Below are 57,671 nucleotides of genomic sequence, written 5' to 3' on the forward strand. Positions count from 1 at the left end.
GGATCTATTAATTTATTGAATTGAGCGAGAGGTTGTGATTCACAGGTTTACCGATGGAGGGTGGGCCTGTGAGCGATGTGTTTATGCTGTCTGAGAGCCAGATGAAGCGGATTGAGCCGTTTTTTCTTCTGGCGCACGGAGTGCCATGCGTGGATGACCGGGATCGCTTATGTGATCCGCAACGGCCTTCAGTGGAAAGACGCTCCGAAAGCGTATGGTCCGCACAAGATTTTGTATAATCGCTTCATCCGGTCGAGCCGCCTGGGTGTCTTCGACAGGATATTTGTCGCCCTGACAGAACAGGCTGGCCGTTCGAAGCGCCTGATGATTGATGCAACACACCTTAAGGCACACCGGACATCGGCGTTCCTGCTCAAAAAGGGGCTTTTCCTCGCCATATCGGACGAACAAAAGGCGGACTGAACTCAAAACTTCATACCGTGTGCAATGGTCAGGGCCGACCTGTCCGGCTGCATCTGACTGCGGGTCAGGTTAGTGACTTCAAAGGCATAGACGTGCTTCTGGCAGACCTCCCCGATGAGACAGAAGAAGTCATCGGGGACAGAGGCTACGACAGCAGCCAGATCAGGTTATCGCTTGCAGACCGGAACATCACAGCCTGTATTCCGCCGAAGAAGAACCGGAAATCAAAGCCACCTTACAATTGGCATCTGTATAAAAAGCGCCACCCCATCGAAAACATGTTCAAAAAGCTGAAAGGCTGACGACGTGTTACAACCAGATACGGCCGCTGCGCTCATACTTTCATATCCGCAACCCATATAGCTTCACCCGTCATCTTCTACCTCAAAAAATAACTCCTAAGCCTCGTATTTTATCGTTTTTACTGATTCGATGTTTGGTGGCTCCACAAACGCGGTGTGCGAGTAAAACCGCCAGCAAGATTAACAATATCATCAACAATATTGGAGCCATGCTTGGCCAGCCGCCCGGCGACACATTCCATTGCCGGAATTTTAACCCCAAGATTGATAATCTTCAGTTGGCCACTATCAAGATACTCTTTAATCATCACAACCGGCAAAAGCGCCAGACCTATTCTGTTACACAGCATGTTAATAATTGTTGGCACGGAGTTCATGGCGCATATCCTGTGGTGCACTATGCCCTCACGCGCCAGCAAACTCCGTAAAATAACATGCGGTACCGTATTGCGTGAGAATGTCATGATCGGCATGGCAGGCAGGGTGTTAAGATTGGCCCGCTCGTCCGTATCCAGTTGAATCTGGGAGGAGCAGACAAGCGCCATTTCAAAATAACATAAATGCGTTTCCACCAGCATGGGGGAGTTGGTCGCACCTATGTATAGTCCTATATCCAACATACCTTTGAGAATTTTTCTCTGGATTTCGTCAGACACGCTCACATCAAGATCAACCGTAACATGCGGGTATTTGTCCGACAGGGAGCACATGAGCGATGGGAGCCATGTGTGCACCACCGTTTCCACAGCACCAATGCGGATAATACCGCGCTCCTCATTATGCCCTTTTATGGTTGCAATCGCCTCGTCCCGCAGTTCAAGAATACGCTCTGCATACTGGAGCAGCGTCATCCCCACTGGTGTTAGCGTAATGCTTTTGCCTGTGCGGTAGAAGATTTTTGCGCCCAGCCCTGCTTCCATCTGCGCAATACGCACGGAAATGGCAGGCTGCGTCATGCGCAGGGCTTCCGCCGCCGCCTTGAAGCCCCCTAGCCTGTCAATCCAGATAACGGCTTCAAGACTCTTGAAATCCATAAAACATCCATTCCGGCAACATCCCCACCATGCCAAGCAACAGGTAGGCGCAACAGCGCAACGAAAAAATACAATATTCCCCCGTGTATTGCGATGCTTACTTGTCGTTGACGATGGTTTCAATTTCCTTCGCGCAGTGCAGGAGCGCCCAGTCCGCATCTGTTCGACCCCATAGCATCAGACCTACAGGCTTGCCCGACACGGGCAGAGGGATGGAAATGGACGGCATGTTCAGCAGATTGGCAATACGGGTGTTACGCAAAACCAAGCTGTTGATGGCATGAAAATGCTCTGGTTCCGCCAGATCAGCCGCCAGGGGCGCCACAACAGGCACGGTCGCCAGCATAATGGCGTCTACCCCCTGCATAAGCTGCTGCATATGGGCAATCGTGCTCTTACGGAGCTGTTGCATGGCAAGGTAGTCTGTTGCTCTGGCATGGTACCCCGAGCGGATACGGTCCCATATTGCGGGGTCCAGCAAAGCTTTGTCCGCATCAGACAGAGCGCCCAATCTGGCTGCCAGTTCAATACTCGGGAACGTGCCGCGGGCATCAATCTGCGCCAGTTCATCCATTACTGGGGCAATGTCCATGCTCTGCAACAGCACGCCATTTGCCTCCAGCCTGTTTTTGGCCTGCTGCAACGCCTGTGCAACCGCAGCTTCCGTGCCATCGGTTATGCGGCCATCATACACAATGCCTAACCGGTAGGGAGCACGTGCAGGCATGACCGGAACATAACCGCCGGATAGCACAGCAAACGCCTGCATACAGCCTTCTACCGTAGCCGTAATCGGTCCTACCGTATCCAGCGTCTCCGACAAAGGGAATGTCCCTGCGGTTGGCACCATCCCCGACGATGGTTTGAACCCCACAACCCCACATAAGGCCGCAGGAATACGCAAGGACCCGCCCGTATCGCTCCCCAACCCGATATCCGCCAGCCCCAGTGCGACAGAAACCGCAGCTCCAGAGGAAGACCCTCCCGGAATACATGCAGGATCGGCTGGATTGGCAGGCGTGCCAAAGTAAAGATTATTCCCAATGCCGGAAAACGCCAATTCGGACATGCTGGTACGCCCGATGATAATCCCGCCCGCCGCGCGTAGCCGCTGGACTGCCAAGCGTCTGCCAGTGCCTCGGTGGCATGGGAAGCCAGCAGGCGGGAGCCCGCGCTGGTTTTATGCCCCCTGATGTCAAACAGATCCTTGACCGAGACAACCACACCATCCAGCGGCCCCAGACACAGACCAAGATGCCTGCGCCTGTCCGCCTCCCGGGCTTCGTGCAGCGCACTTGCCTCATACACTTCTGTAAAAACAAAACGTGTTCGGGCATCTTCCTGCTTCAGTCTGGCAAGGATGCCACGCACCCGTGCTTCGCTCACGCCAGAAAGTGGGACCTGTGGATGTGTCATATCGCTCTCGTCTGTTCTTCAAGCCACAACAGGCAGGCAGGCCACAGTATAGGTATGCGACAGGGTTTTTTCTTTTACGGGATCAAACAGTTCAACCGTTAACTTGGGCGTTGGCACAATGCCCCCAATGGCCACAGTTGTACCACAGAACATGATCGTCCCGTTTTCCAGCAGGCCCGATGCAATCTGCCGGGGGCACTGCTGCATCAGCACCTCTGGGCGTAGCAGGGAGGAGAGCTGACCATTCTGGTAAAGAATACGCGTGTCACCATCATGAAGATACGAACGTAGGTACAGATCATCCCAGTAAGGCTGCACATCTTCGTACCGCCAGAACTGCTGGCCAACCACCTTGGGGCAAACCTGCTTGGACAGGGCCACGCTAAAATTCTCGCAGGTCCTGTCCGTATGGTCAGACCCGATGCCCACAAGCAGCCCGTCGCGGGTCGCCAGCAGAACTGGCTCTGCCTCCCCCGATGTATTGTCCCCCACAACGGCAATGTTATGGGCTTGCGTCAGACGGTCCACAGAGACCTGATAGAACAGAGGCGTTGTAGAAGGAGGCGCCACACCTAGTAAGGCCAGTTCCTGAATATGGTGCTCCACATCCTCTTTGTGCCGCCCGGCCCAGCCAGCAATAATAACGTCTGTCACGCCCACATCATGCGTAATATCAATGTGCATTATTATGTTTTTCCTGTGCGAAGTACTGTCCCGCTATTGCAAGCCCCAGAAGTGTCACTCCGGTTGCGGCAATAGCGTAAAGAGCAATTGTGAATGAGGATGAAGTCGTGCGGTACAGCACGGTCATGATAAGGGGAGCAAAAGCCCCGCCTCCGGCCAGACTCCCAAAAGTATAGGAAATTGAAGAACCACTATACCGGATTTCTGCTGGAAAGCAGGCAGTTATAAATGCTCCCTGAACAGCATACATAGAGGCATGAACAATGAGTCCACCTGTTACAATCAGGATAATGGCAGCAGTATGCCCCGTGTTCATAATTGGAAAAAACAGGCAGATCACAGGCACGGACGCCACAAGCCCCGTCATATAAACAGCTCGGACCCCCACCTTGTCCGCCAGAGCGCCAAAGCCCGCCGTAGCCGGAACACTTAAGGCAGCCCCTACCAGCAGCGCACTCAAAATGACCGAGCGCGACAGCCCCAGAACCTGAGTTGCGTACGTCAGGCTAAAAACAACAAGCAGCGCATACAGAACATCCGGGCCAATCCGCGACATGGACGCAAGCAAAAGGGATTTTGCATGATGCCGGAATAGGTGCAGAACCGGAGAGGCTACTTTTTTCCCGCTGCTCTGTAGTTTTTCAAACTCCGGTGTTTCTCCCACGCCATGACGTATCCACAACCCCACACCGGCCAGAATCCCGCTCAGAGCAAAAGGTAGACGCCACCCCCAGGACATGAACTGCTCACTGCTGACACAGGCTGCCACAATGGCAATCACGGCGGAAGAGGCAACCGTGCCCGCCCCCGGCCCCATTTGCGCCCACGAAGCATGCAGGCCGCGCCGCTCCTGCTGGCCATGTTCTACGCCCAGCAACACAGCACCAGCCCACTCCCCCCCAAGCGCAATGCCCTGAAACAGCCTGAGCATGACCAGAACAAGAGGGCTGGCCAGCCCTATGGCCCGGTAGGTCGGCAGCAGTGCAATAAGCCCCGTGCAGGCCCCCATAAGCACCAGTGTAAGTGTCAAAACCGTTCTGCGCCCCAGTCGGTCCCCCAACTGGCCAAATATCACGCCACCAAGCGGGCGGGACACATACCCGACAGCATAAGTGGAAAACGCCATAAGTGTGCCAACCATGGGAGATGTCTGGGGGAAAAACAGTTGCCCGAACACCAGCGCCGCCATGGTGTTGTAAATCATGAAGTCATACCATTCCAACGCAGTCCCTATCATACTGGCGAAGGCAACGTGCCTCATGGAGTGTTGGGGGGGGCGGGGGTCAGTAGCTTGTCTGGTCATGGCACTCCGCCGCATCGTGGTAAGGACCATGCCAGCAGGACATGCTCCTTACGATAAGGCAATATGGTCTGTTCAAAACTTCAGGGATGTTTTGACGTAATACATGCCACCATTAAACCCGTATGGAGAATTTCCGGCGTAAGTAAACGCATTTTGTAATGCGGCTCTGGATGCCGAGTTCGCCTTGGTCGGGTAATGGTTGCCCAGGTTATACGCGCCAACCGCAACATGCCACTTTTGCAGAATATCGTACCCAAGCTCCAGATTGGTAATGTACGATGGCCCGGCATAGGTCCACTGGGATTGCTGGAGGGAGGGAGAGGCAACCCAAGTGTAGGACCCAAAACGCTGCTCCTGCACACGGATCGAATAGGGGCCTCTGTTCCACAGCACCGTCAGGTTTTCAATATTCCGTGGTGCGGAATGCAGGAGATACTCCTTGTTGGTCCGGTTAAAGGTTGTAAGCCCCATGCCCGCCAGAATAGATGGCGTGCTGTTGTAATGGCTGATTTGTGTATCCGCTATATTCACGGCAAAGCGGAACTGGAATGTGCCCAGCCTGTCCGTTTTAAGCGTGTAGGCAGTTGCAATATCTCCACCATTGGTCGTGGTGTTTACCGGATTGCTGTAATACGAGGCATACAGAACACCCGGCAACCCGGCGCCGGAGAGCAGGCTTTCCACCTGGCTGCCTCCAAACTGCGATGTATTGAACAGCCTGTCTGCAATGGAAATACGGTAAATATTTGCAGTCAGGGTCCAGTTGGGCAGCAATGTTGCATCCACACCAAAGCTAAAGCTGCGGGACTGCTCCCCTTTAAGCTTGGTCGCACCAAGGGCTTTGGCCCAGGGCGAATTAACGGGTAACTGCGCCGTGCGGTAGGTGGGGTAAGTAGTTTCGGCAAAAAATGCCTGTTCGCCAAGTGTCGGAGCACGATAGCCGGTGTTAGCATTGGCGCGAATGGCAAAATGATCGTTAAAATTATAGCGCGTTCCAACCGACCCCGTAGGATGGGTACCCACATCGTCATAACTGACAACATGGCCGCCAAATGTCCACTCCCAGCGTTTTGTGGCGTACATGTCCAGATTTATGGAACCGTCATAAATACCACGATTGATGGTGCCGCCAGCTTCTTTGGGCACACCGAACTTGTCAACCGCACCGGCGGAGGCCATCTGCCCTGCATTTGGACCATCCAGAATTGGCACCCCACCATTCAGCACCGATGCCTCATCCCCCGCACCCACCTGATACGTATCGTAACGATATTCAAACCCGTAAGACAGGCTGATCGGGCGTGGCAGACTGGGGGAGTGGAAAACCTTTGTCGCCTTCAGCCCTGTTGCCAGTTCTGTAGAAATAAAGAGGCTGGTGTTGAATGTTGTCGGGCTGGCAAGACCCATGGTCGGGTTATCTGTATCTGTGATCTGGGTTTTCATGGAATCGCGGCCATAATTTACGTACGCGTCCCACTGCATGCCCAGCAGGTTACGGGCACGAATACCGTTATCCACCTGAAAGTCGTATTCTTCCGCCAACGCCTGAGGCTGCATGCCATTGGGATAAAAAGAACGGATGACGTTATCATTGGAATATGCGCGGTACGTCTGCGCCTGCACCATGTCCTTATGGGCAAAGGTGGAGGTATTGTAGAGTTCAAGACCGTTGCCAATAGGATAGGCCGCGTTGGTGCTGACCGTTTCCAGCAAGGTACGTGGAGAACCCGCTATACGCTGGACATCACGATTGGCGGTCTGGTTCCGCGGGTCCCCGGCAAAATAAAGATTTCCCAGATAATCACCCGAACGGTTGGTAGAAAGCTGGTTCGCTATCTGTGCAGCAACATTCAGGTAGCCTCCATTACGGCCAAGGGCCATTCCGTAATCCGCACTTCCGTCAAACGACTGCCCATCCCCCACATAATATCCGCTGTTCTGCAGGTTGATGGTGCCGCCTTTTGTGTTCCGCTTGAGAACAATATTCACCGCCCCCGCTTCAGCATCCTGACCGTACAGGGCACTCGCGCCTTCAGTAATAATTTCCACATGGTCAATCGCGCTCATGGGAATAAGGGAGAGGTCAGCCGGGTCCGTGCCATAGTTCGGTCCAGACTGGAAGTAATTGAAGTTCGCATCAACATGACGGCGCTTGCCGTTCACGAGCATCAGCGTCTGGTCGGCCCCAAGGTTGCGCAACTGCATGGTCTTGTTCAGCCCGTTCCCACCAATCCCGCCAAAGGGAGAGGACGTTACCGCGGGCGAAAGCTGGGCAATAGCGGCCAGAATATTGGTCTGTCCCGTCTCCTTCAACTGTTCCGCGCTGTAACGAAAAACCTGTGCGGTGCTGTGCTCACGCGTGGAAGGAGATAGAACAGTGTTGGCAAGCCGCGTTCCCTGCACGGAAACATTTTCGCTGTCACGCGCAGTAACCTGCCGAATGGCCTTTGCCCGCTTGGCCGTTGTATAGTCTGAATCCTTCTTTTTCTGGTAAGGTTTTTTTGCAAGGTTTGGCGCATCCTGCACAGACGCAGCCTGCCCCTCCTGAGCACACAAACCGCAAGCAAGAATGAACACCCACACCAAAGGGGATAAAACATTGCTATTTCGCAACGATAATGAAGAGGTACGAAGGTGCAACATTCCTGATCTACTCCCTATTCCATATCGCCAGGTTTTAAGATGATTCGCACGAATCATTCATTCCGATGTCGCATCTAAACAATCCACCATTCGAAAATAAAGATTTATATGCTTATTCGATTGGATAAATTTTATTTATGCAAACACGCCTTCATGCCTCGTCCACAACGCTGCATAAGAATTTTTGTTTTGAATTCAAGCCTGTCTTTTTTCTCTCCATTCATTGCAAAAATGCATCACGCAAAAGGAGATGCGCTTTTATGCACGGTCGAAATGACATGCCTGCACGTTTAAATCCGAAAGCATGCACTTTGGCAGATAAAGCTGGAGGGTTCGAAAAACCCACCAGTTTTGGGCCTTTCTGTGTGATTCCATATCCCCTGCGTTGATTGGAGATATGGTTCATGAAGCAGTTTGGTTTCTTTGACGTTGAAGATAGACACAAAAATTATCGTTCCATACTTTACGGATTTTGTCGCTCAGCTCTTTGTCTGTCTGGCGGCACACACAGGGATTTTTCTGTCTGGCAACGGTTGCATAATAGACAGATGGTGCAATCGGCAGGATCTTGCAGATTGACCCGACACCATATGTCTGCAGGTGCTCATCAATGAAGCGCGTCATGGCCTGAACCGGCGGTCGAGCTCCGCCTGCGCAAAATAAGCCGAGGCCTTACGCAGGATTTCATTGGCCTGCCGCAGTTCGCGGTTCTCTCGCTCCAGTTGCCTGATCTTCTCTCGATCCGGCAGGTCACTCACCGCAGATGCATTGGCCCGCTCATGCAGACGGGTCCATTTGGACAGCGTGTCAGGGTGAATATCCAGCTTTGGGGCGATCACCATCACCGCAGACCACCGCGAAGGATGGTTCTTCTCTTCCTCCAGAACCATACGGGCTGCACGTTCACGAAACTCAGGTCGAAAACGCTTCGATTTGTTGCTCATGACTATCTCTTACCTCACGGGTCTTGCTGTCTCCACAAAACCCGGGGCAGTTCACGATCGAGGTCATGCTGAACCCGGATGGTCAGCTGTGGACTGACCGACACGGGGGGAATTCTCTCCGCCGCCGATGCTGAACGCATTGTGCGTCTGGTCGCTCACTATGCGGGAGCCGAGGTGCATGCTGGTGCCGCCGCGTATCAGCCGAACTGCCAGGTGGTGAGCGGTTCGAAGGACTACTCCGAATCAATCAGCCAGTAATCTGACGGGCAGATGTGCCATCGGACAGGTAACGACCGGTCTGATTCAGATTAAACTGCTTGACCAGCTTTTCCAGTTCTTCGGCCTGCATAGCCAGCGTGTGACTTGCTGCGGCACTTTCTTCCGCTACAGCAGCATTCTTCTGCGTTGTCTGCTCCATACTGCTCACGGCGATATTCAACTGCGAGATGCTGCTTGCTTGATCATGGGCTGCGCCAGCAATGTTCGTAATCAGACTTCCGATTGTATTGACCTGCACGACGATACGGTGCAGCACATCGCCGGTTTCCATTACGGACGATACACCAGCTTTAACCTGTTCGCCTGAGCTGGAGATAAGGGCTGAAATCTCCTTGACTGCTTCAGCCGATTGATGAGCCAAATTGCGAACTTCACCGGCTACAACAGCGAAGCCACGTCCTGTTTCCCCTGCGCGTGCGGCCTCCACACTGGCGTTGAGAGCGAGAATATTGGTCTGGAATGCAAGGCTGTTGATCATGTCAACAATTTTGGCGATAGACTGTGATGACTGATCAATGCGCGTCATGGCCTCTATGGCATTGTTCACCACGTCTTCAGCATGTTCTGCATCGGAGCGGGACGTTGTCACCACCGTATGCACAGTCTGGGTTTCTTCAGTTGTTTTCTGCACACGCTGGGTAATCTGCATCAGGGCTGCAGATGTTTCTTCCAGCGTGGCGGCCTGCTGCTCTGTTCTGCGGGAGAGGTTGTCGCCGGCGGTGGCCAGCTCAGCCGTCGAATTGCCTATACTGTAGGCCGAGCCGGAAACAGAAAGCAACGCCTGCCCCAGTTGTTTGACGGACAGGTTGAAATTCTCGCGTAGTGGCTCCAGTTCGGCCGCAAAGGTGGTCTGGATACGAACGGTAAGATCACCTGCGGCCATTTTCTGCAAGCCATTGGCCAGACTGTCTGTGGCGAGCTTTAACTGACGTGCAGCCTCTTCTGTTCGTTCCTGCGCTGCCTGACGTTCGGCCTCTTGTTGGTAGCGTGCTTGTTCGGCTTCTTTTTCCAAGCGAGCCTTGTCGATGGCGGCCTGCCGGAAAACCTCCACGGCGCCGGCCATGGTGCCCACCTCATCATGCCTGTTGGTGCTAGGTACGTTGATGCTGGTATTGCCGCCCGCCAGCGCTCGCATGATGGCGGTCAATCTGACAACGGGAGTAGCGATGGAGCGTGCCAGTCCTATGCCGACAAGTGCTGAGATCAGGGTTGTCAGGCTCCCACCGATGGCAAGGGTCAGTCCGCCGATATGGAATGCAGCATTCGCTGCCTGTGTACGTTGTGCAACAACTGCTTCTTCCTGCTGATCAAGCCTGCCGATGATCTTGCGAATATCCGTTAGTCGGGCGGTGCTGGCGATTTCCGTGCGTGTCTGGTTCAGCAGGGCCGGATTGGACATAGCGGCAACGGTTTGTGCCATCTCGTTGTTGAAAGTTTCAATAGCTTGTTTGAGAGGTGTGAGTTCGCTTCTGACAGTTTCGGGTGGTAGAGTGGCTTCCAGCGTGGCAAGGTGCGGCGATATAGATGCCTTATATTCATCAATGCGGCCAATAAACTGTTTGTTGGCGGACGCTACATAACCGCGCATCGCGTTCTGGCTTTCAACCAGCGTATTCAACAGGTCATTGACCGTATTGATAGTCTGATGCGCCTGATCACTTTCCAGCTTGGCATTGCGAATTTGCCCAAGCGATGTAAACACGACGACGGAAAACAGAAAAACAGTTGCCACGACAAGGGAAAAAGAAAGCACTATTTTCCCTGATATACGAATGTTCTTGAGCATTTCAATCCCGGATGCAGCGGATTAAGACCAGAAATGCAGGTATATATAGGGCAGGACTCTTAAGTCAAAGTGGGCATGTCCACATGCCTTGAAAATTACTCTTGATGCAGACGCGTTTCTATTAATTTTAGCTACGAAACGCGCCATTCCACACCATAAACCGGATTGGCGTCTCAGTAAGGCAATGCCATATCTCGGTTATTAATTCTTTCAAAAACAGGCTTTGTAGTATTATGGAAATCCTGAAGCGAAAATTTATTGTAACTAATATCTTTATAACCCCGAACGAACATAACTCCATCACTAAGATCTGATAATGCTGTCCAGACCGTATATTCAGAAACGGTTTTTCCGGCTTCTTTTTGTGTCTCGCCCCCTAACGTATCGGTGGTAATATTCTTCATACGATCAAAACGATTCATGATATGTGCAAGAATATTGATCGCATCTCCTGTCGACTGAGCAAGGGGTGCGTAACTGGTGTAGTAAACGCCACGAATAAAACGTCCGACAGATGTGTCTGACGATGGCAGGTCTGCAGCTGCAATCCCACTATCAGGCTGAACCACTTTCATACCTCCCAGAAGTGCAGAGGATCTGTCTTTGTTAGTCAATTGCGTGTAATTATTCAGGTTCTGGAGATGCCACGGGAAGTCTGGACCGTTTGTCATGACCTTTGTGGGATTGTCATAAACATGAAATTTCCCATTAAGCGCTTCTACGACAATACTTCCTCCTTTTTTGTCATAAAACGCAAAATGAAAGGGTGATTTTACTCCGCCCAATTTGGCCAAAACTGGAGACCAGAAATGCCCTTTATTCACGGCGTCTCTGACGTCCTCTACCGTTGCAAAATTGGCGAGTGCCCACTCTCCTAGTGATGTTACAGGGATAGAATCATGGTAATCCGATGTTGTTAGCGGAGTCAGTGTCGCCTCAGGCACCATGTTGGCGCTGAAAGACAGACCAGCACCGTTCATGCCCTCAAGCATGTTATGATCGTCACCATCCTGATAAACTGAAGTTGTAATCGCCAGAATTGGATAGAGAGCCTTATAATGTGCACCAGCATCACCACTAGGTGACTTTTTCTGGAATGCAGTCTGAGCAGGATAGAAAGTCAACCAAGACGGTAAGTCTTCTGGTAATTCCAATGTGCGCCCATGATAAACATGCTCACTTTTATCTGTGATCGCCAAGCTTGAACAAGCCTGCACAATTGAAGGAAAAAGAACAGTAGAAGATAATATTGCATTGACAAGAGACTTGATTTTCATGGTTTTCTTCCTGGAGCTATTGTTCATAATTTCACATGTGAGGAAACAGGATTATTTTCTCGACAGAAAATTTCTCACGCCATAGTAAAACTTATCTCCACGTCAAAGGACACATCCCCTAGAACAACATATCCTACGTAGAGTTTCCATGAATAATCGGAGCGCTGAGGAATCTAAATCTCGACGACAAACAGAGCTACGCCTAAAATAATATGAGCATGTTCATGAAAAAGGCTCATATATGTCTCGCGAGAATTTTAATGACCTGATCGCGTTTCTGGCTGTGGCGCGTGAGAAGAGCTTTACGCGGGCTGCTGCAAAGCTGGGTGTGTCCCAGTCGGCATTGAGTCACACGGTTCGTTTACTGGAAGAACGTCTGGGCCTGCGACTGCTGACGCGGACGACGCGCAGCGTGACGCCCACGAATGCAGGTGATTATCTCATTCGCAACATTGGTCCACATTTCGACCAGATTGAAAGTCAGATTGCCTCATTGTGCGAGCTACGGGATGCGCCACGCGGCCTGATCCGTGTGACTGCAACGGACGATGTCATAGCCTATATCCTCAGGCCGAGGATTGACCAGTTCCTTAAAAAATATCCTGATGTAAAAATCGAGATCAATGCGGATCTCAGGTTGGTGGATATCGCTGCCGAGCGTTTTGATGCCGGTATCAGGCTGGGAGAACAGGTGACCAAGGAGATGACTTCGGTGCCTCTGACACCAGATATTCGTTTTGTCGTTGTGGGCACGAAATCTTATTTTAGAAAGAACACGAAACCGAAGGTTCCGCATGATCTTCTGAAGCATCAATGCATCACGATGCGTCTGCCAACACATGGTGGAATTTACGCTTGGGAATTTGAGAAGAATGGTCGGGATGTTAAGGTTCGTGTTGATGGCCCTCTGATATTTAACAGCATTTTTCCTGTGCGCGATGCCTGTCTCGACGGCTTAGGTCTGGCGCATATGCCGGAAATGGTCGCGGAGAAATATATTGCCGATGGCCGTCTGATAAAAGTTCTTCAGGACTGGTGTCCCTATTGGACTGGATATCATCTCTGCTTTCCCCACCACCATCAGAATAGCATGCCCTTTTCTCTTTTTGTCGAGGAAATGCGTTATGAGCCGGATGCTTCTTTGCATTCATGAGTAAAATCGATGACCGTATGCATTAACAGGGGGCTAATCGAAAGGGGCATGAGACGCTATATTAAGAAAACTTTGGCTATTTTGGCGTGAAAATGGACAAGAAAATATCATGAAGGCAATTTATCCAATTGTATGTGCTCTTGCCGTGACCGGGGCAGGGCAAGCCATGGCAGCACCAACGCTGGAACAGGCTGTTCATTCCCCCACGCGGGATACTCGGTTCGTTGCGCGTGACCCGATCCGGCACCCTTTGGAAGAATTGCAGTTTTTTGGCTTGCGTCCGGATGCCAGTGTTGTCGAAATCTGGCCGGGTGGCGGCTACTGGACGCAGATCCTTAGCCCATATCTGCGGGACAAAGGCGTTTATACTCTGGCTCTTGGTCCTGAAGATGGAGCGGGTTCAGCCTTCAGCCAGATGGTGGCAGCTCACCCCGAACTCAAGGAAACGTTCAGGACAACACAGTTTGACGGCGGCCATCTCGATTTTGTTGCGCCTGACAGTGTCGACTTCGTTCTGACTTTTCGTAACCTGCATAACTGGATGGAAGCCGGGAATGCACCACAAATGCTTGCGGCTATCCATCGGGTTCTGAAGTCGGGTGGTATATTCGGTGTCGAAGACCATCGTGGCCACACAAATGCCCCGCAGGATCCGCATGCTCAGGATGGGTATGTCCGGCAGTCTTACGCAATTTCTCTCATTGAAAAAGCAGGCTTTAAGCTTGTTGGTTCATCGGAAATCAACGCCAATCTGCGTGATACGGCCAACTGGCCGAAGGGTGTTTGGACACTTCCTCCGACCTTCGCGCTGGGGGATAAGGATCACGCCAAATATGCCGCAATCGGGGAAGGAGATAATTTCGTCCTCAAATTCCAGAAAATCGACCGTTAAAAATCCGGAGACTATCCATGAACAATAACGTAGCAAATAAGATCGTTGTCATAACAGGTGCCAGCAGTGGGCTGGGGGCGGAAGCTGCGCGACATCTGGCTGCACTGGGTGCGACTGTCGTTCTGGGAGCGCGGCGCGAAGACCGGATCAAGAAGCTTGCAGAAGATATTGCCGCCAAAGGTGGTAAGGCTTTGGCGATTGAAACGGATGTGACAGATCGCGCTTCGGTTCAGAACCTCGTTGATACGGCGGTCAAGACTTATGGCCGGATTGACGTGCTGCTCAACAATGCGGGCGTCATGCCTCTATCACCACTTGAAAAACTGCGTGTTGACGAGTGGGATATGATGATCGACGTTAACATCAAGGGCGTTCTGTATGGCATTGCAGCTGCTCTTCCGCACATGAAAACGCAGAAAAGCGGTCAGATCATCAACGTGTCATCCGTTGCCGGTCATCGTGTTCTGGAAAACAGTGCTGTTTATTCGGCCACAAAATTCGCGGTGCGTGCGTTGTCCGAGGGATTACGGGCTGAAGTGAAGCCATACAACCTGCGCACGACGATCATTTCACCGGGGGCAGTCCAGTCGGAACTGCTCAATGGCGTTCATGATGAGGCAACTGCGGAACAGCTCAAGAATTTTGTGCCTGGTATTGCGATCAGTGCTGATTCGTTTGCACGATGCGTGGCTTTTGCAATTAGCCAACCGGAAGATGTGGATATTAACGAAATTCTTTTCCGTCCCACAAAACAGCAGATATAAGATAGAGTAGACAAACGCGTTAAAATTCAGAAAGGCCCGTGTCCCGAAAAGGACGCGGCCTTTCTTATAGGCTAGAGAAAATTATTAAAAATCTCATTTATTAAAAAGCAGAGACTGAATTCTATATAACTCTGGCTGGCTGCTATGAACCCGTCATTCATGAATATTACTCATGATCATGATCGTTTTATAGGGACTAGTCTGGATGCCCAACGTTCCTTACATTCTTTTATGAACACTGTCAGTCATCGTGAGCAAAGCGAGAACGTACGAAAATAATGTTGCAGATGAAGGGAGTCTGCTGATTTCACTCGTTGTTTTGCGAAATACCCGTGCCTATAAATATTCGTAATATTGAGGTGTAATGGATACTCTCTCTCAAACATCGTCCGACATACACAAGGACTCTGACAGGCAGACAGGCGCTTGGGGCGCTGTGCTCGCCATGTCTCTTGGCGCCTTCGCGCTTGTTGCATCGGAGTTTATGCCTGTCAGTCTGCTGACACCCATTGCAGCCGACCTTCATATCAGCGAGGGGCAGGCGGGGCAGGCAATCTCAGTCTCCGGCGCATTTGCAGTTTTAACCAGTCTTTTTATTTCTTCTTTAGCTAAAGGGATAAATCGTAAAACGCTGCTGTTAGTCCTTATTGGGATGATGATTGTTTCAGGAACTGTTGTTTCTTTGGCACCTAATTACGTCATCTTCATGCTCGGACGGGCGATGATCGGTGTTGTTATTGGCGGTTTCTGGTCAATGTCTGCTGCAATGGCAATGCGTCTTGTCGAAGAGCAACATGTGCCACGTGCGCTTGCGATCCTGAATGGTGGCAATGCTCTTGCAACAGTTATTGCGGCACCTGCGGGCAGTTTTCTCGGTGGTTTGATTGGCTGGCGTGGTGCTTTTTTTTGCGTGGTGCCGGTGGCTGTCATTGTTTTCGTCTGGCAGTTTTTCAGCCTTCCGTCCATGCCCAGTGAACGACATCAGCAATCTGCAAGTGTGTTCGCCCTGCTGGCGCGGCCAATTGTGAGAATGGGAATGATTGCAGTCAGCCTCTTTTTTATGGGACAGTTCACGCTCTTTACCTATGTCAGACCGTTCCTTGAAGATGTGGCTCATGTCGATGTGTCTACGCTGTCTTTGCTCCTGTTACTGATGGGCATTTCCGGTTTCATTGGTACTGCGCTGATTGGTGCCATGCTGAAGAAAAGCGTCTATCCCGTTTTGATTGTTATTCCTGCTCTGATGGCGTTTCTGGCATTTGGCCTTCTTATGTTGGGAAAATGGATTGTTGTTTCTGCCATAATACTGGCAGCGTGGGGTCTGTTCGCGACATCCGCTCCCGTTGGCTGGTGGACCTGGTTGGCCAGAACAGTCCCCCAAGATGCTGAAGCAGGAGGCGGGCTGATGGTTGCTGTTGTCCAGCTTGCCATAACGTTGGGGGCAACCTCTGGCGGTATTCTGTTTGACGGGGTCGGGTATCAGGCGACCTTCGCTGCCAGCACGTTTGTGCTTGTGCTCGCAGCTCTGCTGGCTTTCATGACAATGAAGACTGGGCGATCAACGATGACGAAATGACATGTGTGAACGTGTCACCAAGCTATTTCTCTGCGACGAAGGATAGAGATGTCGTGGTATTCGTTTTGGTCACTCTAGGGTTGTCTCCACTCATGGAGGAAGTAACTTTGTCAGTGCAAGAATGCTCATTTTATTATAACGCTTGACTTGGCGAGTACTGTGCTACGCACATCTCAATGATGTGCGCGAACCGCGTTTATATGTTCTGATGCTTACCAGGACGGCATTCTGTATTTTCAGTGACGCTCGGTAACCTCAATGCCTGAGTTAATCACATTGCTCCGGCGACAAGTCTCATTAAATAACGATAGATAGGCGTTGTTTACCGTCTGCACGGGCTTGTGCAAAATATGATATTGATTCGCATTTGCGTTTGTGGAAGTGTTCTGCCTAGTTAACGTGTGAAGCCTTGTCGCGTTTGTAAAAACGTCGGGTGTGAGGGCTTTGTGCAGTATGGAGGGGCCGAATGTTTATTGCCATGAACCGTTTTAAAGTCCGGCCGGAAAAAGAAGCTGAGTTTAAAAGTCGTTGGCTTGATCGGGAGGTGTTGTTGAAAACTGCTCCCGGTTTTTTGATGATCCAATTTATGCGTGGCGACGTGCTGCCTGATCACGTGACTTATGCATCCCAGACCATTTGGACATCGCGCATAGCTTACGAGGCATGGCGTAAGTCAGAACTGTTCCATACTGCTCATAAAGATATGGGGCAGGGGGAGGCTTTAACGCTCGAAAAGCGCGAATTCAGTGGTTATGATGTGCTTCGCACGGTCGAAGCGCAGGAGCAGGCTGCGTGATGAAAATGCACAATGCAGCGCGCAGGAGCCACAATCCGCAGCGAGATATGGGGCAGTTTTCTCGCCGGTTTGTGGGCTCTATGTTGGTTTCTGGCGTAGCCGCGGTTTGTTTGCCGCATGCAGGGTGGGCGCAGGGGAGCCGTTTAAACACGGTAAATGGCGCTGAAAACCGGAGTATAACAGACTGCCGAGGGCGGCGCGTAACGCTCCATGGAACGGCACGAATTGCCAGCATTGGTGACCCCATAACCGAAACATTGTATGCACTTGGGCGATCAAATGCGATTTTGGCTGTGGATCAGACCTCCACATGGCCCGAAGAGGCCCAAAAGGAGAAAAAAGCTCTTGGCTATATGCGGGCTATTTCATCCGAAGGGGTGTTGTCTTTGCAGCCAGATCTTGTGTTGGCTATGAATGACGCCGGTCCACCCACAGCCATGGATCAGCTTATAGCATCTGGTGTGCCCGTTGTGTTTGTGGATGCTACTCCTTCCCCCGAGGCGATTGAAGGGCGGACCCGCTTTTTGGCGGACATAATGGGCGCCCAGGCACAAGGCGAGCAATTGTGTAGCAGTATTGCCAAGCAATTTCGCCAACTCGCAGCATGGCGTGCCTCACATACATGGATGCCGCGTGTGTTGTTTGTTATGCGTATGACGAACAACCGCCCTATGGCTGCAGGTAAAGGAACAGCGGCAGATGCCATGATCCGCCTTGCGGGAGGGATTAATGCGGGGGGCGATATGCAGGGTTATAAAATTGTAGATCAGGAAAATCTTGTAGCCCTGCAACCCGATGTTGTTTTGCTTATGGACCAGACTGCAACACCTATCCGCTCTATTCTGCAGGCAGATCCCGGCTTCAAGCTTACGCCAGCAGGGCGAAACCAGGCTTTTGTGGCCATGGAGGGGGAGCGTCTTCTGGGGTTTGGGCCGCGTACACCTCAGGCGGCTCTTGATCTGGCCAGAATGTTAGCTGCAATGGAACATCCTGCATGACTTTAGCAAAACGGCGTGGGGCTCTGTTTTTGTGTGCTCTTTTACCGCTGTTGCTGCTTGTTACGGCTGTTTCGCTTAATGTCGGGGCAACCGGAGTGCATCTTATGGCGTTATGGCAGGGCGATGCTCATGGAAGTCTTTATGCCGAACGGGTCGTATTAACCCAGATCCGTGGTCCCCGTGTTATCATGGCGGGACTGACCGGAGCAGCATTGGCGGTCGCAGGGGCTGTTATGCAAGGGCTGTTCAGAAATCCTTTGGCTGATCCGGGCTTAATTGGCGTATCGTCCGGGGCCGCGCTGGCAACGGCCTGTATGATCGTGCTGGGTGGTGCCGGGTTGGATATGGCAGTTGGGAGCATGCACGTCTTTATAACCGGCACAGCTTGGTCCGTGCCTGTAGCTGGCACCATGGGTAGCTTTGCTGCGGCATGGTTACTTTACCAGTTTTCAACGCGCGGAGGTGTGACCTCTGTAAGTGTGATCCTTCTAGCAGGTGTGGCTCTGAGTGCGTTTGCAGGTGCCTTAACGGGCATCCTTATTTTTTGTGCCAACGACACAGCATTACGCGACCTGACTTTTTGGACCATGGGGAGTTTTGCTGGAGCAACATGGCTACGGATTGGCATGTTATGCCCTTTTTTGCTGGTGGCAGGGTGGATAACGGCAGGATTGACCATGCCCCTGAATGCTCTGTTGTTAGGGGAAAGTGACGCGCGGTTAATGGGCTACCCGGTAGAGCGTATTAAGCGGCTGGCCATGCTGCTGGTCGCCTGTAGTGTGGGGCCTACGGTTTCCTTCGCTGGGGCAATCGGGTTTATCGGGGTTGTGGTGCCTCATCTGGTCAGATTGGTAACTGGGCCAGACCATCGTTTTGTGCTGCCGGGCAGTGCTTTGCTGGGAGCCGCGTTGTTAATTGCGGCAGATACGCTGGCACGGGTTATTGCCATGCCAGCAGATGTACCAGTGGGAATTGTGACTGCGGTGCTGGGCACGCCCGTTTTTGTCTGGTTGCTTACCCGTGCCCATGAGCGCGAGGTGCTGGCATGAGCCTCTCCTTGCATAATGTAGGCTGGTGCGCTGGCGGTAAAACTATAGTGCACGATGCCTCTTACGCTTTTGAAGCAGGGAAGGTTACGGCCATTATTGGCCCGAACGGTGCTGGCAAGAGTACATTGCTCCGCCTTGCTAGTGGCTTGCTGCCAGTTGGGGGAGGTGTTGTGCATCTGAACAATGTGCCCATAAGCGATCTTTCCCCGATGTATCTGGCGGGTGGTCGGGCTATGTTAACGCAGGATAGCCCGCTCCGCGCCCGGTTTACACTACGCGATCTGGTGGCAATGGGGGGGCAGGTGTCTGCACCGCTTTTGGGGGCGTCCGCCCGGCTGGAACTGGCCGAACAATTGCTGAAACGCGTAGGGCTGGGCGCATTTATCGAGCGTGATATTATGGGTTTGTCCGGGGGGGAGCGTCAGAGAGCGCATCTGGCACGGGTAATGATGCAACTGGAAGCCGCAGTGCATGGCACGGACAAATCGCCGGGCTTTTTATTGCTGGATGAGCCAATTTCCGCTCAGGATTTGTCCCGGCAGTATCTGGTGCTTGATCTGGCACGCGCCCACGCCCGGCGTGGCGGTGGTGTGGTGCTGATTATTCATGACCTGAACTGGGCTGTAGCCTGCGCGGACCAGATTGTTGTGCTGCATGATGGGCGCATCTATGCGCAAGGGCCACCAGAGCAGGTTTTGACTAATGCGTTGGCCAGCCACGTGTTCGGGCTGGAGGAGGGGCAGGTACACAAACATGTGGCTACCGGCAAACCCTACATTCTACCGCATAATATGATTTGCCAATAATAATCGTGAGAAAGAAAGTGTCCATGTCTCAATACATTGCAATGAACCGTTTTTTGGTTGCGCCAGAAAATGAAGAAGCTTTTCAGAAGCGTTGGCTGGATCGAGAAGTGTTATTAAAAACAGTTCCAGGTTTTGTTAGTTTCCAGTTTTTGCAAGGGCCGGAAAAAGAGGAAGGGCGGCTTTACGCATCTCACACAGTATGGGATTCATACGATGCTTTTGTCGGTTGGACTCAATCCGAGCAGTTCCGTCAGGCTCATGCTGGCGCAGGGCAGGGCCGTGCGCTGACCGCTGGCCCCCCGGTGTTTGAAGGGTTTACAGTTTTACAGGCGGTTACGGCCTAATACTGCCATATTCTCGCGGAAAATATTTTCAAATGGCCTGAAAAATATGGGTATTTTCAGGCCATTTTTCGGGTGTTTTAGGCTGGTGTGTTGGCTTTAGCGTTAGATGCAAGCAAATAAGCCTTAACCCGTAAAAAACCAGCCCGAGCGCCTACCACAGCCAAAGCGGAGTCAAACCCCGCATGATCAATAGCGCTTTTGAACGCATTCCACGACGGTCCTCGCCCATCAGGGTCGGCGGCAAGATGACGTGCGCCAAATGTTTGAGTAAAGCCCAGTTTTTCGGCCAATTTTGTTAAAAAATTGGCCCCTAGTTTGGATCCTTCGGCAACATAGAGCCAGCCAATGGCTGTGGAGGCATCTTTGTCATCCGCAGGGCTCGCCTCATCTGGAATCGGAAGTCCAAGGTCCTTCATGTCCTGACAAACCTGCGCAAAGCGGTTTCTGGCACTCAGGTCAGGAATAATCTCTACAAGCTGGGCATGGTTATAAAGTGCATTGATATCCCTATGGAACTGATATTGGAGTTGTACAAAATTCCGGTATTTGTCTGCGCTGGAAAACAGGCCTTGCGCCATAATGCCTCTATCCAGATCCTCATGAATTGTGTGAGCGGCGTCTTTAAGGCGTAGAGAAAGGGAGAGTGTATCAGACATTCTGGTCATTTTAAGAGCCTCTACGACATAAATGGCAATTTGGAAGATATGATAGCGTGACCAATTTAACGCAAATGAGAATCATACGCAATAAATGCTTGCCGGGCGACTGCATCGTGTGCATCATAAAATGGTAATGATTCTTAATAGCAACTAATGGATGCACAATGACAAGGCCGCCGCTTTTCTGTCGGGTTGTGCATTACCGAATGCTGGCAACAACAGCACTGGTTTATGCCTGTACAACACCCGCTCTTGCCGCAACACAGGACTCCTCCGCACCGACTGGGGCGGGGGCTGTTACTCAGATCAATAGCGATAAAAAGGATCAAAAGTCCAAAGCTACCGGTTCCACTACTGTAATGTTAAGAGCTGTAAAAGTCGGTGGAACAGCAGATATTCTGGATTCCATGAAGTACAATCCTGACAAGGATCATAGCGCGGTTGGCAAGGCGAGTGTGCTCACCACCACAACAACGCTCAAGACACTCCGTGACCGACAGATAGATAGTCTGGAAGATTTTGCGCGACGTGTTGATGCCTCCGTGAATTATAGTAGTGGCAATTCAAGCATTAACATTCGTGGCTTGGATCAGAACCGTATTCTGACCACCATAGATGGCGTGCGCATGCCCTGGGCAAATGATGGTGCCTATGCTGGGTCCTTTAGCTCGGCACAGGGTGGGGTCAGCAACTTTGATTTTAACTCCCTTGGCGCCATTGATATTGTTAAAAGCGCTGATTCCAGCTTTTTTGGTACAGGCGCTCTGGGTGGGGTTATTGCCCTGCGTACACTGGACCCCGAAGACCTGCTTAAACCTGGCAAAACCTTTGGTGGTCTGACCAAGTTGACTTACAATGGTGCAAGCGAGGCGGCATTGCTTAACCAAGCTTTTGCTGCTCGCTACAAAAATACGGTATTCTTGCTGCAAGGAGGATACCAGAACGGGAGCGAGACTGGAAACCGTGGTGAAATCGGCGGGTATGGTCGTACACGCACTGCCAAAAACCCAGCGACGTATGATCAGGGAAGTTTTCTGGGTAAAATCCGTCATTATTTTGAGGGTGGTCACAGGGTTGGGTTGACGGGGGAGTGGTTTGACAAAAATTACGACGAACGGACCAGAACGTCGGAAACAACGGCCACAAATGTTTATCGTACCCGCAGCGAAAACCAGCGTTCGCGCGTATCGGGACAGTATGACTATCAAGCAGATAGCCCAACAGCGCTCTTCAGCGAAGCTCATTTTCTCGCATATTGGCAAAGTATCAAAACCGATACCGATATAACCAATACAGACCCGGCCAGGCCAACAGCCTATGTGCACCAACACCTGACTTTACCTGTGGAATCCTACGGGGTTACGGGTTCAGCGACAAACAATATCTTTACCGGTCCTTTGCACCATGTAGTGACATATGGTGGGGAAGTCTTTTTGACTGATACGTACCAGACGCAAACGGGTCAAAGAGCTGTGTCCAATGCCTACACGCACGATAATTTTTCGGATATGCCCAAAGTACATGGCACGGACATGGGAGCGATTGTACAGGATCGTATTGGTATAGGCCGAGGGGAGTGGCTGCATATTACACCGGGGTTCCGGTTCGATTACTTTCAGCGTGATACGCATAATACCGCCTCCTACATGGCTAATGCAGGCTATGCAGGGTTACCACATGGCGCTCATGGTTCCCATTTTTCGCCTAAAGTTCTGGTTGAAGCCCGTATTGCCAAAGACCTTGTTTTGTATGGACAGTATGCGGAGGCATACCGTGCACCATCTGCAACGGAAGAATATCTGAACTACAGCACGCCGCCTGTTTATCAGGTAGTTGGTAATCCAGACCTGAAACCTGAAAGTAGCCGTGGGTGGGAAGTCGGGATGAAATATGGAAACTCGGAACGAGGTGCCAAAATTTCTTTCTATGATAACCATTACCATAACTTCATCGATATGATGGGTATAAGTGGCTGCACAGGTTATATGCTGTGTTACGGTTATACAAATCTGGCGCATGTGCGTATTTACGGGGTAGAGGCCAGTGGCAACTGGTCGTTTGATGATCATTGGCATATGTGGGGATCATTGGCGTATGCAGATGGCCGTGATCAGGATATGAACTTCCATCTTAGTTCGGTGGCACCTTTCCGTGGCATTATTGGATTTGGCTATAAAACTCAACGCTGGGGGGCAGATCTGTCTGGCACATTTGCCAGTGGTCGGGATAATGCAAAATATCTCACATCTACAGGAACATTGACGAACCAGTGGAAAACCCCTGGCTACGTTCTGTTTGATCTGAACGGTTGGTACAGTCCATCTTTTTACAAGCCGCTACGCATTCAAGCCGGTATGTACAATATTTTTGATAAAGCCTACTATAATGCCGCGTCTTTACCTTACGGTCAGTCGTCCACCTCGCTGTCTGAACGGTATTACACGCAGCCCGGGCGTTCATTTAAAGTTACTGCTAGAATTGAGTTCTGACGAAACATATGGAATATAATAAATTTTGAAAATTATTCCATGAAATAAAGGGCAGCCTATAAAATAGCTGCCCTAATATTTAAGTTATCTCTAGGGCCAGTAATGGCTTGACCCAGTCTGCTGCGGCAGCGATGTGGATGACGGCGAGGAACGATGTTGCTGTTTTTTCGTATCTGCTTGCGACATTACGCCACTCCTTGAGGCAAGCCCAGAGGTTCTCAACGAGATGCGGGCACCAATAGACCCATTTTAGGCAGGAGACCGCCCCATCCTGTCGTTTCGCAGGAATGGCGGGCCGGGCTCCTATGTCCATATCCGTTCACGAAAGGCGTTCGACGCGTAGCCCTTGTCCGCCACGCCCCACAGGGGAATGGCGGAAAGGCTGTCGAGCGTGGCTGGTGCCAAGGGTAGTTCATGAGCCTGTCCGGGGGCCAGCGCAAAACCAAAGGCTTTTTCATGTCCATCAGCGATCACGCAGACTTTCGTGCCATAACCGCCGCGAGAACGGCCAAGCGCTTCACGATGGTCTCGCTCTTCGAAAGAGGCTCTTTTTTGGGCTCCCGCCGCTTTGTGGTGAGTCCTGATGTTCGTGCCATCCAGAAAAGTCATTCCGAATGCTGCTCCGAGTTGTTCCTGAACCCGTTCGAGCCGGCGTTCCCATACGCCGAGTTTCGCCCAGCGGATGGAAAGCTGTGCTGCCCGCCACCACGGACCCAGTTCAGCAAGGATACTCCGCCATTTCGCACCATTCTCATGGCGCCAGAAAATCGCTGCTATCGTGCGCCGCAGATCATGGGGCGGCGTTCTTGCCTCGTGGGCGAACCACCTCAATCAGAGGTTCCTAGATCGCCCATGTCTCGTCCGTAAAAGTGCCTGTTCCGTCTCCTTCTTTCATCCCTACAATATGGGACGAATTTCAAGATCTAACAGACCCTAAACTCAAGGGGCAGTCTCACTGTAAGGAACGTGGACTGCCATGGGCAATATGCGAGATGTAACGCCCAACAGGGAAAAGTGCTTCATAACGTATTTACGCATCAAGCATGAGGCGGGCCACCATGCTGGCATGAGCGCCAGGCCCCGGAGGTGCGAAGGCCTGCCCTGCAACGAATGCCCCCTCCATCAGCAGCACCAAACCGGAGGTGAGCACTTCAGGGTCGCGTTTGCCCAGAAGCATGACACGTGAGGATATCCAGTCGGCCATCGCCTGCTTCAGTCGCGCGGCCTCCCGGCGGATGGGGTGCTCGCGATTAGGGAACTCCAGAATTGCGTTGGTCAGCCCGCAGCCGCGATAGGCTGGGTGGGAGGCCCGCTCGGCCAGACCGTCGAAATAGAAGAGGAGTTGGCCGCGCGGATCGTCAGGGCAGGCAGCCTCTGCCTCCTCGAAGCGCTTACGACAAGTCAGGAAGAATTCATCGAGGTAGACTGCAGCCAAGCCGTCCTTGGACTCATAGGCGCGGTAGAGCGAAGGCTTGGTGACGCCCGCGTTCTGCACGATCTCTTCAACGCCGACGCTGCGTATTCCGTTGTTGTAGAACAGTTCACGCGCTGAGGCTCGAATACGTTCGGCGGCGCTGACGCCGGTGAGGGGGCGCTTCATAATATATTTCCACTTGACGATGTTACCGACCGGTACCTACGGTGGCTGTATTGTAACTTACCGGTCAGTCATATGAGCAGAAACTTTCACATCCGCAAGGGTGCCGTCTTTGTGGTCGTCGTGGCGCTCACCTTTCTCTCCTTGCTGGTGTCGGCCGGTGTGCGTGCAACGCCTGGCGTCCTGATGATGCCCCTGCAAATGGAATTGGGGTGGAGTAGGGCAACAGTCTCCTCGGTCGCAGCGTTTGGCATTTTCCTCTACGGCTTTGTGGGACCGTTCTCGGCAGCGCTGATGCAATCGATCGGCATCAGGCGCACGTTAATCGGAGCGCTCCTGCTGATCGGCGCATCATCCGGGCTTTCGCTATTCATGACCGCACCGTGGCAATTCTTTCTCACCTGGGGTCTGTTGACCGGCCTCGGTACCGGTGCCGTTGCGATGGTGCTTGGGGCTACGGTCGTTAATCGCTGGTTCGTGGCGCGTCGCGGCACGGTCATGGGTCTGCTCGCGGCGAGTACGGCAACAGGGTCGTTGCTGTTCCTGCCGGCATTGGCCTCCCTAGCACAGACGCATGGCTGGCGAGGGCCGGTCGTTGCCGTAACAGCTGCATGTCTGGGTTTGGTGCCGCTCGTCGCGTTGTTCCTGCCAGAGCACCCCGAGCGTCTGGGGCTGGTGCCGCTTGGTGCGCAGGAAGGGTATGTCCCTCCAGCACGTCCGTCACATCATCCGCTGCGCATTGCGGTGTCGGCATTGCGTGAAGCGATGGCGACGCGGGATTTCTGGCGGCTGTTCCTGACGTTCTTTATATGCGGCTTCACGACAAACGGGTTGATCGGCACGCATTTTATTGCGATTTGTGCTGATCACGGCGTGGGTGCTGTCCCAGCCGCAGGGTATCTCGCGCTCATGGGGTTCTTCGACCTCTTCGGTACCACTGCCTCGGGCTGGCTTACTGACCGGGTGGACGCGCGGAGGCTACTTTTTGCCTATTACGGACTGCGTGGCTTATCGTTGATGGCGCTACCGTTCGTAGACTTCCATGGCGTAAGTCTGATGCTGTTCGGCGTATTCTACGGTTTGGACTGGATCGCGACGGTACCGCCGACACTTCGACTTGCCAATGCCGCTTTCGGCGAGGCTCGCGCACCGGTCGTATTTGGATGGATCGTATTCGGCCATCAAATCGGCGCGGCCCTAGCTGCGTCACTAGCAGGTGTACTACGACAAACACAGGGAAGCTATCGTGACATGCTGGTGATGGCCGGACTTGCCGGAGTGGCCGCTGCGCTGATGGCACTGCGGATCGGGCGATCTCCGGCGCAAGGTGTCAGCATAGCTGCGGAGTGAGGCGGGCCGCTACATGCGGTGTCACCTTCATTTTGTGCTGCGGCAAGGCTTTGGATGTATTGGAGCGGACACTCCCGGTCAAAGGCTTAAAACCAGCAGGATAGGAAGAAACACTCATAATCGTGTTATACGTGCTGGATCGGCAACAACCGGACGGCGACGACCATGCAAGCGTTTCCCCTTGATCAGGCTTTTACGTTTCTGGAATCCGGGCCGGTAACGCTCGTAACCACGCATGACAGTGGGCGCGACAATGTCATGACGATCACCTGGACCATGGTGCTGGATTTTGACGCGCGTTTCGCCATCACCACTGGTCCCTGGAATTATTCATGGAAGGCGATTGAGAAAACGCGGGAATGCGTGCTCGCTATTCCATCTGCTGACATGCTCGACACTGCCGTGGGGATTGGTCTCTGCTCTGGCAGGGATACGGACAAGTTCGAAAAATTCGGTCTTGCCCGCCGTAAGGCGGACAAGGTGAAAGCGCCGCTTCTGACAGAATGTCTGGCGAACATCGAATGCCGCGTCATCGACATCATCGCGCCGTATGGCATCGTCATTCTTGAAGGGGTTGAGGCCCATGCCGACCCGCATCGCAAGGAACGCTCACCCCTGCACGCCATTGGCGATGGCACCTTTGTGACAGATGGGTCTGTGCTGGATCGGCGCATGATGATGCGCCCGAAACTACCACCGAGCGTCCTGACACATAAATCATAATCCACACATGATCATTCCCACGGGGTCTGCCGCGAAATTTCTACTTTAAAAAACACTCTGTAATGTTGCCATGAAGTTTCGTGGTTCTCCATAATAGTTATAATAATAAATATTGCCGAGGCGCTGATAGTAGCGCATATTGGAGATGTTGTTGATATTAACAGCAACATTCAACTTGGGATTGAACTGATACCCGACCTGTGCGTTCGCCACCACGTAAGCGCCCTGCCTGACAGTCCGAGTTGTGCCAAATGTACTGCTCTGGGCCGTTAGACCACCCCCAACACTCCAGACATTTTTTGTTTGCTCAGGAGCAGCAAATCGATAATGGCTCCAGAGCTTGAAAAGGTGTTTGGGGGAATTGGGAGCATAGGCGCGTCCTTCCAGTGCAGCATTACTGTCTTTTAGAATGACGTTATCATTATACGTGTAGCTGGCATTGATATCCCAGCCGGAAAGGATGCGGCCGATCATTTCCACCTCAACACCCTGACTTCGTACCCGACCTGCCGCACGATAACAGTCGCTGTTTCCATTACGCCCACAGGTGGGTGCAAGATCACCGTCAATCATTGCTTTGTTGCGTTCAATAATCCGATAACCAGCCAATGTTACATTCAGGTTATGATGGAAGAACTCTCCTTTGAGCCCTGCCTCAATCTGCTGTCCCAGATCCGGCTTTAAACGTCCGGTTGGTGTATAACCGGACTGTGGCGTGAAGGTGTCTGTGAAACTGGCATAGGCAGAAACACTGGAGATAATATTCCATACAAGCCCCAGATAGGGAGTTGGGACGGCGTTATTTTTCAGACTAATGACATAAGGCGTGTTTGTGGAAATATTCCTGTATTTATATTCATAAAAACTGATCCGTCCTCCCATAAGTAAATGCAAGGACTTCAGTAGTTCAATCCGCAGAGAACCATACATGCCTTTCTGCCGTGTCGGCTCCCGATACATTGTGGTGATATCAGGCTGTATGGCGCTTGAAATCGCTGGTGAAAAAATATCCAGTCCAGCAAGCCCCGTATTCACACGTGAATTCTGTGTCGCTCCTCCGTCTGTCATGACATCAGAGTCATAATTTCCACCAATTACCAGATCATGCTTTCGACCAAACGCATGAATAGGACCTGAAAAATAGAGATCAATACCGTCGTACTGATCGTGTACCAACGAATTTGCAACAACAAAATTGGCTGTTTTCGTCGCAGTCACTGCACTATTGAGGTAGGTATAATGCATGCTCGTGTCGGTAATACGATGTCGACCGGTCAGACGGGTACGCCAGCCTCCGCCAAAACGGTGTTCCAACTCTCCACCCAGTTCGTACATGGGCGATGTTGTATGCCCCCAGTCTGCTCCGACGAAACTGTTCCGGTTCAAATGCAGGTCACTGCCATCTGCTGCACGGGGCAGGCCCATGAAGCGCGTGGTATCGTTCTTCTGCCCGGTTGCATTCATGGACAGGGTTGTGTGGTCGGTGATGTGCACATCAATATCGGCATAGGCTGTCCAGCGCCGGTCGTGTGCAGCTTGATAGAAGAAGTCGCGATCTGTGCCAGCAACAACAAATCTACCGGTGACACGTTTTGAAGGTGTTATCGGACCTGTGATATCGGCGTCAGCATGAAAGTTATTCCATGAACCACCGCTGAACGATCCCTGCGCTTTAAAATGGTCCAGAGGACGTTTTCGCACAAAATTAACGCTTCCGCCGGGTGGAGAAGACCCTTGAAAAGTCCCGTTAGGTCCACGCAGCACTTCAAGCCGGTCGTAAATGGCAAGGTCAAACTGCTGGGCCATTTGTAGCCCACCTGACGACGGTACACCATCAAACTGAGGTGTTAACGTGTAGCCACGAGCCGCAATGCCAGCCGTACCATCACCGTACAAGTTGACATTGACGCCAGGCACCTGTTTGAGCGCATCATCAACTGTATTCAAATTCTGATCACGCATCTGCTGTCGACTGAGAACGGAAACGGATTGTGGAATCTCATTCAACCGCATGAGCATTTTTCCCATGGAAACAGCCTTGACCACGTAGCTGCCGGTACCATCAGTTGTGGCGTTTTTCTTCCCTTCTCCCCAGACCACCAGACTTTCTACACTGCTGGGCATATCATTTTCGGCAGATATTTGGGTTTTCTGCACATGTTTAGTGTGACGTTTTTTCTGATCTTCAGTTGAGTAATAAGAGTAAGCGGCTTTTTTCTCGGTTGTATCATCTGTGTCAGCCGCCTGGGCAAACGTGACAGGAAGTCCGGCACTCACGCTCCATGCCAGAACACTGTAGCGACACAATTTTTGTATCGTTACGCCAATTCTTCCGTCCGTTTCCATTTGGCCACTCCACCTCTCAAGATAAAAACGCAACTAAGAATCACTCGCATATCACGAGTTTGTGAATTTTCCAAGATTTATGACGTTCGGCTTGGCGGCTCATGACAGTATGAAAGGAATAAAGACGCAGCCTTACCGATTGATCATGCTCTGGAGGCGGAAGGGATAGGCGGCACTTTTACCTGTGTTATAATCCCCACGCCATTCACTGACGAAAGAAAAGGGGCCTGAAGACGTTGACTGGAAAGGCCCCGCAGGTTGAGCCGATCAATGCTTCTGCCGAAGGTGAGCAGATATGGCTGAACGTAATAGGTAAAATGGAAGAAACCTGGGGCCAGTTGATAGGCCAGCAGGTGGAACTGGAACGCAAAAATGCGGCTCTGGAAGAAGCGCATGCCTTCATGGCCAGTGTGTTTGAATCCATGTCCGATGTGCTGATCGCATGTGATACAGCGTTGCGCATTGTGCGTACGAATACGGCAGCGGAAAAACTTTTTGCACCTGCTGGGCAAAGCATTGTCGGTGTGCGTTTGGAGGATTTGATTGCATCTGCGTCAGGGATCAGCGCTATGGATGTTGCCCGTTGCATGTCACGGCGGCAGGGTCTGGAAGACGCCGAGTTTCAGTTTTCTACCTCTTCAGGGGCCCTGCCTTTTGCCGTAAATGGCACTTTGTTATACGACCGGCGGAAACGTCTTTGCGGCATTGTGCTACTCGGCCGCCCATTGGGTGAGGTCAGGCGGGCATATTCAGAGCTGGATCAGGCGCATCGTCACCTCAAAGCGGCCCATGTGCAGTTGGTGCAGGCCGAAAAAATGGCCTCGCTCGGACGGCTGGTTGCCGGGGTAGCGCATGAATTGAATAATCCGATCTCATTTGTGTATGGCAATGCCTATACACTCAAACGCTTTATTCCGAGGTTAATTGCGTATCTGGAACATATTCACGCACAACCCGCCGCATCTTTATTTGCACATGAGCGTCAGACGCTGCGGGTGGATATGGTTACTTCCGAACTGGGGAGCACTCTGGACGGTATTGTGGAAGGTGCCGAGCGAGTGCGGGATATTGTTGCTGATTTGCGCCGCTTTTCGTCAGATAAACGGAGTGCTGGCGCAGTGTTTGACATGGCAGCTGTGGTGCGCAAGGGGCTGGAATGGGTGCTTGCCAGCGCGGACCGTATGGTGGAAACCCGCGTGGATGTTGAGGAGCCGCTGGAGGTTGAAGGGCATGCAGGGCGCATGCAGCAGGTGGTTATGAATCTGGTACAGAATGCGCTAGATGCCATGGAAGATATTCAGCATCCAGTTTTGTGCGTTACGGCAAAGAGAGATGACACGCGCGTGCATATCCAGATTGCTGATAATGGGAGTGGTATCCCTCCCGACGTGGCAAGCCATATTTTTGATCCGTTTTTCACGACCAAGCCAGTCGGCAAGGGGACGGGGCTTGGGCTTGCCATATGTTATGGTACCGTGTCTGAGCATGGAGGGCGGCTTACCGCGCGCAATGGAGCGCAGGGAGGAGCCGTTGTAATGTTCGACCTACCAGCTTTTGCTCCGGATGGTGCATGCGCTGTACTGCCGGAAAAAGGGTAACAAAGGTATGGCTTTTACGGTTCTGTGGCTTCAGTCTGGCGGATGTGGTGGTTGCAGCATGTCACTCCTGTGCGCGGAAACCCCGGATCTTGTAGCCAGTTGCGCGGAGCCGGTGTGGAGTTTTTGTGGCACCCTAGTTTGTCCGAGCCAAGTGGTGCCGAGGTCAAGGGGCTGCTGGCTGATATTCTGGCCGGTCGTGTGCGCATGGACGCCCTGTGTCTGGAAGGAGCAGTCCTGCGTGGGCCGGAGGGCACAGGGCGTTACCATGTTATGGGCGGCACCGATCTGCCTATGATGGAGTGGGTCAGCCAGTTGGCCGCTGTCGCCCGTTACGTTGTGGCTGTTGGCAGTTGTTCGGCGTACGGCGGTATGGCCGCAGCATCCCCCAATATTCTGGATGCCTGTGGGTTGCAGTATGAGGGGGTTCACTTAGGCGGCGCGTTGGGGGCAGATTTTCGGGCGCAATCCGGTTTGCCGGTTGTCAATATCGCTGGCTGTCCGACACATCCAGGGTGGGTAATAGAAACACTGGCTCTGCTCGCGCAGGAAAACCTGAGTGTGGAGGATATGGACGCGGTAGGTCGGCCCCGTCTTTATGCTGATCAGCTTGTTCATCAGGGTTGTACACGCAATGAGTACTACGAATACAAAGCCAGCGCGCGTGAGCCTGCCCAACTGGGCTGCATGATGGAATATATGGGGTGCGTTGGCACACAAGCTCATGCAGATTGTAATAACCGCTTATGGAATGGGGAGGGGTCATGCACTCGTGGGGGTTATGCCTGCATTAACTGCACGGCTCCCGAGTTTGAAGACCCCGGTCATCCCTTTGCACAAACGCCGCGTATTGCCGGGATTCCTGTCGGGTTGCCGACCGATATGCCAAAGGCTTGGTTTGTCGCGCTCTCCACGCTGGCAAAGGCGGCAACACCAGAGCGCGTGGCCCGTAATGCAGCCAGCGACCACTTACTTGTTCCGCCACATATTCCGGGCAGGGAGGGGTAGGCGCAGGTATGGTGGAACAGACTAAAACCCGGATGGTTGCAGGCCCTTTTAACCGGGTGGAAGGGGATCTGGAAGTCCGGCTGGATGTGGTGGGGCATCAGGTGGAAAGAGCATGGGTGAACGCACCGCTCTTTAGGGGCATAGAGCGTGTGCTGGAAGGTCGCTCTCCAATGGACGCACTGGTTATTGCGCCGCGTATCTGCGGCATCTGCTCCGTCTCCCAGTCCCATGCTGCGGCTTTGGCTCTGGGGGGTGTTATGGGTATGGTACCAACCTATAACGGCCAGCTTGCAACCAATCTTATTTTAGCGACTGAAAATCTGGCAGATCATCTTACGCATTTTCATCTGTTCTTCATGCCCGATTTTGCCCGCCCAGATTATGAGGGACGGCATTGGTATAGCCGGGTGCATGAACGCTTTGCCGCGCTGCGGGGAAGCGCTGTGCGCAATATTTTGCAAACGCGTGCACTTGCGTTGCATGTCATGGGTATTCTGGCTGGACACTGGCCGCATACGCTGGCCATACAGCCCGGTGGTTTATCTCGTGGGGTGGAAAAGCAGGAATGTGCACGTTTATGGGGCATTTTGGGGGGTGTACGCGCTGCGTTGGAGGAGACCCTGTATGGAACACGGCTGGAAGATGTGACGGCCCTTGAGGCCCCAGAGGATCTTTGGCAGTGGGAGGGTAAGCAGAATGGATCAGATTTTGGTCTGTTCTTGCAAATTGCCCGGGATCTTTCCTTGCAAAAAAGCGGACGGAGCTATGATCGTTTTTTAAGCTTCGGGGCTTATCCGGGATTTGAGTCTGACTCCACGCAACGTCACTGGCGCTCAGGTATTTTTGAATCTGGTTCCTTGCGTGCGCTGAACATTCATGATGTGCGTGAAGACCACGCCTTTAGTCACATGGCAGAGACTGTCCAGCCCCTACCGCCGTTTGAAGGCACAACCGAACCGCAAATGCGTGATGACACAGCCTATACATGGTGCAAGGCCCCCCGTATGGCAGGCCAGCCGTGTGAGACAGGTGCTTTGGCCCGTCAGCTCATGGCAGGTCAGCCACTGGTACGCGGACTTGTTGCCGAAGGCGGAGGGAATGTTCTGTCACGCGTGGTTGCACGACTTATTGAAGTCGCACGGCTTGTGCCGTTGATGGAGCAATGGGTCCGCGCCCTGCAACCGGGCGCACCATGGTGCCACGCCCAGCCAAACGCCGTACCCGATGGGCGCTCCATAGGCATGACGGAGGCCGCTCGCGGCGCGCTGGGGCACTGGTTGTGTGTGGAAAAAGGAGTGATCTCCCGCTATCAGATCATAGCTCCGACAACATGGAATTTTTCACCCAGAGATAGGGCCGGTGTGGAAGGGCCCCTTGAATACGCCTTGAGAGGAGCGCCCGTGCGGGCTGGCGAGCAGACACCTCTCTCCGTGCAGCATATTGTGCGCTCGTTTGACCCGTGCATGGCCTGCACGGTTCACTAATGCCCGATTGCGCCGAGGAAATTTTTGTAACAGGGTTGGTGCAGGGCGTTGGTTTTCGGCCTTTTGTATGGCGTCTTGCGCAAAAACTGGGTCTGCATGGTTATGTGCGCAACTGCGGAGACGGCGTGCGTATTGTGGTGGCAGGCCCGCCAGACCAGCGAGCGGCATTGGTCGAAGGTCTGGCTTATCCCCCCGCACGGGCTCGCATTGTCACAATTGAACGTAGCATGGTGGCAAAGGGGGGCTGGCAGGGTTTTACCATAGAGGCCAGCCAACCCGGTGCGGTACAGGTGGGTATTGTGGCAGATATGGCGGTCTGCACGGCGTGTAATGCAGAAATCGCAGATAAAAACGACCGTCGCCATCAGTATGGATTTACAAATTGCATAGACTGCGGGCCACGTTTTTCCATTGTCACTGGGGTGCCGTATGACCGTACTCGCACGACCATGGCAGGTTTTTCCATGTGTTCTGCCTGCGGAGCTGAATATGCCAACCCGCAGGACAGGCGCTTTCACGCCCAGCCCATTGCGTGCCCCGTATGTGGCCCCCAGTTAACGTTTACCTCTGACCAGCACGGAAGCAGTCAGGTTTTAGGGGATGCAGCACTCGATAGCACTGTGGCCAGCCTGTTGGCAGGGCAGATAGTGGCCATAAAAGGGATAGGGGGATTTCATCTCGCCTGCCTTGCCTGTTCGGAGGTTGCCGTAGACGCACTGCGTGCCCGCAAGCATCGTCCCACACGTCCACTTGCAGTTATGGTACGGGATATGCCTATGGCGGAGGTCTATGCCAGTTTATGCGCGGTGGAATGTCAGGCGCTGGAGGATGTTTCTGCCCCGGTCGTATTGGTCCGCAAGCGGAGAGCATGCTCCTTGGCGCCTAATGTGGCACCGGGTATGGAGCGGGTCGGGCTACTTTTGCCTTATACGCCCTTGCATGTTTTGCTGATGCAAAAGTCGGTCAGCCACTGGTTATGAGTAGTGCCAACCGCTCAGGGCTACCACAGGCTATACATAATGCCGCAGCACTGGCAGATTTACAGGGTATTGCGGATGCATGGCTTATGCATGACCGCCCCATTGCCCGCCGTCTGGACGATAGTGTGGTGCGTGTGTTGGACGAGCAGGTACGTGTCTTGCGCCGGGGGCGGGGCTGGCGCCAGAACCACTTGCTCTACCCGCTCTTTTAGCAAAGTCCCCCCCCATTATGGCCATGGGAGGAGATTTAAAAGCAGCATTCTGCCTTACACAGGCAACCGGGCTTTGTTGTCCCATCATTTGGGAGATATGGGACAACTGGCTACGGAGCAGGCCATGTTGACGGCTCTTGCCGACTATAGAGCACTCTTTGGTCAAACACCTGCGATCGTAGCAGTGGATGCACACCCAGGGTACCGCAGCCGTGCTCTAGGGCAGAAACTTGCGGAACAGCAAAGCTGGTTACTTGAAACAGTCTGGCACCATCATGCGCATATTGCCGCCACCATGGTTGAGAACGGGTGGCAGCAGGGACCTGTTCTGGGACTTGCACTTGACGGCACGGGCTATGGGCCTGACGGTACTTTATGGGGATGCGAAATTCTGGTGTGTGATTATGCTCACATGGCCCGCGTAGGTCATCTGGCCACCGTACCCATGCCCGGGGGAGAAAAGGCCGCGCGCGAACCTTGGCGCATGCTTTTGTCACATCTGGACAACGCCTTAGGGGTAGAGGGTGCCAGCAAAGTGCAGGCGCAGTTGTGCGCACTGAAGGAAAAACAGGTGGATACCCTGCGTTCCATGGCCCGTGCAGGGCTAAATTCCCCGCTGACCAGTTCAGCTGGACGCCTGTTCGATGCCATGGCAGCCCTTGTCGGGCATGCCCCGCCAAGCATGAGTTATGAGGGCGAGGCCGCCCTACAACTGGAAGCTCTAGCTGAACGTGCTGGAGGGACGTGCGCACCCTTGGAATTTGGTGTGCGCATGCGTGAAAAGCTGCTGGAAATTGACCCAGCCCCCATGTGGCGTGCCGCATTGCACAGACTTGCAGAGGGTAACAGCAGCGCCGAACTGGCATGGGCATTCCATGCCGGACTGGCCCATGTTCTGGCACGTGCCTCGGCCCAGCTTGCCCGACATGCGGGTCTGAGCACGGTGGCACTTGCTGGCGGGGTTATGCATAATGGTGTGCTTGTTAGCATGCTGGTGCCGCTTTTGCAGTCGTCTGGGCTGCGTGTGCTTATGCCTGCACAGGTGCCTGCAGGGGATGGAGGGCTGGCTATGGGGCAGGCCGCAGTGGCAGCATACCGGCACCGGCAGCTCTAAAATTTTTAACGCACCCAATAAAAGTGGAAAGCTGGCAGCCAATTCTGTCGGCCAGATTGTGCCATTGGTGCGCTAAGGCCGGAACAGTCAGCATTTTTTAAGGGTGGCACACTTCTTGCTTCCTCCTTGTAGGTAATTGCGGACCTGTTCTGGTTCGCCGCCTGAGGAGGACGTCTTCATTGATGGCTGGACTTGAAACGTTTTACGACGTGATGCGACGGCAGGGCATTACCCGTCGGTCGTTTATCAAATACTGCTCGCTTACCGCCGCTGCCCTTGGGTTGGGGCCGGAATTTGTGCCCCAGATTGCCAGTGCAATGGAAACCAAACCCCGCCTGCCCGTATTGTGGCTGCACGGGCTGGAATGCACCTGCTGCTCTGAAAGTTTTATCCGCTCGGCGCATCCGTTGGTCAAGGATGTGGTTTTGTCCATGATCTCGCTTGATTATGACGATACCCTCATGGCGTCTGCCGGGCACCAGGCCGAAGCCATTCTGGACGAGGTTATGGAGAAGTACCACGGCAACTATATTCTGGCCGTGGAAGGGAACCCACCCCTAAATGAAGATGGTATGTACTGCATTATTGGCGGCAAGCCATTTGTAGAGCAGCTTAAAAAAGTAGCCAGCGGAGCCAAGGCCATTATTTCATGGGGGTCATGTGCCTCGTATGGCTGTGTGCAGGCGGCAAGGCCCAATCCCACACAGGCAACTCCTGTGCACAAAGTCATTCTGGACAAACCCATTATCAAGGTGCCCGGTTGCCCTCCTATTGCTGAGGTTATGACGGGTGTTATTACCTACATGCTCACATTTGACCGTCTACCCGAGCTTGACCGGCAGGGGCGGCCCAAAATGTTCTACTCTCAGCGTATTCACGACAAATGCTACCGTCGCCCCCATTTTGATGCGGGTCAGTATGTAGAAAGCTTTGATGATGAAGGCGCTCGCAAGGGTTACTGCCTTTACAAAGTCGGCTGTAAAGGCCCAACCACCTATAATGCCTGCTCTACCGTGCGGTGGAATGATGGCGTGTCCTTCCCCATCCAGTCCGGTCATGGCTGCATCGGTTGTTCCGAAGATGGGTTCTGGGACAAGGGGTCATGGTACGCAAGGCTACAGAATGTCGGAGGCTTTGGCATAGAGGCCAGTGCTGACAAGGTTGGCATGGTTGCCGCCGGAGCCGTTGGCGCAGGCCTTGCTGCCCATGCCGCCATAAGCGCGCTCAGCCGCGCACGTTACAAAGGGGATGACGCCCAATGACCACGCTCCAGACACCAAACGGTTTTGCTCTTGATAACGGCGGAAAGCGCATTGTGGTGGACCCTCTGACCCGCATTGAAGGACATATGCGGGTTGAGGTTAATGTGGATGAGCAGAATATTATCCGCAATGCGGTCTCCACCGGCACAATGTGGCGCGGTCTGGAGGTTATTCTGCGTGGACGAGACCCGCGTGATGCATGGGCTTTTGTAGAGCGTATCTGTGGCGTGTGCACAGGTTGCCATGCTCTGGCCTCTGTACGTGCGGTAGAAGATGCGCTGGATATTCGTATCCCTACCAACGCATTTCTTATCCGCCAGATTATGGCCAAGGTTCTGGCATGGCATGATCATGTAGTGCATTTTTACCATCTGCACGCGTTGGACTGGGTTAACCCGGTCAATGCCCTGCGGGCAGACCCGCGTGCAACGTCCATGCTGCAACAGTCTGTTTCCCCCAACCATGCAAAATCTTCTCCCGGCTATTTCCGCGATGTGCAGAACAGACTGAAAAAGTTTGTGGAAAGCGGGCAACTCGGCATTTTCAAGAACGGTTACTGGGACAGCAAAGCCTATCTGCTCCCACCTGAAGCCGATCTTATGGCTGTAACGCATTATCTGGAAGCACTCGATTTTCAAAAAGAAATTGTAAAAATCCATACCATTTTGGGGGGGAAGAACCCACACCCCAACTATATGGTTGGCGGTGTTCCCTGTGCCATCAATATTGACGGCGATATGGCGGCTGGTGCGCCGCTGAATATGGAACGCTTGAACTTCATTAAGCAAAAGCTTGATGAAGCTTATGAATTTTCACAAAATGTGTATGTACCGGACGTGATTGCCATTGCCAGCTATTACAAGAACTGGCTCTACGGTGGTGGCCTAGCAAACCACAATCTTATGGATTATGGCGATTACCCAACTGTTCAGGGTGACAAATCCACCGATCGTCTACCCGGCGGGGTAATCCTGAATGGCAATTGGAACGAAATCCATCCGATTGATGCCCGTGATCCACAACAGATTCAGGAATTTGTCACCCATAGCTGGTACAGTTACGGGCAGGGCAGGGAAGATATTGGCCTTCACCCGTGGGATGGGGTCACCGATCCGCACTATGCTCTGGGCAGTGGGGCCAAAGGCACACGTACCAATATTGAGGCAGTGGACGAAAACGCTAAATATTCGTGGGTCAAGGCACCACGTTGGCGTGGTAATGCGTGCGAGGTTGGACCTCTGGCGCGCTATATTCTGGCGTATGCAAAAGGTGTGCCCTACGTTAAGGCACAGGTAGATGACGCGCTAGGTCGCTTTAATGCTCTGGCAGGCACCAGCTTTACTCCGCAACAGGCACTGCCAACCACCATTGGCCGCACGCTGACCCGTGCGCTGGAAGGGCATTATTGTGCTCAGCAGTTGCTGGATGATTATGATGCCCTGATTACAAACATCCGGAATGGCGATCTGGCGACAGCAAACATGTCCCGCTGGGACCCGGCAACATGGCCCAAAGAGGCCAAAGGCGTGGGTCTTGTCGCCGCGCCACGCGGCGGTCTTGGCCATTGGATCAAAATCAAGGATGGCCGCATAGAAAACTACCAATGCGTGGTGCCAAGCACATGGAATGCAGGCCCGCGCGATGCTAAAGGCAATATCGGCGCATTTGAGGCCTCGCTTCTGGGTACCCCCATGGCCAACCCCGAACAGCCGGTGGAAATTCTGCGCACCCTCCATTCATTTGACCCCTGCATGGCCTGTGCCACGCATGTCATGGCACCAGATGGGGATGAACTTGCCCGCGTAACAGTGCGCTGAGGGGAATAGCCTGATGGTTCCATCCAAATCAAATATCCTGACTGATGAGGATTTGCAGGGAACAAACCTGCAAGGGCAGAATGCGCGCACATTGCGTGCGCGCAAGCTCACCACAATTTATGTGTATGAGGCCCCGGTAAGGCTTTGGCACTGGATTACTGCTGCTTCCATTGTTGTGCTTGTGGTTACGGGGTATTTTATTGGCTCTCCTCCGCCCTCACTATCGGGGGAGGCCAGTAACCACTTCCTGATGGGCTGGATCCGGTATCTGCATTTTGCTGCGGCATGGATTTTTGCCGTTGGGTTTGCCGGGCGTGTTTTATGGACCTTTATGGGGAATATTTACGCGCGGGAGCTTTTTTATATCCCATTCTGGCGCAAGGATTACTGGAAAGGTCTTCTGGACGAAATACTGGTCTACGCCTTTATTAAAAAGCAGGGCGAAAAAACAATCGGGCATAATCCACTTGCCCGTACAGCCCTGTTCTTCTGTTTTACCTTAACCGGCCTGTTCATGATCATCAGCGGCTTTGCGCTGTATTCCGATGGTACTGGTATGGATAGCTGGGAAGGCAGGGTTTTCGGCTGGGTCATGCCCTGGCTGGGAGGGAGCCTTGGCACCCATTTCCTGCATCACTGGGGTATGTGGGTTATTATTCTATTTGTTATGATCCATATCTACACCGTTACCCGGGAGGATATTATGTCCCGGCAGACGTTGCTATCTGCCATGACCAATGGCTACCGCTCTTACCGGGATGATCGCCCTGAGTGAGAGGTTATTGACCACAAAACAGATCATTCTGGAAATCCAGTTTCCACAAAATCCTACCATCACATTTACGTGTTGGTAGGATTTTTGTATTTAGCCGGTTGCATATCTGCCATTCTGGAAGTTGGCACACTTCTTGCTTCTATTTGATTAAGGGAGGGGAAAGCACGGACCTGCTCAGGTTGGTTCGTTATTTTCCACGCAAAGGTGGCAGGAGGTAGCAGGCGTGGTGGCAGACACTGTTCTATATGGTGATGAACGGAAAATTCTGGTGCTGGGCATCGGGAATATTCTGTGGGCGGACGAAGGGTTTGGTGTCCGCGCAGTGGAATACCTTGCCGCACAGTACCGTTTTGGCCACGACGTGCAGATCATGGATGGCGGTACGCAGGGGTTATATCTGCTCCCTGTGCTCGAAGACCTGGAAACCCTGATTATTGTGGACGCCATAGATTTTGGTCTGGCACCAGCCACCTTACACCATGTGGAAGGCTCTGCCGTGCCTGCAACCATTGGCGCGAGGAAGATGAGCCTCCACCAGACCGGTTTTCAGGAAGTGCTGGCATTGCTGGACCTGCGTGGTCATGCGCCACGCTCCATTCATCTGGTGGGTGTTCAACCCGTTACCATGCAGGATTATGGCGGCGGACTGACTGAGGCTGTCGCCCGTCAGGTGCCGCATGCCGTACGTATGGTGTTGGACCTTCTGGCGCAGCGCTATGGTGTCTACCCCACTCCTGCGCAGCGCGCCCCCATCCCGGGTGCCGGGGTCATGACACAGGCCATAGCACGCACGGCTTATGAACAGGGCCGCCCCTCTGCAGAACTGGCCTGCCGTTACGGGGATGAGCGCGTGCTTGCACGTAAGGAGGATTATAATCCATGTGCCTTGGCATACCCATGAAAGTTTTGCGCTTCGAGGGAAGTGTGGCGTTCTGCGTAGTTGCCCCCCGGCCAGGCCAGCAGCCTGTCAGGCACGCGCAGGTTGATACCATATTGGTGCCCGATGCATGCGAAGGGACTATCTGCTGGTTTTTATGGGCATGGCACGTGCACGTATGGAACCAGAGGAAGCCCGCAAACTCCAGGACGCCCTTGAGGCTCTTGCCGCATTGGCCGCAGCACCCGCGGGCGCTGCCGAGCAAATTGTAACTCACGGGTTTGCGGACCTGTGTGACGCACCACCGCGTCTTCCCCCCCATCTGCAGGCTGCATTTGATGCAGGGCTTACGGAGGCCTGAGTAAGAAATGTCCGTTCTAGATCTTCCCTTGGTACAGGGGCTGACGGTCCGTCACGGTATGCCTGTCCTGCATGCGCTGGAGCAGGCTCAGGCAGGTTATGTACTTCTGCTGCTACCCAGCCACGCAAGAATACATTTGGAAACACCTGACCTTGCAGCCATTTTGCCGGACCTGTTGCAGTTGGGGGCTGCTTGCTTACAAGGGGCCCAGCCTGTCAATGGCGCTGTAGCCGATGCCGGGCTGGAAGCCGCTCTTGTGCGCACGGAGCGTGATCTATCCCTGCCTGCGCTGGTGTTGCTTGAAAACGGAGAGGTTAAAGCCAGCATTTCGCGCATGCGGGACTGGGATACTTATGTCAGCAGGTTTGGAGCATTGTTTGCAACGCCCAACGTGGCAGACGGGGAGCCCGTAGCATGAGCGCATCTTTTATGTTTCCTCCAGTCGGGTTTGGTCCGGGCTCGCAAATCGGGCAGGAGGACGAGGAGCTGAACTATCTGGCCATGCCCTCGGGCGTGCATGTGTACGAACCCCACGTGCCAGAGATTGATGACCCGGCCATAATGGTGGCGACACTGGCTTTTCTGGACGATTTGCAACAACAGGCACAGGCATGGCGCGCGGGGGATGCCTGCCTGCTGCCATGGCATAACCTGTCCCCCGCCGTGACAGCTGCAGTTCATGACGCTCTGGGGGAGGGAGAAGTCTCAGCCAGACTGGAAGATGCCGCAGGGTTGGTCGAGGTGCAGGAAACAGTGTTTGCGGGCATATGGGCCCTGCGTGCCTATAGTGGCTCGCAGCGACAAGATGTGCGCGAACAGGTAGAGGTTTCGGCCTTCCCCAGAGCGCTGCTGGCCCGTGCCTTCCCGCCCAGACCTGCGCGCCCAAATATTGCTGCGGGAGTGGCGGACGGAATTGTTAATGCTCCTGCCATCCTGACAGAACTGTTCGACCGGAGCGAAAACTGGCAGCCTCAGCACCACCCACATGTTGTCAACCTTAGCCTGCTGCCGCACACGCCAGAAGATATGGCCTTGCTAGAAGCCACTCTGGGCCGGGGACGACTAACCATTCTTTCGCGCGGGTATGGCAATTGTCGAATAGAGGCAACCGCCACGCCACATGTCTGGCGCGTACGGTATTATAACTCCATGGACACGCTTATTCTGGACACGATAGAGGTATCAGCCGTGCCGGAAGTTGCCTGTGCGGCAGCAGAAGATATTGCAGATTCCGCCATTCGCCTCCGTGAGATATGCGCCGTGCTGAGGGAGGAAAGCACCTCCCCGCAGGAAAAACAGGCATGAGCGGCCTTACCCCTCGTTTTGAAGGGTCCTATATGGGCGATGCCACGCGGCTGGCAGATGATGCCGTCATGGAATGCAAGATATGCTGGAGTGTGTATGACCCGGCAGAGGGGTGTGAGGTATGGCAGGTGCCCCCGCATACGCCATTTTCCAGCCTGCCCGACTATTGGCGCTGCCCCACATGCGACGGCGCAAAAGAGCAGTTTATGGTCGTGTCTGCTTCCCCCTTGCCGCCAGATCTGGAAAAGTCGGCCAATACCGGTTCCATGATGCAGACGGAACAAAAACACATGTCAGACCCCGCCAGCAGTTTTGCCCGTGCGCTGGAAGAGGTGTTTACCGATATTTATGCCAGCAAGATGCGTGGGTTGCCATTTGTAAACGAGGCCCTGCATGTCAAGGCCGTAGGATTCTGCACGTTTGAAGGGCAGTTGGTGGGAGCGCTGGTGACCCCGTGGTTCATGAATCTGATTGCGTTCCCCAGTGCCGGGGCAGACTGGTCTGGTGTGGTTTCAGGGAGTAAAAAACTGCTGAATTTCCCGTCCGGTTCATACGAATTTACAGCAGTCCTGCGCGATGGAGGGGCAGAAGCATTGCGGGGGTACTGGGCGTGTTCGCTGTTTTCGCCCGTGTTTAATTTTACGACCATGCTACAAGCAATTGATACGGCACAAGCCGCAGTAAGGGGCTTGCTGGACCCAGCGCTGAATCCTCAGTCTGGCGCAGCACACACCGCGAAGCATACTGCGCAGGCTGATCAACTCCCAGAAAAACCAGATATGGGCCGCAGGAGCCTGTTGGTCGGCCGCCCAACAGCGCGGGCAGGGGCGTAGGGATGATTGGCACAATTTGCCTAAGCGGGGGGCAGTGCGGCCAGCCTTGGCATATGCAAACACAGAGTGTCGTTGACGCCGGGCTTTTGTGTGCTGGTTTACCACCAGAGCAGGCCATAGCGTTAATTGGTCGGGTTTTTGGTCTGTGTCGGGTGGCTCATATGGCAGCCAGTGCACGAGCCATGGGGCTAGCCCTGCCAACTGTGCTCGATCACGCCCGTATGCAGGACGAGGTTTTGCAAGATCACGCCTTGGCGCTGCTGGTTACACTACCAGTGCATCTGAATCTGCCCCCCAGCGCGAGCGCCTGTGCCGGGTGTTACAGGACCGGCAGACCGGGCAGGCTCTGGCACGGGAGTTGACCGGTTCTAATGTCAGTCTGGCGCACATGAACGCTCAGGCGTTTGAAGCATGGCTTGCAACCGGCCGAACGGAAAACAGTGCATTTCTACCTCGGTTGTTCAACCGTTGCCAAAGTGCTTTGGCGGCTGCCGGGGCGGTGGTAAGCATGCCAGAATTAACTTCGCAATCCGTGCAGGCATGGCTTGCGCATGAACGGGGGCAGGGTGCTCCAGTCATGGCGTATGATGCGAGTATCTGGCCCGATTACGCACATTACCCCGTTATGCAAGCTCTGCTCGGAACCGGAGAAGTTACACCTTTTGCACGGTTGGTAGCCCGGTTACTGGAGTTTCTGGCTTGCCTGGAAGATCAGGCAGAAACCATCTTTGCGCGTGTGAATCCTTTTAGGGCCAATATGGAGCGCGGGGTTGGGGTAGCAAGGGCTGCACGTGGCATGCTGGTCCATGCCGTGCAAATGCACAACGGATTGGTAACAGACTATCAAATCCTGTCACCCACATTCTGGCATATGGCAGAGAACGGGCTTTTCCGGCAGGCTGTCTCCCGCCTGCGCTCGGGCTGCGCTAAGGTGTCGCTCGAGTGTGTGTTGGCAGCGCTTAACCCCTGCGTACCGGTTACGGTGGAGCTTACGCAGCATGCATGAAATGTCTTTATGCGAGAGCTTGTTAGGCGTGATTGAAGAAAGCGCGCGACGGGAAGGCTTTACAAGAGTCAGATGCATAAGGCTGGAAGTCGGACGCTTTGCCGGCGTGGAGCAACCCGCCATGCGTTTTGGCTTTGAGGTTGTGGCGCGTGGCACAGTGGCCGAGGGAGCAAAACTGGAGTTTGTGGACGTACCGGGGCGCGCATGGTGCTTTGATTGCGGGCAGACAGTAACATTGGAAAACCGGCTTGACCCATGCCCTAACTGTGGGGGCGTGCGCCTGCAACCGTCAGGTGGGGCTGACATAAAGCTGAAAGACATGGAGGTAATCTAATGTGCACAACATGCGGTTGTAGCGGTGATGGCGCAACGCTTGAAGGTGGAGAACATGCCCACTCCCATGGTGGGACGCACCACCATCATGACCATACTCATCCACACACGCACGAACACGAGCACGCGCATGACGGAGCGGATGAACATGACCGTCTGGATTATGGCAGTGGACCAGCACGCTCCCATGCGCCGGGACTGTCACAAGCGAGAATGGTAGAAATCGAGCGCAATATTCTCTCCAAGAACGATACTTATGCCGCCAGTAACCGTGCCCGGTTTGCACAGAACGGCAACCTTGCCCTCAACCTCTTGGCAGGTCCGGGGGCAGGCAAGACCACTTTGCTGGTCGAAACGCTTAAAATACTGGCAGGCACCATAACGTGCTCAGTTATTGAGGGCGACCAGCAGACCAGTAATGACGCAGAGCGTATCCGGGCTACCGGCACACCTGCCATTCAGGTCAATACCGGCAAGGGCTGTCATCTTGATGCCCATATGGTTGGGCACGCTGCTGAACATCTTGATGTGAGTATGGGCGGTATTCTGTTTATCGAAAATGTTGGCAATCTAGTATGCCCGGCAGCGTTTGATCTGGGAGAAAAGCGACGGGTTACGCTGCTCTCCGTAACAGAGGGGGAGGACAAGCCTCTTAAATACCCGGACATTTTTGAAAAGGCAGATATGGTTCTTCTCACCAAGACTGACCTGCTCCCCTATCTGGATGTGGATTTGGCGGCTCTGGAAGGCAATGTAAGACGCGTCGCACCTGCCGCACGTATCCTGCATGTTTCCACGCGTAACGGACAGGGCATGGCGGAATGGCTGGGCTGGTTAAAGGACGAGCGTCGAGCACTGCTGGATGCTCTGGCTGCGCAGGCACAGGCCCGTGCAGACATGCTGCGCGCAGCGGAGTGAATATAACGTGGTAGCACCTGCCTGCATTTTGGTTGTTGATGATGAACCGCGCTCCGTGGAAGTTATTGCACGTATCCTGCGTGAGGAATTTGAGGTTCTGAGCGCCACCAATGTGGAGCAGGCCCGCGCATTGCTGGAGAGCAACTGGGTTCACGCCATTTTTTGCGACCAGCGTATGCCGGGCATGAGCGGGGTGGAGTTTCTGGCAGAAGTCCGCACCCGCTGGCCGGATATCGTGCGGATGATAGTAACCGGTTATACCGAACCGGATGACATGATAGAGGCCATTAATCAGGCTGGCATCTACCAGTATATTACCAAGCCGTGGCACCCCGACCAGCTCTTGCTGGCCGCGCGGAATGCCACGCAACTCTTTGCCATGCAGCGTGAGTACGAACGTCTTTCGCTCGAGATCAGGCTTGCCCCACCTGTAGCGGAGGGACGTTTGCGCCAACAGCGGGAGCGGGTGGCGGGTAGCTACCATTTTGATTCCATCATCCGCACCACTGCCAGCCCAATGAGCGATGTTTGCCGTCAGGCGGCCAAGACAGCGATATTTGATATTCCGGTCCTGATTGAAGGTGAGACCGGAACCGGCAAGGAGTTGCTGGCCCGTGCGGTGCATTACGCAAGTCAGCGCAGCGCTGGAGCTTTTATTGCCGTCAATTGTGGGGCCATACCAGATGATCTTCTGGAATCAGAGCTGTTCGGCCATCGTAAAGGGGCTTTTACCGGAGCTCATGCCAACCGCCGTGGCCTTGTGGAAGAGGCAGATGGTGGTACGCTGTTTTTGGATGAAATTGGAGATATTTCTCCCGCGTTTCAGGTCAAGATCCTTCGTTTTCTGCAAGAGGGAGAATTCCGTCCCCTTGGCACTAACGAGACGACACGCGTGAATGTACGTGTGCTGGCCGCAACGCATAAGGACCTGCGGGCAGAGGTTAGGGCTGGGCGGTTCCGGGAAGATCTGTATTTCCGCCTGACTGGCATGGTGCTGAGTATTCCTCCATTGCGGAGTAGGCCTGCAGACATCCATGTTCTGGCGCAGCACCTGCTGGATGCTGCCTGCGCACGGCATGGCCGGCATGTACGCGGTTTTGCTCCGGGTGTTATGGATGTGCTTGTACGTTACGCTTGGCCCGGTAATGTGCGTGAACTGCAGAACGAAATTTTGCGTATGCTGGTGCTAGCCGAGAGCGACAGTCTAGGGCTGGATCTGCTGTCCCCTATGCTCATGGGAGTGGAACCTGTTTGTGCAGCACCTCCAACACTGTCTGCTCCCGAACCAGTCACGCACGCCAACGGCTCCTTGCAGGAACGCATGGATGCGCTGGAAGCTGATGTGCTGATGCAAACCATTGCCCGGTGTGGGTGGAACAAAAGCCTGACAGCGCGGGAGCTCGGCCTCTCCCGCGTAGGGTTGCGAGCCAAGCTTGAACGTTATGGCATTATTCCCAATGCGGGAAAGCAAAGTTTACAGAAGGGAAATTCCTGAAATGTGTCTTGGCATTCCCGGCCGGATCACGGCAATTGTGGATGAACAGGCCATGCTGGCCGAGGTGGATGTGTCGGGTGTGCGCAGGCAGGTGGATGTGCTGTGTGTTGCGCAGCAGGGTAAGCCACTTGCGGAGCTGGTGGGAGCATGGGTGCTTGTCCATGTAGGCTTTGCCATGAGCCGGATAAACGAAGCAGAAGCGCAGGAGACCCTGAGGCTGCTTGCCAGTATGAACGAACTGGCAGGGGAACTGGACGCCATGCGCAACAGCGCGGGGGCCTGAGCCATGCAATTTGTCAAGGAGTTCCGCAACCCGCATCTGGCAGAAGCACTTCTGGCGCAGATCAACCATGTGGCCCAGCGCATTGGCTGCACCCGTAAACGTCCAGTGACGGTTATGGAGGTGTGTGGTGGGCACACCCATACGATCTTTCGTTATGGTCTGGACCGGAAGCTGCCTGATAATATCGAGTTTGCACATGGTCCGGGCTGCCCGGTCTGCGTCCTGCCCAAAGGACGCATAGAAGATGCCATAGCCATAGCGCACAGGCCTGATGTGATTCTGGCTACATTTGGGGACGCAATGCGTGTCCCCGGTGGCAGTGGCAGCCTTTTACAAGCCCGCGCCGCGGGAGCCGATGTGCGCATGGTATATTCCCCGCTTGATGCGCTGGCCCTTGCACGCGCCAACCCGGAGCGGCAGGTTGTATTTTTTGCTTTGGGGTTTGAGACAACCACCCCCTCAACCGCTCTTACAATTTTACGGGCACATGCCGAAAATATCAGTAATTTTTCTATCCTGTGCCAGCATATTACCATTATCCCCACGCTGCATGCATTGCTGGAGCAACCAGACTTTAATGTTGATGGGTTTATTGGTCCTGGTCACGTTTCCATGGTGATCGGCACACAGCCATATGCCTTTATAGCGCAGGACTTCAAACGCCCACTGGTTGTCGCTGGTTTTGAACCGCTGGATATCCTGCAGTCTCTGCTTATGGTAATGAAGCAGATCGAGGCAGGAGACGCGCGAATAGAAAATCAGTACGCACGTGTCGTGGCATCACAGGGCAATCTGGCTGCGATGGCGGCGATTGAGCGAGTTTATGAGGTTCGGCAAGCATGCGAATGGCGTGGCCTTGGCCAGATTGCCGGGTCCGGTCTGCAATTACGAGCTGAGTGGAGCCACTTTGACGCAGAAAAACGTTTTGCCATGCAACCACATCATCTGGCGGATCAGGAACAGTGCCGCTGCGGAGACGTGCTGACAGGGCGCATCAAACCACCGCAATGTCAGGCTTTTGGCCGGGCCTGCTCCCCAGATCACCCGTCAGGTGCGCTTATGGTCTCCTCCGAAGGGGCCTGCGCTGCTTATTATGAATATCATGGTGTGGGGGAGGCTGCATAATGTCCGGCACTTTAACTGGAATTGGTGCTGATGGTCGCATTACCCTTGCTCATGGTGGTGGCGGCAGCGCCATGCGCTCTCTGATAGATGAGGTGTTTCTCGCAGCTTTTGCACAAGACCCTGCCGCTGCTCAGGAGGATCAGGCTCGTCTGGACCTGAACGCTCTGGCACAGCAGGGGGATCGACTGGCTTTTACAACAGATGCTTTTGTGGTGGAGCCGCTGGAATTCCCCGGTGGCAATATTGGAACACTTGCCGTGTGCGGTACAGTTAATGATCTGGCTGTAGGCGGGGCAACGCCTGTGGCCCTGTCTGCTGCATTTGTACTGGCAGAAGGGCTGGAGCTTGCCGTGCTCCGTCGGGTTGTGCAGGCTATGGCCCAGAGTGCTGCGCGGGCAGGTGTACGCATTGTTACCGGAGATACCAAGGTTGTACCACGCCACGCCTGTGATGGGCTGTTTGTAACGACAAGTGGCATTGGCGTTATTCGGCCCGAACACTCCATAAGCATTGCTGCCGGGCAGCCGGGCGATGTCGTTATGGTTAATGGCACACTAGGTGACCATGGAGCTGCCATATTGTGTGCGCGCGGAGATCTGGCACTTCAGGCACAGCTGCACAGTGACTGTGCGCCTCTTAATACTCTGGTCGACGCTCTGTTAGATGCAGTGCCCGATGTACATTGTATGCGCGACGCCACGCGTGGCGGTGTCGCCGGGGTGCTGAGCGAACTGGCTGAAGACAGTGGGGTGCTGGTGACTATTAAGGAGGCCTCTTTGCCAGTCCACCCCGAAGTGGAGGGTGTGTGTGAAATTCTGGGTCTGGACCCGCTGTTTTTAGCCAATGAAGGCAAGCTGGTTGTGGTTGTTCCACCATGCCATGCGGAGCATGCACTTGCTGCCATGCGAGGCCATCCATTAGGCTGTAATGCTGCAATAATTGGCACGTTACAGGCCAGTCCAAACAGGCGGGGCGCTGTCCACCTTGTAAATGAGTTCGGTGGAACGCGCGTTTTGACCATGCCATCTGGCGAGCAACTGCCAAGGATTTGCTAGCATGCCGCAAGACCCATCTGCTCCGGCTGGGAGCCTCTTCAGCATGACCGCACGTTGCATGCAGGGCTACAGGCTTCTGGTAGCTTTATTGTTTTTAAATGTTCTTGCATGGACACTGGCATGGTTCTGTTTTGGAGGTAATGGCACACTTTTGGCCTCTGCATTGCTGGCATGGATGTTTGGTTTGCGTCATGCCATGGATGCGGACCATATTGTTGCCATTGACCTTGTCACCCGTAAGCTCATGGTCTCTGGCCGTTCACCACTGGGGGTAGGGTTCTTCTTTTCTCTTGGGCATTCTTCCGTCGTGTGCCTCGCGGTATTCTTTCTGGCTGTTTTGCCGACACATGACTGGCTTGAGCGCTGGCATCTGGTGGGTGGGAGTGTTGGTTCGGCTGTATCCATAGCTTTTTTGTTTCTTATGGCGGCGTACAATGTATACGCGGCGTGGCGTCAATGGCATGCGCTCATGTATAAAACAGCTATCCCCGATACACTCTCTGGCGGTGTTATGGCGCGCCTGTTTGTCCCGGTTTTTCGGCTTATAGGGCGGTCATGGCAGATGTATCCCCTTGGTTTTCTGTTCGGTCTGGGGTTTGATACTGCAACCGAGGTTGGCTTGCTTGGCTTGGCAGCAGCCCAGAGTGCGCAGGGGCTTGGGGTGTTGGGAATCCTTATGTTCCCGTTGCTCTTTACCGCTGGTATGTCCGCCATAGATACGCTTGATGCCGTGTTGATGATGCGTGCCTATGGCTGGAGTGCACAAACGCAAACCCGCCGTCAGATTTATAATCTGGCTATTACCGGAGTGTCTGCTCTTGCCGCCATCGGGGTGGGAGTGACGGAGTATGTGGCTGGTTGGGGGGAAGACGGTGTAACCGGTTCGGCAGTTATGCAGATCGCGTCCCGACTGACCGAGCATTTCCCACTCTTGGGAAGTGTGATTCTAGTGGTATTTATGGCGCTGTGGGCTGGTGCTTTTATGTGGGATAAAACGGTGGCCCGACGGGAGACGGGCATGGAACCCATGCCACATACCCGGGGTTGAACCAGCGCCATGCGCGCAGGTCTGGAGCAGAAGGTCCGCCATAAACAGGGCGTTGCCGTAACACCCAGAATGCGCGAGGCGCTCCGGTTACTACGTCTGCCTCAACCCGATCTGGAAGCGTATATAGCCCAGCAGGTTGAGCAGAACCCATTTCTGGAATTGCCGGATTGGGAGTTTGATCACGCGATAGATCGTACTGACCCATCTGGTGCTTACTCCACTCAGGATGTAGCCGAACGACTGGTGGCATGTGATGCCTCTGTTGAGGAGCAGATACTCCGTCAGATTGCACTTTCCGTTCGACCTGCATGGCTCTGTCGTCTGGCGGCGCTGCTGTTGGAAGAGGTGGATGAACACGGCCGATTATCTCCCGCCACGCTGGATGCCTTTTGTCAGAGTCGGGGGGTTGCTCATGCCTGTGCGGAGGAGGCACGGCAGTACCTGCTCAGTCTGGACCCTGTTGGAGTTGGTGCTTTTTCCGTTGCTGAATGTTTTGCCGTGCAGCTTGATGATGAAGGGCTACTGAACGAAGCATTTAGTCGATTGCTGGGTCATTTAAACCATCTGGTAAAAAAAAATCTGAGCGGATTAGCCGCTTTATGTGGTGTGAATGCGCAAGAGTTGGAGCAGATGCTCCAGACGCTGCAACGGCTGGAACCATATCCGTACTGTCAGCAGGTTGTAGAGCCAGCACTCCTACGCCGGGCTGAACTACGTGTTGAGCGTGATGATAAAGGGGAGTGGCATGTTTTTGCCAATACCGCTTCAGAGCAAGGTCTGATGCTGAATACGAACCTGCAAAGCCAGCTTTCTCCACACATGAGCGCGCGTGAGCGTGGTCAGGTCAGAGAATGGATGACTGAAGCATATTGGCTTTTGAATGTCGTGACCAGAAGGCGTGAAAGCCTTGTTCTGTTAGGTCAGAAAATCCTTTTACAGCAGAGAGATTTTTTAAATCTAGGCATAGAGGCTTTAAAGCCCCTAACCATGCTCCAGATTGCTCAGGACATGCAGGTTCATGAAAGTACAGTCAGCCGACTTGTTGCTGACAAATATATCTCCACACCAGATGGCGTGTTACCGTTACGTTTCTTTTTTACCGCTGGTGTTGGTCAACACAAGCAGGCTCCCCTGCGCGCAGCAGTAGCAGCCAGAGCCTGCCTACGCAGAATTGTGCGGGAGGAAAAACCGGAGAACCCTCTTTCAGACAGCGCTTTGGTAGAGGCTCTGGCGCAGCGAGGGTTTACACTGTCACGGCGCACCGTTGTTAAATATCGCCAAATTATGGGAATAAGATCATCATTTTCTAGAAAATTACAAAATTTACCAATGTGAAATCAAAATAAATTAGGATTTTAATCCCATAATTATTAATCCACTCGGGTTAATGCCGAACCTTTATGGAATGCAATATGAGTGCTCTTCAGGCTTACAATCTCATATTGTGGGTTTGTTGGTGTCGCATGGTGTTGGTATCCATTGACCATAAAAGGCGCAGTATGTACGCCGCAAATACGGCCACTAACGTAACCCGCCTCGGAATTCCAAGATACAATATCGCCAATTTTAAAGGTGTCTGATGGCATGATGCCCTCCTGTTGTTGAAACTTTGAAGATCAATGGAATTTGGCAAACTGTGCCCAATTATTTATGCATGCGTATTTTTTTTACATCTGATGTCTGCGGAAATTTTTATAATATCAGGATATTTACTTAAGAAAGTTGTGCAAACTGAAACCGCCCCCTCATGGCAGCAAGGGAATTATATCACGAAGACAAATTAAGGTTGCACTAAAATTGTAAAAAATACGCTCAGAAATATTTCCGGAATCTCATTGTATGCTTACAATAGATCAGATGGCTAAAAATGTATGGAGATATTCTGTGTCGCAATATGCTTACCTTCCGCAATGGAAAGATGAGATCAGTCGTAGCCCAAGCGCCGTTTACCTGACAATTGTGGATGCTCTGGCTCTTTCCATCCGCAAAGGTGATCTGAGGGAAGGGGACAGGTTGCCCCCTCAGCGCATAATTGCAGAATATCTTGGGGCCAATCTGACGACCGTAACCCGGGCCTTTACCGAGGCGCGCCGACGCGGTCTGATTGATGCCACAGTCGGACGGGGCACTTTTGTGCGGGTTGGCGCGGGCGAGAGTCATTGGCGGCATACAGGACCAGCCGTGGTCGACCTGACCATGAACCTGCCACCCATTCCACAAGATCCACCATTACAACGGATGATCCAGACTGACATCACAGCCATCCTAAAGCAGCAGGATCTGAATACTCTCATGTCTTACCGCGTCACAGGCGGAACACTGGAGGAGCGTCAGCTTGGCGCAAAATGGATTGCCCCTGTTATCGGTCACCGGCGCACGGACGAAATTCTTGTATCCCCCGGTGCGCAAAGTGCCTTGGCGGCAATTGTCAGCACACATACACAACCTGGCGATGTTATTGTGACAGATCGCATTGCCTACCAGGTATCCGTACCATAGCAGCACAGTTTGATCTTATTCTGGTCGGTGTTGACAGCGACAAAGATGGCATGATGCCCGGCCAGCTCGACCAGATCTGTGCGGAACATCATCCCCGATTGCTTTATTGCATCCCAACAATCCACAACCCCACAACAGCAACCATGCCCTTACAAAGACGCATGGATATCCTTAAGGTCGCCCAGCACCATCACCTCCATATTATCGAAGACGACCCTTACAGCCTGCTGATGGACAGCCCACTTCCAGCACTTGCAGCCCTAGATCACGGCCGTGTCAGTTACGTGGCGACACTCGCTAAAACCCTGAGTCCGGGCTTGCGTACGGCATATATCGCACTCCCCAGTGCCGACATGACCCGGCGCGTTACGGCGGCTATCCGTGCCATAGCCTTAACCAATGCTGGTCTGCTGAGCGCGCTGACCGCACGGTGGATGCAAACAGAGCAGGCCCATACCGTCCTGCATGCTATCCGTAAAGAACTGCGTCTGCGCCAAGCTATTGCCCGCAAAGTTCTGGGGGAGGAGCACTGCATGAACCCCGATGGCCCCCATGTCTGGCTGAAACTGCCCGACTGGTGGGGTAGCGCTGACTTTGTCGCTTATGCACGCAGGCGTGGCCTGGCCTTGGTCCCCAGCACGGTCTTTACCATTAGTGGTGAACCTCCCCAGCGTGCACGGATCGCATTAGGCAGCGCGCCAGATACCTCAAGCCTTGAGGAATCCCTCCATGGGGTCCTGTCGGTGCTGCAGCACAAACGCTCTCCAGGCTTTGCCGATATTGTGTGACCTGACTGCATGCCCGGAATCTCTGATCGCACCAGATTCCGGGCCACGGCCTGCAGGAGCATGGAAAACAAAAAAACATTCATTCACAAATGCGTGATTTATAAATATAAGAAAAACAGGGGGTTATAGAAAATTCCCTCATTTGTATGCAGTCGTTACATTTTTTGTATGGACCTGTCTTTATCAAAACCTGACATGCGCCTTAGTTTGTTTTGATTGTACCCAATTTTTTAAGCATACAATATTTTACCTCTCTCTGATTCTCGTGCCACGTTTTCCCACGCAACGCGGTCAGCCCCGGCCTTTTGCCACGGACCGCAGCATATGGGAGAAATATCATGCCGAACGTCGAACATGCTCCGCATAAAGATGGCGATTGCTTTGTTAATTATGAAAACAAGGTTTTCGAAGACGTAAAAGCCAACCCCGGCGAAAAAGCCTTATCACCTTTCATACCGTTGCAAATGAAGGCTCGGTCGGGTTTGTCAATCTTCTGCAGGCCACACGCCTGATCCGCAAAGGTTTTGAAACATCGGTGCTGCTGTATGGGCCGGGTGTAACCCTTGGCGTGCAGCGCGGCTTCCCCCGTCTGGGCGATGAGGCTTTTCCGGGGCACATGAACTGCAACAAGCAGATTGCAAAAATCCTTGAAGAGGGCGGAAAAGTTTATGCATGCCGCTTTGCGCTTCAGGCCCTTTACGGTTACGGCGAGCAGAACCTGATCCCCGGCATTACCCCCATCAACCCGCAGGACGTGCTCGATATTATCCTGCTTGCCCGTCGTGACAACGCCTTCATTCTGAACACCTGGACTCTCTGATAGGCCAAAGGGAGGACCGCAAGCCATGTCCCGTATTGTTCGCGCTGCTGCCATCCAGATCACTCCCGTCCTTGGTGACGATGGTCTGGGTACAGCCCGGAAAGTCTGTCAGGCCATCCGCGATGCTGCCGAAAAAGGTGTAAAGCTCGCGGTCTTTCCTGAAACCTTTGTGCCGTATTACCCTTATTTTTCGTTCATTCAGCCCGCTTTCCGTTTTGGGGGCGAACATCTGGAACTTTACGAACGCGCTGTTGTCATTCCCGGTCCGGTAACAGACATGGTGGCCGAAGCTGCCCGCGATACCGGAATGGTTGTGGTGCTAGGCGTAAACGAGCGCGATTTTGGTACACTCTACAACACGCAGATCATTTTTGATGCAACGGGCCAGATCCTGCTCAAACGCCGCAAAATTACACCGACTTACCATGAGCGCATGGTCTGGGGGCAGGGGGATGGTTCAGGCCTGAAAGTTGTTGAAAGTGCGGTGGGGCGTATCGGGGCTCTGGCGTGCTGGGAGCATTACAATCCTCTGGCTCGCTATGCGCTGATGACCCAACATGAGGAAATTCATTGCGCTCAGTTCCCCGGCTCATTGGTTGGTCAGATTTTTGCTGATCAGATGGAAGTGACCATTCGGCACCATGCGCTTGAATCAGGCTGTTTTGTCGTCAATGCCACCGGATGGCTTACGGATGAGCAAATTGCCGAGATAGCAGGCAACCCTGCGCTCGAAGGGCCACTACGTGGTGGCTGCTTTACCGCCATTGTCTCGCCCGAAGGCAAACTACTGGGAACACCCCTGACCCAGGGCGAAGGCATGGTGATTGCCGACCTCGACTTTGCTCTCATTACAAAACGTAAACGGATGATGGATAGTGTGGGCCATTATGCCCGCCCCGAACTGCTCAGCCTGCTACAGGACCGGCGGCCAGCCCATACCGTTCATTACACTGATGAAAGTGCTTCATTCCCGACGTCGGCAGATACAGAGGTGGTGGCACCATGAGCGTTCCAACATTGGGTACGATTTCTGGTCGCAAGCTTGTTACGGATCTGCAGTCCTTGGGCCTGCAGATTGGCGAGCAGGCAGGTGGCATGACCCGCAAAGGCGGAGCGGGTCCTTCCGATCACAAAACAATTACCATTGCGGGACAGACGATCATGGTCCCGGTCTATACGTCTGGGGCCCGGCGTTCCCCGTTTCAGGCCAGTCAGCCAGACCAGAATGGTGCCAGCACGCTGGTGCGCGATGGACAACCGCTCGGCACGATCCATTTTCCGGCAGCTCCGCGTTTTTATGGGCTCACCACGGCAGACGGGATTCCTTACTGGAAAATCGCCTTGCTGCATGGGCGCGACACACTGGCAACCACGGTGCACCAGACCTGCATCCGCTATGCTGACCGGCGAACATCCTGCCAGTTCTGTGCAATTGGTCAGTCGTTGGAAGCGGGGAGGACCATCGCCTATAAAACACCAGCACAACTGGCAGAAGTGGCAAAAGCCGCCGTGAAATTGGACGGTGTGCGTGACATGGTGCTGACAACCGGCACTCCCAACATGGTTGACCGAGGCGCTGCCGTGCTGGCGGACTCAGCACGTGCTATCCGGGCTGCGGTTGACCTGCCGCTTCAGGTCCAGTGCGAGCCGCCACGTGATCATACTTGGTTCCAGAGACTGCGCGATGCAGGCGCCGACAGTCTGGGCATGCATCTTGAGGCCGCAACACAGGCTGTGCGGGAGCGGATTATGCCCGGCAAGGCTACGGTTAGCGTGACCCGTTACATGGATGCTTTTGCGCAGGCCGTACCTGTTTTTGGGCGCGGGCAGGTCAATACCTACATTCTTGCCGGTCTTGGCGACAGTGCCATGGATATTCTGGCTCTGGCTGAACGGCTGATTACCCTGGGGGTATATCCTTTTGTGGTGCCATTTGTGCCCATTTCCGGCACCCCACTGGAAAACCATGCTCCGCCATCTGCCGAGTTCATGAAGTCCGTTCTGGCCCCACTAGGCCGGATGCTGCGTGAAGCAGGCATGAAATCGACAGACATCCGTGCGGGATGTGGCCGGTGTGGTGCCTGTTCCTCGCTGTCGGCTTACGAACAATGAGTACGCTCTTTGACGGTATGGAAGACAGGCCTTTCATTCCCACGGAATATGTGGTGCGCCTTGCGCGCACACCATGGGAACGGGCTGGCTACCACGCCCTGCGCCGCGATGTGTTCTGCACCGAGCAAAAGGTCTTCATGGAGGATGACCGGGACACTATCGATCAGGTTGCCATCCCCATTATTGCTGCCTGCTGCATGGCGGGGATCCCGGACCGGATTGTAGGGGCTGTGCGTATCCATGAATCCGAACCCGGCGTGTGGCGCGGCTCCCGTCTGGCTGTGCACGCAGAGCACCGCAAGCTTGGGCGTATTGGGGCGGAACTCATCCGCATGGCAGTCAGTACGGCGCATGGTCTTGGGGCTACGCGCTTCCTCGCTCAGGTACAGGAACAGAATGTTCTGTTTTTCCGCCGCCTGCACTGGAAAAGTCTGGGGAGCGTGATGCTGCATGGCCTGCTGCATCACGACATGCAGGCAGATTTATCCCGCTACCCTGCGCATGGGCAGGACCAGACATGGCTGCTACGCCCACAACCCCGGATACGACAGGTCGCGTGATGGCGCACGTGTTAACCTCGTTGCTGCATACTCTCCGCAACGCCCGCGCTCTTGCGGGCAAGCAGGATATTGCGCAGGCGGCGGCAATCCTGGAGCCCGACAACTCCGCAGCCATCCGCCTGGGAGATGACTGCGCGGCCATACCCGATGGGGACGGCTATCTCCTTTTGGCCAGTGAAGGTTTTCAGGACAGCTTTGTCCGCGCCATGCCGTGGTTTGCCGGGTATTGCGGCGTAATGGTGAATGTGAGCGACATTGCTGCAATGGGTGGCCGCCCAGTGGCTGTTGTTGATGCGCTATGGAGCGATACGTCCGAGGCTGCGGCATCTATTCTGACCGGGCTGCATGATGGTGCACGCACCTATGGCGTGCC

At 53.6% G+C, this 57,671-nt stretch carries 50 protein-coding genes, 7 pseudogenes and 1 other annotated feature (1 of these 58 running past the window's edge); of the genes and pseudogenes, 42 read left to right on the forward strand and 15 right to left on the reverse strand.

Annotated elements, in window-relative coordinates; all coding sequences use genetic code 11:
* Positions 1-68 precede the first annotated feature (68 nt).
* Positions 69-818 (forward strand): annotated as a pseudogene (locus JCM25146_RS21190) (IS5 family transposase).
* Between the two features lie 26 nt (positions 819-844).
* Here the strand turns inward: JCM25146_RS21190 and JCM25146_RS03215 are convergent.
* The 8 genes and pseudogenes from JCM25146_RS03215 to JCM25146_RS03245 all read right to left on the reverse strand — a co-directional run bounded on the left by JCM25146_RS03215 (position 845) and on the right by JCM25146_RS03245 (position 8,749).
* Positions 845-1,759 (reverse strand): LysR family transcriptional regulator, encoded by a 915-nt coding sequence (locus JCM25146_RS03215; RefSeq protein WP_025825849.1) that lies wholly within the window; start codon positions 1,757-1,759, stop codon positions 845-847.
* 97 nt (positions 1,760-1,856) lie between these two features.
* Entirely contained in the window at positions 1,857-2,882 is a 1,026-nt protein-coding gene (locus JCM25146_RS16855) for an amidase family protein (RefSeq protein ID WP_051543972.1), read from the reverse strand.
* 26 nt (positions 2,883-2,908) lie between these two features.
* A pseudogene (locus tag JCM25146_RS24795) lies at positions 2,909-3,175 on the reverse strand (amidase family protein); the annotation flags it as partial.
* Between the two features lie 18 nt (positions 3,176-3,193).
* Positions 3,194-3,859, reverse strand: coding sequence for a DUF2848 domain-containing protein (locus JCM25146_RS03225; protein WP_025825851.1), 666 nt, complete (start codon positions 3,857-3,859; stop codon positions 3,194-3,196).
* The gene (locus JCM25146_RS03230; RefSeq protein WP_199897693.1) at positions 3,849-5,162 is read right to left on the reverse strand and encodes an MFS transporter; all 1,314 of its coding nucleotides are present in this window, start codon (positions 5,160-5,162) and stop codon (positions 3,849-3,851) included. Before JCM25146_RS03230 ends, JCM25146_RS03225 begins: the two co-directional genes overlap by 11 nt.
* Before the next feature lie 72 nt (positions 5,163-5,234).
* Positions 5,235-7,739 carry a TonB-dependent receptor plug domain-containing protein gene (locus JCM25146_RS03235; RefSeq protein WP_242400888.1) on the reverse strand — a complete coding sequence of 835 codons (2,505 nt, stop codon included), beginning with the start codon at positions 7,737-7,739 and terminating at the stop codon, positions 5,235-5,237.
* A gap of 468 nt (positions 7,740-8,207) precedes the next feature.
* Positions 8,208-8,429 (reverse strand): hypothetical protein, encoded by a 222-nt coding sequence (locus tag JCM25146_RS22385; RefSeq protein ID WP_025825858.1) that lies wholly within the window; start codon positions 8,427-8,429, stop codon positions 8,208-8,210.
* Positions 8,355-8,471, reverse strand: a sequence feature (AL1L pseudoknot). It overlaps the preceding gene by 75 nt.
* Complete coding sequence (locus JCM25146_RS03245; protein WP_025825859.1) at positions 8,426-8,749, reverse strand: transposase; 324 nt, start codon at positions 8,747-8,749, stop codon at positions 8,426-8,428. It overlaps the preceding feature by 46 nt. The genes JCM25146_RS22385 and JCM25146_RS03245 overlap by 4 nt, the downstream gene beginning before the upstream one ends.
* Before the next feature lie 65 nt (positions 8,750-8,814).
* On the opposite strand from JCM25146_RS03245, the pseudogene JCM25146_RS03250 reads away from it, so the two are divergent.
* Positions 8,815-8,988, forward strand: a pseudogene (locus JCM25146_RS03250) (P-type conjugative transfer ATPase TrbB); the annotation flags it as partial.
* Positions 8,989-8,996: 8 nt separating this feature from the next.
* Here JCM25146_RS03250 and JCM25146_RS03255 read toward each other — a convergent pair.
* A complete protein-coding gene (locus JCM25146_RS03255; RefSeq protein ID WP_051543974.1) occupies positions 8,997-10,781 on the reverse strand; it encodes a methyl-accepting chemotaxis protein in 1,785 nt (594 codons plus the stop codon).
* Between the two features lie 206 nt (positions 10,782-10,987).
* Positions 10,988-12,091, reverse strand: coding sequence for a linear amide C-N hydrolase (locus JCM25146_RS03260; RefSeq protein WP_025825866.1), 1,104 nt, complete (start codon positions 12,089-12,091; stop codon positions 10,988-10,990).
* 241 nt (positions 12,092-12,332) lie between these two features.
* Between JCM25146_RS03260 and JCM25146_RS03270 the strand changes: the two genes are divergently transcribed.
* The 9 genes from JCM25146_RS03270 to JCM25146_RS03310 all read left to right on the forward strand — a co-directional run bounded on the left by JCM25146_RS03270 (position 12,333) and on the right by JCM25146_RS03310 (position 20,469).
* Positions 12,333-13,244 (forward strand): LysR family transcriptional regulator, encoded by a 912-nt coding sequence (locus tag JCM25146_RS03270; RefSeq protein ID WP_025825868.1) that lies wholly within the window; start codon positions 12,333-12,335, stop codon positions 13,242-13,244.
* 109 nt (positions 13,245-13,353) lie between these two features.
* The gene (locus JCM25146_RS03275) at positions 13,354-14,136 is read left to right on the forward strand and encodes a class I SAM-dependent methyltransferase (protein WP_025825869.1); all 783 of its coding nucleotides are present in this window, start codon (positions 13,354-13,356) and stop codon (positions 14,134-14,136) included.
* 17 nt (positions 14,137-14,153) lie between these two features.
* The gene (locus JCM25146_RS03280; protein WP_025825870.1) at positions 14,154-14,900 is read left to right on the forward strand and encodes an SDR family oxidoreductase; all 747 of its coding nucleotides are present in this window, start codon (positions 14,154-14,156) and stop codon (positions 14,898-14,900) included.
* A gap of 445 nt (positions 14,901-15,345) precedes the next feature.
* Positions 15,346-16,476: an MFS transporter gene (locus JCM25146_RS03285; protein ID WP_025825871.1), complete on the forward strand. Its 1,131-nt coding sequence runs from the start codon at positions 15,346-15,348 to the stop codon at positions 16,474-16,476.
* Positions 16,477-16,942: 466 nt separating this feature from the next.
* Positions 16,943-17,272: an antibiotic biosynthesis monooxygenase family protein gene (locus JCM25146_RS03290; protein WP_025825872.1), complete on the forward strand. Its 330-nt coding sequence runs from the start codon at positions 16,943-16,945 to the stop codon at positions 17,270-17,272.
* Positions 17,273-17,352: 80 nt separating this feature from the next.
* On the forward strand, positions 17,353-18,270 hold the full coding sequence (locus JCM25146_RS03295; protein ID WP_025825874.1) for a heme/hemin ABC transporter substrate-binding protein: 918 nt from the start codon (positions 17,353-17,355) through the stop codon (positions 18,268-18,270).
* The gene (locus tag JCM25146_RS03300) at positions 18,267-19,319 is read left to right on the forward strand and encodes a FecCD family ABC transporter permease (RefSeq protein WP_025825875.1); all 1,053 of its coding nucleotides are present in this window, start codon (positions 18,267-18,269) and stop codon (positions 19,317-19,319) included. Before JCM25146_RS03295 ends, JCM25146_RS03300 begins: the two co-directional genes overlap by 4 nt.
* Positions 19,316-20,125, forward strand: coding sequence for an ATP-binding cassette domain-containing protein (locus tag JCM25146_RS03305; RefSeq protein WP_025825877.1), 810 nt, complete (start codon positions 19,316-19,318; stop codon positions 20,123-20,125). Before JCM25146_RS03300 ends, JCM25146_RS03305 begins: the two co-directional genes overlap by 4 nt.
* Before the next feature lie 23 nt (positions 20,126-20,148).
* Positions 20,149-20,469: an antibiotic biosynthesis monooxygenase family protein gene (locus tag JCM25146_RS03310; RefSeq protein WP_025825879.1), complete on the forward strand. Its 321-nt coding sequence runs from the start codon at positions 20,149-20,151 to the stop codon at positions 20,467-20,469.
* Between the two features lie 77 nt (positions 20,470-20,546).
* Here JCM25146_RS03310 and JCM25146_RS03315 read toward each other — a convergent pair whose 3' ends face one another.
* Positions 20,547-21,125 carry a biliverdin-producing heme oxygenase gene (locus tag JCM25146_RS03315; protein WP_242400889.1) on the reverse strand — a complete coding sequence of 193 codons (579 nt, stop codon included), beginning with the start codon at positions 21,123-21,125 and terminating at the stop codon, positions 20,547-20,549.
* A gap of 167 nt (positions 21,126-21,292) precedes the next feature.
* Between JCM25146_RS03315 and JCM25146_RS03320 the strand changes: the two genes are divergently transcribed.
* A complete protein-coding gene (locus JCM25146_RS03320; protein WP_025825882.1) occupies positions 21,293-23,617 on the forward strand; it encodes a TonB-dependent hemoglobin/transferrin/lactoferrin family receptor in 2,325 nt (774 codons plus the stop codon).
* A gap of 79 nt (positions 23,618-23,696) precedes the next feature.
* Here JCM25146_RS03320 and JCM25146_RS21195 read toward each other — a convergent pair.
* Positions 23,697-24,452 (reverse strand): annotated as a pseudogene (locus tag JCM25146_RS21195) (IS5 family transposase).
* A gap of 195 nt (positions 24,453-24,647) precedes the next feature.
* The gene (locus JCM25146_RS16870) at positions 24,648-25,217 is read right to left on the reverse strand and encodes a TetR/AcrR family transcriptional regulator (RefSeq protein WP_035371929.1); all 570 of its coding nucleotides are present in this window, start codon (positions 25,215-25,217) and stop codon (positions 24,648-24,650) included.
* Positions 25,218-25,289: 72 nt separating this feature from the next.
* Here JCM25146_RS16870 and JCM25146_RS03335 point away from each other — a divergent pair, with 72 nt between their 5' ends.
* Both JCM25146_RS03335 and JCM25146_RS03340 read left to right on the forward strand, forming a co-directional pair.
* On the forward strand, positions 25,290-26,564 hold the full coding sequence (locus tag JCM25146_RS03335; RefSeq protein WP_025825884.1) for an MFS transporter: 1,275 nt from the start codon (positions 25,290-25,292) through the stop codon (positions 26,562-26,564).
* A gap of 165 nt (positions 26,565-26,729) precedes the next feature.
* Positions 26,730-27,287: a flavin reductase family protein gene (locus tag JCM25146_RS03340; RefSeq protein WP_025825886.1), complete on the forward strand. Its 558-nt coding sequence runs from the start codon at positions 26,730-26,732 to the stop codon at positions 27,285-27,287.
* A 45-nt stretch (positions 27,288-27,332) separates the two neighbouring features.
* Here JCM25146_RS03340 and JCM25146_RS03345 read toward each other — a convergent pair whose 3' ends face one another.
* On the reverse strand, positions 27,333-29,633 hold the full coding sequence (locus JCM25146_RS03345; RefSeq protein ID WP_051543978.1) for a TonB-dependent siderophore receptor: 2,301 nt from the start codon (positions 29,631-29,633) through the stop codon (positions 27,333-27,335).
* Positions 29,634-29,869: 236 nt separating this feature from the next.
* Between JCM25146_RS03345 and JCM25146_RS03350 the strand changes: the two genes are divergently transcribed.
* From JCM25146_RS03350 to rpoN, 22 genes and pseudogenes are all read left to right on the forward strand, one after another.
* Positions 29,870-31,231 carry an ATP-binding protein gene (locus JCM25146_RS03350; RefSeq protein WP_025825891.1) on the forward strand — a complete coding sequence of 454 codons (1,362 nt, stop codon included), beginning with the start codon at positions 29,870-29,872 and terminating at the stop codon, positions 31,229-31,231.
* Positions 31,232-31,273: 42 nt separating this feature from the next.
* Positions 31,274-32,236 (forward strand): NADH-quinone oxidoreductase subunit B family protein, encoded by a 963-nt coding sequence (locus JCM25146_RS16875; protein ID WP_456303740.1) that lies wholly within the window; start codon positions 31,274-31,276, stop codon positions 32,234-32,236.
* Between the two features lie 8 nt (positions 32,237-32,244).
* Positions 32,245-33,720 (forward strand): nickel-dependent hydrogenase large subunit, encoded by a 1,476-nt coding sequence (locus JCM25146_RS03360; RefSeq protein WP_025825893.1) that lies wholly within the window; start codon positions 32,245-32,247, stop codon positions 33,718-33,720.
* Positions 33,720-34,912 (forward strand): annotated as a pseudogene (gene hypF / locus JCM25146_RS22780) (carbamoyltransferase HypF). The gene JCM25146_RS03360 and the pseudogene hypF overlap by 1 nt, the downstream one beginning before the upstream one ends.
* Complete coding sequence (locus tag JCM25146_RS22790) at positions 34,854-36,026, forward strand: carbamoyltransferase HypF (protein WP_199897696.1); 1,173 nt, start codon at positions 34,854-34,856, stop codon at positions 36,024-36,026. Before hypF ends, JCM25146_RS22790 begins: the two are co-directional and overlap by 59 nt.
* Before the next feature lie 182 nt (positions 36,027-36,208).
* On the forward strand, positions 36,209-37,288 hold the full coding sequence (locus JCM25146_RS03370) for a hydrogenase small subunit (protein ID WP_025825895.1): 1,080 nt from the start codon (positions 36,209-36,211) through the stop codon (positions 37,286-37,288).
* The gene (locus tag JCM25146_RS03375) at positions 37,285-39,105 is read left to right on the forward strand and encodes a nickel-dependent hydrogenase large subunit (protein ID WP_025825897.1); all 1,821 of its coding nucleotides are present in this window, start codon (positions 37,285-37,287) and stop codon (positions 39,103-39,105) included. The genes JCM25146_RS03370 and JCM25146_RS03375 overlap by 4 nt, the downstream gene beginning before the upstream one ends.
* 13 nt (positions 39,106-39,118) lie before the next feature.
* The gene (gene cybH, locus JCM25146_RS03380) at positions 39,119-39,880 is read left to right on the forward strand and encodes a Ni/Fe-hydrogenase, b-type cytochrome subunit (RefSeq protein WP_025825899.1); all 762 of its coding nucleotides are present in this window, start codon (positions 39,119-39,121) and stop codon (positions 39,878-39,880) included.
* Positions 39,881-40,103: 223 nt separating this feature from the next.
* Entirely contained in the window at positions 40,104-40,781 is a 678-nt protein-coding gene (locus JCM25146_RS03385; RefSeq protein ID WP_025825901.1) for a HyaD/HybD family hydrogenase maturation endopeptidase, read from the forward strand.
* Between the two features lie 139 nt (positions 40,782-40,920).
* A complete protein-coding gene (locus JCM25146_RS22390; protein ID WP_159101955.1) occupies positions 40,921-41,118 on the forward strand; it encodes a hypothetical protein in 198 nt (65 codons plus the stop codon).
* 7 nt (positions 41,119-41,125) lie between these two features.
* Positions 41,126-41,536, forward strand: a complete 411-nt coding sequence (locus tag JCM25146_RS03395) for a thioredoxin domain-containing protein (protein ID WP_051543982.1) — start codon at positions 41,126-41,128, stop codon at positions 41,534-41,536.
* Positions 41,533-42,423 (forward strand): hydrogenase expression/formation protein, encoded by an 891-nt coding sequence (locus tag JCM25146_RS03400; RefSeq protein WP_025825904.1) that lies wholly within the window; start codon positions 41,533-41,535, stop codon positions 42,421-42,423. The genes JCM25146_RS03395 and JCM25146_RS03400 overlap by 4 nt, the downstream gene beginning before the upstream one ends.
* Positions 42,420-43,256 carry a [NiFe]-hydrogenase assembly chaperone HybE gene (locus JCM25146_RS03405; protein WP_025825906.1) on the forward strand — a complete coding sequence of 279 codons (837 nt, stop codon included), beginning with the start codon at positions 42,420-42,422 and terminating at the stop codon, positions 43,254-43,256. Before JCM25146_RS03400 ends, JCM25146_RS03405 begins: the two co-directional genes overlap by 4 nt.
* A 145-nt stretch (positions 43,257-43,401) precedes the next feature.
* On the forward strand, positions 43,402-44,262 hold the full coding sequence (locus tag JCM25146_RS03410; protein ID WP_159101956.1) for a nickel-dependent hydrogenase large subunit: 861 nt from the start codon (positions 43,402-43,404) through the stop codon (positions 44,260-44,262).
* Complete coding sequence (gene hypA / locus JCM25146_RS03415; protein WP_025825910.1) at positions 44,255-44,596, forward strand: hydrogenase maturation nickel metallochaperone HypA; 342 nt, start codon at positions 44,255-44,257, stop codon at positions 44,594-44,596. The genes JCM25146_RS03410 and hypA overlap by 8 nt, the downstream gene beginning before the upstream one ends.
* Complete coding sequence (gene hypB, locus JCM25146_RS03420; RefSeq protein ID WP_025825912.1) at positions 44,596-45,513, forward strand: hydrogenase nickel incorporation protein HypB; 918 nt, start codon at positions 44,596-44,598, stop codon at positions 45,511-45,513. Before hypA ends, hypB begins: the two co-directional genes overlap by 1 nt.
* Before the next feature lie 7 nt (positions 45,514-45,520).
* Entirely contained in the window at positions 45,521-47,008 is a 1,488-nt protein-coding gene (locus tag JCM25146_RS03425) for a sigma-54-dependent transcriptional regulator (RefSeq protein ID WP_035371945.1), read from the forward strand.
* A gap of 1 nt (position 47,009) precedes the next feature.
* On the forward strand, positions 47,010-47,291 hold the full coding sequence (locus JCM25146_RS03430; protein WP_025825916.1) for a HypC/HybG/HupF family hydrogenase formation chaperone: 282 nt from the start codon (positions 47,010-47,012) through the stop codon (positions 47,289-47,291).
* Between the two features lie 3 nt (positions 47,292-47,294).
* Positions 47,295-48,416, forward strand: coding sequence for a hydrogenase formation protein HypD (gene hypD / locus JCM25146_RS03435; RefSeq protein WP_025825918.1), 1,122 nt, complete (start codon positions 47,295-47,297; stop codon positions 48,414-48,416).
* Entirely contained in the window at positions 48,416-49,471 is a 1,056-nt protein-coding gene (hypE, locus tag JCM25146_RS03440; RefSeq protein WP_025825919.1) for a hydrogenase expression/formation protein HypE, read from the forward strand. Before hypD ends, hypE begins: the two co-directional genes overlap by 1 nt.
* A 1-nt stretch (position 49,472) precedes the next feature.
* Positions 49,473-50,519 carry a HoxN/HupN/NixA family nickel/cobalt transporter gene (locus JCM25146_RS03445; protein WP_025825921.1) on the forward strand — a complete coding sequence of 349 codons (1,047 nt, stop codon included), beginning with the start codon at positions 49,473-49,475 and terminating at the stop codon, positions 50,517-50,519.
* 9 nt (positions 50,520-50,528) lie between these two features.
* Positions 50,529-51,854, forward strand: coding sequence for an RNA polymerase factor sigma-54 (rpoN, locus tag JCM25146_RS03450; protein ID WP_025825922.1), 1,326 nt, complete (start codon positions 50,529-50,531; stop codon positions 51,852-51,854).
* Between the two features lie 35 nt (positions 51,855-51,889).
* Here the strand turns inward: rpoN and JCM25146_RS21200 are convergent, their stop codons facing one another.
* Positions 51,890-52,105 (reverse strand): hypervirulence associated TUDOR domain-containing protein, encoded by a 216-nt coding sequence (locus JCM25146_RS21200; RefSeq protein ID WP_081774740.1) that lies wholly within the window; start codon positions 52,103-52,105, stop codon positions 51,890-51,892.
* A gap of 298 nt (positions 52,106-52,403) precedes the next feature.
* On the opposite strand from JCM25146_RS21200, the pseudogene JCM25146_RS16890 reads away from it, so the two are divergent.
* From JCM25146_RS16890 to JCM25146_RS03485, 6 genes and pseudogenes are all read left to right on the forward strand, one after another.
* Positions 52,404-53,806: pseudogene (locus tag JCM25146_RS16890) on the forward strand (aminotransferase-like domain-containing protein).
* Between the two features lie 338 nt (positions 53,807-54,144).
* Positions 54,145-54,626: pseudogene (locus tag JCM25146_RS16895) on the forward strand (MSMEG_0572/Sll0783 family nitrogen starvation response protein).
* A gap of 25 nt (positions 54,627-54,651) precedes the next feature.
* Positions 54,652-55,632 (forward strand): Nit6803 family nitrilase, encoded by a 981-nt coding sequence (locus tag JCM25146_RS03470; protein WP_025825923.1) that lies wholly within the window; start codon positions 54,652-54,654, stop codon positions 55,630-55,632.
* Entirely contained in the window at positions 55,629-56,738 is a 1,110-nt protein-coding gene (locus JCM25146_RS03475; protein ID WP_025825925.1) for an MSMEG_0568 family radical SAM protein, read from the forward strand. The genes JCM25146_RS03470 and JCM25146_RS03475 overlap by 4 nt, the downstream gene beginning before the upstream one ends.
* Positions 56,735-57,298: an MSMEG_0567/Sll0786 family nitrogen starvation N-acetyltransferase gene (locus JCM25146_RS03480; RefSeq protein ID WP_025825927.1), complete on the forward strand. Its 564-nt coding sequence runs from the start codon at positions 56,735-56,737 to the stop codon at positions 57,296-57,298. Before JCM25146_RS03475 ends, JCM25146_RS03480 begins: the two co-directional genes overlap by 4 nt.
* Positions 57,295-57,671: the 5' portion of a sll0787 family AIR synthase-like protein gene (locus JCM25146_RS03485; protein WP_025825929.1), read on the forward strand. The gene runs 598 nt beyond the window's last position; 377 of the gene's 975 nt are visible here — the first part of the coding sequence; it begins with the start codon at positions 57,295-57,297; the stop codon falls past the right edge of the window. The genes JCM25146_RS03480 and JCM25146_RS03485 overlap by 4 nt, the downstream gene beginning before the upstream one ends.

Source organism: Acetobacter okinawensis JCM 25146 (genome assembly GCF_000613865.1).
Taxonomy (GTDB): domain Bacteria; phylum Pseudomonadota; class Alphaproteobacteria; order Acetobacterales; family Acetobacteraceae; genus Acetobacter; species Acetobacter okinawensis.

Bases quoted from the DNA above. Each gene is read 5' to 3' on its own strand.
- JCM25146_RS16870 (WP_035371929.1), bottom strand. From the start codon at position 25,217: ATGAAGCGCCCCCTCACCGGCGTCAGCGCCGCCGAACGTATTCGAGCC.
- cybH (WP_025825899.1), top strand. From the start codon at position 39,119: ATGGTTCCATCCAAATCAAATATCCTGACTGATGAGGATTTGCAGGGA.
- JCM25146_RS03345 (WP_051543978.1), bottom strand. From the start codon at position 29,633: ATGGAAACGGACGGAAGAATTGGCGTAACGATACAAAAATTGTGTCGC.
- JCM25146_RS03300 (WP_025825875.1), top strand. From the start codon at position 18,267: ATGACTTTAGCAAAACGGCGTGGGGCTCTGTTTTTGTGTGCTCTTTTA.
- hypB (WP_025825912.1), top strand. From the start codon at position 44,596: ATGTGCACAACATGCGGTTGTAGCGGTGATGGCGCAACGCTTGAAGGT.
- JCM25146_RS03395 (WP_051543982.1), top strand. From the start codon at position 41,126: ATGTCCGTTCTAGATCTTCCCTTGGTACAGGGGCTGACGGTCCGTCAC.
- JCM25146_RS03230 (WP_199897693.1), bottom strand. From the start codon at position 5,162: ATGACCAGACAAGCTACTGACCCCCGCCCCCCCCAACACTCCATGAGG.
- JCM25146_RS03335 (WP_025825884.1), top strand. From the start codon at position 25,290: ATGAGCAGAAACTTTCACATCCGCAAGGGTGCCGTCTTTGTGGTCGTC.
- JCM25146_RS03360 (WP_025825893.1), top strand. From the start codon at position 32,245: ATGGTGGAACAGACTAAAACCCGGATGGTTGCAGGCCCTTTTAACCGG.
- JCM25146_RS03400 (WP_025825904.1), top strand. From the start codon at position 41,533: ATGAGCGCATCTTTTATGTTTCCTCCAGTCGGGTTTGGTCCGGGCTCG.
- hypD (WP_025825918.1), top strand. From the start codon at position 47,295: ATGCAATTTGTCAAGGAGTTCCGCAACCCGCATCTGGCAGAAGCACTT.
- JCM25146_RS22385 (WP_025825858.1), bottom strand. From the start codon at position 8,429: ATGACGCGCTTCATTGATGAGCACCTGCAGACATATGGTGTCGGGTCA.
- JCM25146_RS03260 (WP_025825866.1), bottom strand. From the start codon at position 12,091: ATGAAAATCAAGTCTCTTGTCAATGCAATATTATCTTCTACTGTTCTT.
- JCM25146_RS03320 (WP_025825882.1), top strand. From the start codon at position 21,293: ATGACAAGGCCGCCGCTTTTCTGTCGGGTTGTGCATTACCGAATGCTG.
- rpoN (WP_025825922.1), top strand. From the start codon at position 50,529: ATGCGCGCAGGTCTGGAGCAGAAGGTCCGCCATAAACAGGGCGTTGCC.
- JCM25146_RS03405 (WP_025825906.1), top strand. From the start codon at position 42,420: ATGAGCGGCCTTACCCCTCGTTTTGAAGGGTCCTATATGGGCGATGCC.
- JCM25146_RS03290 (WP_025825872.1), top strand. From the start codon at position 16,943: ATGTTTATTGCCATGAACCGTTTTAAAGTCCGGCCGGAAAAAGAAGCT.
- JCM25146_RS03295 (WP_025825874.1), top strand. From the start codon at position 17,353: ATGTTGGTTTCTGGCGTAGCCGCGGTTTGTTTGCCGCATGCAGGGTGG.
- JCM25146_RS03285 (WP_025825871.1), top strand. From the start codon at position 15,346: ATGTCTCTTGGCGCCTTCGCGCTTGTTGCATCGGAGTTTATGCCTGTC.
- hypA (WP_025825910.1), top strand. From the start codon at position 44,255: ATGCATGAAATGTCTTTATGCGAGAGCTTGTTAGGCGTGATTGAAGAA.
- JCM25146_RS03370 (WP_025825895.1), top strand. From the start codon at position 36,209: ATGGCTGGACTTGAAACGTTTTACGACGTGATGCGACGGCAGGGCATT.
- JCM25146_RS03445 (WP_025825921.1), top strand. From the start codon at position 49,473: ATGCCGCAAGACCCATCTGCTCCGGCTGGGAGCCTCTTCAGCATGACC.
- JCM25146_RS03215 (WP_025825849.1), bottom strand. From the start codon at position 1,759: ATGGATTTCAAGAGTCTTGAAGCCGTTATCTGGATTGACAGGCTAGGG.
- JCM25146_RS03245 (WP_025825859.1), bottom strand. From the start codon at position 8,749: ATGAGCAACAAATCGAAGCGTTTTCGACCTGAGTTTCGTGAACGTGCA.
- JCM25146_RS03430 (WP_025825916.1), top strand. From the start codon at position 47,010: ATGTGTCTTGGCATTCCCGGCCGGATCACGGCAATTGTGGATGAACAG.
- hypE (WP_025825919.1), top strand. From the start codon at position 48,416: ATGTCCGGCACTTTAACTGGAATTGGTGCTGATGGTCGCATTACCCTT.
- JCM25146_RS03275 (WP_025825869.1), top strand. From the start codon at position 13,354: ATGAAGGCAATTTATCCAATTGTATGTGCTCTTGCCGTGACCGGGGCA.
- JCM25146_RS03475 (WP_025825925.1), top strand. From the start codon at position 55,629: ATGAGCGTTCCAACATTGGGTACGATTTCTGGTCGCAAGCTTGTTACG.
- JCM25146_RS03340 (WP_025825886.1), top strand. From the start codon at position 26,730: ATGCAAGCGTTTCCCCTTGATCAGGCTTTTACGTTTCTGGAATCCGGG.
- JCM25146_RS03225 (WP_025825851.1), bottom strand. From the start codon at position 3,859: ATGCACATTGATATTACGCATGATGTGGGCGTGACAGACGTTATTATT.
- JCM25146_RS03280 (WP_025825870.1), top strand. From the start codon at position 14,154: ATGAACAATAACGTAGCAAATAAGATCGTTGTCATAACAGGTGCCAGC.
- JCM25146_RS03470 (WP_025825923.1), top strand. From the start codon at position 54,652: ATGTCCCGTATTGTTCGCGCTGCTGCCATCCAGATCACTCCCGTCCTT.
- JCM25146_RS16875 (WP_456303740.1), top strand. From the start codon at position 31,274: ATGTGGTGGTTGCAGCATGTCACTCCTGTGCGCGGAAACCCCGGATCT.
- JCM25146_RS03270 (WP_025825868.1), top strand. From the start codon at position 12,333: ATGTCTCGCGAGAATTTTAATGACCTGATCGCGTTTCTGGCTGTGGCG.
- JCM25146_RS03310 (WP_025825879.1), top strand. From the start codon at position 20,149: ATGTCTCAATACATTGCAATGAACCGTTTTTTGGTTGCGCCAGAAAAT.
- JCM25146_RS03375 (WP_025825897.1), top strand. From the start codon at position 37,285: ATGACCACGCTCCAGACACCAAACGGTTTTGCTCTTGATAACGGCGGA.
- JCM25146_RS21200 (WP_081774740.1), bottom strand. From the start codon at position 52,105: ATGCCATCAGACACCTTTAAAATTGGCGATATTGTATCTTGGAATTCC.
- JCM25146_RS03305 (WP_025825877.1), top strand. From the start codon at position 19,316: ATGAGCCTCTCCTTGCATAATGTAGGCTGGTGCGCTGGCGGTAAAACT.
- JCM25146_RS22390 (WP_159101955.1), top strand. From the start codon at position 40,921: ATGGCACGTGCACGTATGGAACCAGAGGAAGCCCGCAAACTCCAGGAC.
- JCM25146_RS03315 (WP_242400889.1), bottom strand. From the start codon at position 21,125: ATGTCTGATACACTCTCCCTTTCTCTACGCCTTAAAGACGCCGCTCAC.
- JCM25146_RS03480 (WP_025825927.1), top strand. From the start codon at position 56,735: ATGAGTACGCTCTTTGACGGTATGGAAGACAGGCCTTTCATTCCCACG.